General features: G+C 71.7%; 53 protein-coding genes (1 of these 53 cut by a window edge). 19 read left to right on the top strand and 34 right to left on the bottom strand.

From position 1 onward, the window contains the following. Positions 1-65 carry the 5' portion of a hypothetical protein gene (locus IEJ02_RS01055; protein WP_191062884.1) on the bottom strand. 619 nt of this gene lie to the left of the window's left edge, so only the first 65 of its 684 coding nucleotides appear in the window; it begins with the start codon at positions 63-65; the stop codon falls past the left edge of the window. Further along, complete coding sequence (locus tag IEJ02_RS01050; protein ID WP_191062883.1) at positions 62-802, bottom strand: MerR family transcriptional regulator; 741 nt, start codon at positions 800-802, stop codon at positions 62-64. Before IEJ02_RS01050 ends, IEJ02_RS01055 begins: the two co-directional genes overlap by 4 nt. 506 nt (positions 803-1,308) lie before the next feature. Between IEJ02_RS01050 and IEJ02_RS01045 the strand changes: the two genes are divergently transcribed. Then, the gene (locus IEJ02_RS01045; protein ID WP_191062882.1) at positions 1,309-2,319 is read left to right on the top strand and encodes a methyltransferase; all 1,011 of its coding nucleotides are present in this window, start codon (positions 1,309-1,311) and stop codon (positions 2,317-2,319) included. A gap of 56 nt (positions 2,320-2,375) precedes the next feature. Here IEJ02_RS01045 and IEJ02_RS01040 read toward each other — a convergent pair whose 3' ends face one another. The 4 genes from IEJ02_RS01040 to IEJ02_RS01025 form a co-directional block, all read right to left on the bottom strand. Further along, complete coding sequence (locus tag IEJ02_RS01040) at positions 2,376-3,194, bottom strand: class I SAM-dependent methyltransferase (RefSeq protein WP_191062881.1); 819 nt, start codon at positions 3,192-3,194, stop codon at positions 2,376-2,378. Positions 3,195-3,376: 182 nt separating this feature from the next. Next, positions 3,377-4,588, bottom strand: a complete 1,212-nt coding sequence (locus tag IEJ02_RS01035) for a globin domain-containing protein (RefSeq protein ID WP_191063105.1) — start codon at positions 4,586-4,588, stop codon at positions 3,377-3,379. Between the two features lie 122 nt (positions 4,589-4,710). After that, positions 4,711-5,160 (bottom strand): RrF2 family transcriptional regulator, encoded by a 450-nt coding sequence (locus IEJ02_RS01030; RefSeq protein ID WP_191062880.1) that lies wholly within the window; start codon positions 5,158-5,160, stop codon positions 4,711-4,713. A 133-nt stretch (positions 5,161-5,293) separates the two neighbouring features. Continuing rightward, complete coding sequence (locus IEJ02_RS01025; protein WP_370466939.1) at positions 5,294-6,508, bottom strand: AI-2E family transporter; 1,215 nt, start codon at positions 6,506-6,508, stop codon at positions 5,294-5,296. A 261-nt stretch (positions 6,509-6,769) separates the two neighbouring features. Here IEJ02_RS01025 and IEJ02_RS01020 point away from each other — a divergent pair, with 261 nt between their 5' ends. Then, complete coding sequence (locus IEJ02_RS01020) at positions 6,770-7,990, top strand: cysteine desulfurase-like protein (RefSeq protein WP_191062879.1); 1,221 nt, start codon at positions 6,770-6,772, stop codon at positions 7,988-7,990. Between the two features lie 25 nt (positions 7,991-8,015). Here IEJ02_RS01020 and IEJ02_RS01015 read toward each other — a convergent pair whose 3' ends face one another. The 3 genes from IEJ02_RS01015 to IEJ02_RS01005 all read right to left on the bottom strand — a co-directional run bounded on the left by IEJ02_RS01015 (position 8,016) and on the right by IEJ02_RS01005 (position 10,287). Next, positions 8,016-8,585, bottom strand: coding sequence for a TetR/AcrR family transcriptional regulator (locus tag IEJ02_RS01015; RefSeq protein ID WP_191062878.1), 570 nt, complete (start codon positions 8,583-8,585; stop codon positions 8,016-8,018). A gap of 114 nt (positions 8,586-8,699) precedes the next feature. Further along, positions 8,700-10,091 (bottom strand): amidase, encoded by a 1,392-nt coding sequence (locus IEJ02_RS01010; protein WP_191062877.1) that lies wholly within the window; start codon positions 10,089-10,091, stop codon positions 8,700-8,702. Beyond that, positions 10,078-10,287: a hypothetical protein gene (locus IEJ02_RS01005; RefSeq protein WP_137976200.1), complete on the bottom strand. Its 210-nt coding sequence runs from the start codon at positions 10,285-10,287 to the stop codon at positions 10,078-10,080. The genes IEJ02_RS01010 and IEJ02_RS01005 overlap by 14 nt, the downstream gene beginning before the upstream one ends. Positions 10,288-10,399: 112 nt before the next feature. Between IEJ02_RS01005 and IEJ02_RS01000 the strand changes: the two genes are divergently transcribed. After that, positions 10,400-11,305: an MBL fold metallo-hydrolase gene (locus IEJ02_RS01000; RefSeq protein WP_191062876.1), complete on the top strand. Its 906-nt coding sequence runs from the start codon at positions 10,400-10,402 to the stop codon at positions 11,303-11,305. Between the two features lie 135 nt (positions 11,306-11,440). Continuing rightward, the gene (locus IEJ02_RS00995; protein ID WP_275558024.1) at positions 11,441-12,622 is read left to right on the top strand and encodes an acyltransferase family protein; all 1,182 of its coding nucleotides are present in this window, start codon (positions 11,441-11,443) and stop codon (positions 12,620-12,622) included. 23 nt (positions 12,623-12,645) lie between these two features. On the opposite strand, the gene IEJ02_RS00990 is transcribed toward IEJ02_RS00995, so the two are convergent. The 3 genes from IEJ02_RS00990 to IEJ02_RS00980 form a co-directional block, all read right to left on the bottom strand. After that, positions 12,646-13,746 carry a winged helix DNA-binding domain-containing protein gene (locus tag IEJ02_RS00990; protein WP_191062874.1) on the bottom strand — a complete coding sequence of 367 codons (1,101 nt, stop codon included), beginning with the start codon at positions 13,744-13,746 and terminating at the stop codon, positions 12,646-12,648. After that, positions 13,743-14,783 (bottom strand): aldo/keto reductase, encoded by a 1,041-nt coding sequence (locus IEJ02_RS00985; protein WP_191062873.1) that lies wholly within the window; start codon positions 14,781-14,783, stop codon positions 13,743-13,745. Before IEJ02_RS00985 ends, IEJ02_RS00990 begins: the two co-directional genes overlap by 4 nt. Before the next feature lie 98 nt (positions 14,784-14,881). Further along, the gene (locus IEJ02_RS00980) at positions 14,882-15,445 is read right to left on the bottom strand and encodes a DinB family protein (RefSeq protein WP_137980513.1); all 564 of its coding nucleotides are present in this window, start codon (positions 15,443-15,445) and stop codon (positions 14,882-14,884) included. 116 nt (positions 15,446-15,561) lie between these two features. Between IEJ02_RS00980 and IEJ02_RS00975 the strand changes: the two genes are divergently transcribed. Next, positions 15,562-16,587, top strand: a complete 1,026-nt coding sequence (locus IEJ02_RS00975) for a helix-turn-helix transcriptional regulator (protein WP_191062872.1) — start codon at positions 15,562-15,564, stop codon at positions 16,585-16,587. Between the two features lie 27 nt (positions 16,588-16,614). Here IEJ02_RS00975 and IEJ02_RS00970 read toward each other — a convergent pair whose 3' ends face one another. From IEJ02_RS00970 to IEJ02_RS00935, 8 genes are all read right to left on the bottom strand, one after another. Then, entirely contained in the window at positions 16,615-17,370 is a 756-nt protein-coding gene (locus IEJ02_RS00970; RefSeq protein WP_191062871.1) for a FadR/GntR family transcriptional regulator, read from the bottom strand. 175 nt (positions 17,371-17,545) lie between these two features. Then, on the bottom strand, positions 17,546-18,562 hold the full coding sequence (denD, locus tag IEJ02_RS00965; RefSeq protein ID WP_191062870.1) for a D-erythronate dehydrogenase: 1,017 nt from the start codon (positions 18,560-18,562) through the stop codon (positions 17,546-17,548). After that, positions 18,559-19,350, bottom strand: a complete 792-nt coding sequence (otnI, locus tag IEJ02_RS00960) for a 2-oxo-tetronate isomerase (RefSeq protein ID WP_191062869.1) — start codon at positions 19,348-19,350, stop codon at positions 18,559-18,561. Before otnI ends, denD begins: the two co-directional genes overlap by 4 nt. Before the next feature lie 33 nt (positions 19,351-19,383). Continuing rightward, positions 19,384-20,691 (bottom strand): MFS transporter, encoded by a 1,308-nt coding sequence (locus IEJ02_RS00955; protein WP_191062868.1) that lies wholly within the window; start codon positions 20,689-20,691, stop codon positions 19,384-19,386. Between the two features lie 122 nt (positions 20,692-20,813). Next, positions 20,814-21,488 (bottom strand): class II aldolase/adducin family protein, encoded by a 675-nt coding sequence (locus tag IEJ02_RS00950; protein ID WP_191062867.1) that lies wholly within the window; start codon positions 21,486-21,488, stop codon positions 20,814-20,816. Next, positions 21,485-22,765 (bottom strand): 3-oxo-tetronate kinase, encoded by a 1,281-nt coding sequence (otnK, locus tag IEJ02_RS00945; protein WP_191062866.1) that lies wholly within the window; start codon positions 22,763-22,765, stop codon positions 21,485-21,487. The genes IEJ02_RS00950 and otnK overlap by 4 nt, the downstream gene beginning before the upstream one ends. A 1-nt stretch (position 22,766) precedes the next feature. Continuing rightward, positions 22,767-23,684, bottom strand: coding sequence for an L-threonate dehydrogenase (gene ltnD, locus IEJ02_RS00940; protein WP_191062865.1), 918 nt, complete (start codon positions 23,682-23,684; stop codon positions 22,767-22,769). Positions 23,685-23,898: 214 nt separating this feature from the next. After that, complete coding sequence (locus tag IEJ02_RS00935; protein ID WP_191062864.1) at positions 23,899-24,540, bottom strand: MBL fold metallo-hydrolase; 642 nt, start codon at positions 24,538-24,540, stop codon at positions 23,899-23,901. A 106-nt stretch (positions 24,541-24,646) separates the two neighbouring features. Here IEJ02_RS00935 and IEJ02_RS00930 point away from each other — a divergent pair, with 106 nt between their 5' ends. Both IEJ02_RS00930 and aroA read left to right on the top strand, forming a co-directional pair. After that, the gene (locus tag IEJ02_RS00930) at positions 24,647-25,075 is read left to right on the top strand and encodes a MarR family winged helix-turn-helix transcriptional regulator (protein WP_191062863.1); all 429 of its coding nucleotides are present in this window, start codon (positions 24,647-24,649) and stop codon (positions 25,073-25,075) included. Between the two features lie 173 nt (positions 25,076-25,248). Beyond that, positions 25,249-26,604 (top strand): 3-phosphoshikimate 1-carboxyvinyltransferase, encoded by a 1,356-nt coding sequence (gene aroA / locus IEJ02_RS00925; RefSeq protein ID WP_191062862.1) that lies wholly within the window; start codon positions 25,249-25,251, stop codon positions 26,602-26,604. Here the strand turns inward: aroA and IEJ02_RS00920 are convergent, their stop codons facing one another. Together IEJ02_RS00920 and IEJ02_RS00915 are read right to left on the bottom strand one after the other, a co-directional pair. Then, positions 26,605-27,573, bottom strand: coding sequence for a LysR family transcriptional regulator (locus IEJ02_RS00920; protein WP_191062861.1), 969 nt, complete (start codon positions 27,571-27,573; stop codon positions 26,605-26,607). Positions 27,574-27,876: 303 nt separating this feature from the next. After that, complete coding sequence (locus IEJ02_RS00915) at positions 27,877-28,782, bottom strand: endonuclease/exonuclease/phosphatase family protein (protein ID WP_317985697.1); 906 nt, start codon at positions 28,780-28,782, stop codon at positions 27,877-27,879. A gap of 315 nt (positions 28,783-29,097) precedes the next feature. On the opposite strand from IEJ02_RS00915, the gene IEJ02_RS00910 reads away from it, so the two are divergent. After that, positions 29,098-30,048, top strand: a complete 951-nt coding sequence (locus tag IEJ02_RS00910; RefSeq protein WP_191062859.1) for an aminoglycoside phosphotransferase — start codon at positions 29,098-29,100, stop codon at positions 30,046-30,048. Here IEJ02_RS00910 and IEJ02_RS00905 read toward each other — a convergent pair. The 5 genes from IEJ02_RS00905 to IEJ02_RS00885 all read right to left on the bottom strand — a co-directional run bounded on the left by IEJ02_RS00905 (position 30,017) and on the right by IEJ02_RS00885 (position 33,684). Next, a complete protein-coding gene (locus IEJ02_RS00905) occupies positions 30,017-30,898 on the bottom strand; it encodes a fructosamine kinase family protein (protein ID WP_191062858.1) in 882 nt (293 codons plus the stop codon). The genes IEJ02_RS00910 and IEJ02_RS00905 overlap by 32 nt on opposite strands. Continuing rightward, positions 30,895-31,362, bottom strand: coding sequence for a low molecular weight protein-tyrosine-phosphatase (locus IEJ02_RS00900; RefSeq protein WP_191062857.1), 468 nt, complete (start codon positions 31,360-31,362; stop codon positions 30,895-30,897). The genes IEJ02_RS00905 and IEJ02_RS00900 overlap by 4 nt, the downstream gene beginning before the upstream one ends. A 66-nt stretch (positions 31,363-31,428) precedes the next feature. Then, positions 31,429-31,770: a hypothetical protein gene (locus IEJ02_RS00895; protein ID WP_191062856.1), complete on the bottom strand. Its 342-nt coding sequence runs from the start codon at positions 31,768-31,770 to the stop codon at positions 31,429-31,431. A 71-nt stretch (positions 31,771-31,841) separates the two neighbouring features. Continuing rightward, entirely contained in the window at positions 31,842-33,029 is a 1,188-nt protein-coding gene (locus IEJ02_RS00890; protein ID WP_191062855.1) for a GDSL-type esterase/lipase family protein, read from the bottom strand. 85 nt (positions 33,030-33,114) lie between these two features. Further along, a complete protein-coding gene (locus IEJ02_RS00885) occupies positions 33,115-33,684 on the bottom strand; it encodes a TetR/AcrR family transcriptional regulator (RefSeq protein WP_191062854.1) in 570 nt (189 codons plus the stop codon). Between the two features lie 71 nt (positions 33,685-33,755). On the opposite strand from IEJ02_RS00885, the gene IEJ02_RS00880 reads away from it, so the two are divergent. After that, entirely contained in the window at positions 33,756-34,247 is a 492-nt protein-coding gene (locus IEJ02_RS00880) for an FBP domain-containing protein (protein WP_191062853.1), read from the top strand. Positions 34,248-34,330: 83 nt separating this feature from the next. On the opposite strand, the gene IEJ02_RS00875 is transcribed toward IEJ02_RS00880, so the two are convergent. Then, complete coding sequence (locus IEJ02_RS00875; RefSeq protein WP_370466943.1) at positions 34,331-34,744, bottom strand: spore-associated protein A; 414 nt, start codon at positions 34,742-34,744, stop codon at positions 34,331-34,333. Between the two features lie 252 nt (positions 34,745-34,996). Between IEJ02_RS00875 and IEJ02_RS00870 the strand changes: the two genes are divergently transcribed. The 3 genes from IEJ02_RS00870 (at position 34,997) to tpg (ending at position 38,294) form a co-directional block, all read left to right on the top strand. Continuing rightward, complete coding sequence (locus tag IEJ02_RS00870; protein WP_137976178.1) at positions 34,997-35,236, top strand: hypothetical protein; 240 nt, start codon at positions 34,997-34,999, stop codon at positions 35,234-35,236. Positions 35,237-35,391: 155 nt separating this feature from the next. Further along, complete coding sequence (gene tap, locus IEJ02_RS00865) at positions 35,392-37,731, top strand: telomere-associated protein Tap (protein WP_191062851.1); 2,340 nt, start codon at positions 35,392-35,394, stop codon at positions 37,729-37,731. A gap of 8 nt (positions 37,732-37,739) precedes the next feature. After that, positions 37,740-38,294, top strand: coding sequence for a telomere-protecting terminal protein Tpg (gene tpg, locus IEJ02_RS00860; RefSeq protein WP_191062850.1), 555 nt, complete (start codon positions 37,740-37,742; stop codon positions 38,292-38,294). 14 nt (positions 38,295-38,308) lie between these two features. Here the strand turns inward: tpg and IEJ02_RS00855 are convergent, their stop codons facing one another. Then, positions 38,309-39,196 (bottom strand): NAD(P)-dependent oxidoreductase, encoded by an 888-nt coding sequence (locus IEJ02_RS00855; protein ID WP_191062849.1) that lies wholly within the window; start codon positions 39,194-39,196, stop codon positions 38,309-38,311. Between the two features lie 55 nt (positions 39,197-39,251). Between IEJ02_RS00855 and IEJ02_RS00850 the strand changes: the two genes are divergently transcribed. Beyond that, entirely contained in the window at positions 39,252-39,602 is a 351-nt protein-coding gene (locus tag IEJ02_RS00850; RefSeq protein WP_137976176.1) for a winged helix-turn-helix transcriptional regulator, read from the top strand. Positions 39,603-39,620: 18 nt separating this feature from the next. Here IEJ02_RS00850 and IEJ02_RS00845 read toward each other — a convergent pair whose 3' ends face one another. The 3 genes from IEJ02_RS00845 to IEJ02_RS00835 form a co-directional block, all read right to left on the bottom strand. Further along, complete coding sequence (locus IEJ02_RS00845; RefSeq protein WP_317985691.1) at positions 39,621-40,361, bottom strand: TetR/AcrR family transcriptional regulator; 741 nt, start codon at positions 40,359-40,361, stop codon at positions 39,621-39,623. 50 nt (positions 40,362-40,411) lie between these two features. Continuing rightward, entirely contained in the window at positions 40,412-40,837 is a 426-nt protein-coding gene (locus tag IEJ02_RS00840; RefSeq protein WP_191062848.1) for a VOC family protein, read from the bottom strand. A 203-nt stretch (positions 40,838-41,040) separates the two neighbouring features. Continuing rightward, positions 41,041-41,784, bottom strand: a complete 744-nt coding sequence (locus tag IEJ02_RS00835) for a class I SAM-dependent methyltransferase (protein ID WP_191062847.1) — start codon at positions 41,782-41,784, stop codon at positions 41,041-41,043. A 246-nt stretch (positions 41,785-42,030) separates the two neighbouring features. On the opposite strand from IEJ02_RS00835, the gene IEJ02_RS00830 reads away from it, so the two are divergent. Beyond that, positions 42,031-42,195, top strand: a complete 165-nt coding sequence (locus IEJ02_RS00830; RefSeq protein WP_223863188.1) for a hypothetical protein — start codon at positions 42,031-42,033, stop codon at positions 42,193-42,195. A 185-nt stretch (positions 42,196-42,380) separates the two neighbouring features. Here IEJ02_RS00830 and IEJ02_RS00825 read toward each other — a convergent pair whose 3' ends face one another. Continuing rightward, positions 42,381-43,367: an alpha/beta hydrolase gene (locus IEJ02_RS00825; protein ID WP_191062845.1), complete on the bottom strand. Its 987-nt coding sequence runs from the start codon at positions 43,365-43,367 to the stop codon at positions 42,381-42,383. 217 nt (positions 43,368-43,584) lie between these two features. On the opposite strand from IEJ02_RS00825, the gene IEJ02_RS48140 reads away from it, so the two are divergent. The 3 genes from IEJ02_RS48140 to gap all read left to right on the top strand — a co-directional run bounded on the left by IEJ02_RS48140 (position 43,585) and on the right by gap (position 50,265). Continuing rightward, entirely contained in the window at positions 43,585-48,123 is a 4,539-nt protein-coding gene (locus IEJ02_RS48140) for a phosphorylase family protein (RefSeq protein ID WP_317985690.1), read from the top strand. A 64-nt stretch (positions 48,124-48,187) separates the two neighbouring features. Beyond that, complete coding sequence (locus tag IEJ02_RS00815) at positions 48,188-49,135, top strand: GlxA family transcriptional regulator (protein ID WP_191062844.1); 948 nt, start codon at positions 48,188-48,190, stop codon at positions 49,133-49,135. Between the two features lie 131 nt (positions 49,136-49,266). Further along, on the top strand, positions 49,267-50,265 hold the full coding sequence (gap, locus tag IEJ02_RS00810; protein WP_191062843.1) for a type I glyceraldehyde-3-phosphate dehydrogenase: 999 nt from the start codon (positions 49,267-49,269) through the stop codon (positions 50,263-50,265). Positions 50,266-50,337: 72 nt separating this feature from the next. On the opposite strand, the gene IEJ02_RS00805 is transcribed toward gap, so the two are convergent. Next, positions 50,338-51,189, bottom strand: coding sequence for a helix-turn-helix transcriptional regulator (locus IEJ02_RS00805; RefSeq protein WP_191062842.1), 852 nt, complete (start codon positions 51,187-51,189; stop codon positions 50,338-50,340). A gap of 324 nt (positions 51,190-51,513) precedes the next feature. On the opposite strand from IEJ02_RS00805, the gene IEJ02_RS00800 reads away from it, so the two are divergent. After that, on the top strand, positions 51,514-52,683 hold the full coding sequence (locus tag IEJ02_RS00800; protein ID WP_191062841.1) for an ATP-grasp domain-containing protein: 1,170 nt from the start codon (positions 51,514-51,516) through the stop codon (positions 52,681-52,683). A 259-nt stretch (positions 52,684-52,942) separates the two neighbouring features. Further along, positions 52,943-55,681 (top strand): non-ribosomal peptide synthetase, encoded by a 2,739-nt coding sequence (locus IEJ02_RS00795; protein WP_191062840.1) that lies wholly within the window; start codon positions 52,943-52,945, stop codon positions 55,679-55,681. The last annotated feature ends 16 nt before the right edge of the window (positions 55,682-55,697 follow it).

The raw sequence follows: 55,697 nt of genomic DNA, 5'->3' as shown, positions 1-55,697 counted from the left end.
GGCGGGACCAGGGTCTGCGCCACGCCTTTCGCCCATGCCGCCGCCCGTGCGAACGGCCGGTTCATGACGCCCTCCCGCCCAGTCGGCCGGTCAGTCCCTCCATCACCCGGCGCACCACCGCGGCCTGCGCGGGCGAGTAGTCGTCCAGCAGCGCCCGCTCGAAGCCGGTCGCCGTCGGGCCGCCGTCCGGGATGGCCGCCAGCACCTCGTCCGGTACCGCGGCGACCAGTTCCTCGGCCAGCGGCGCGATCCGGGGATCGTCCGCCGCGGCCCCCTCCAGTTCGTCCAGCCGTTCGTACATCGGGAGCACGGCGGGGTTATCGGCCAGCGGCCGCAGCGCCGCGTACACCGCGTCCCCGCCGATCATCCCCTCGAGCAGCATCAGGTGCTCGCGGTCCTTGGCGGCGGTCGGCGAGGAGGTGGCGGGCGCCACCTTCAGGAGTTCGGCGAGGGCGGGGGAGAGTGGCGCGTCCGGTGTGAGCGGGCCGTCCAGAAGGGCCGCCAGCACCCTGCGGCGCTGCTGGATCTCGTGTTCCTGGCGGGCGAGATCGGCGTCCAACTCGCCCAGCACCTCGGCCAGCTCACGCCCCGCGTCGTCCGCGAGGACGTCCCGCACCTCGTCCAGGGCGAGCCCGAGTTCGGTCAGCCGCCGGATCCGGGACAGCAGAACGGCGTCCCGGAGGGTGTAGACCCGGTATCCGTTGGCGCGCCGCCGGGGCTCGGGCAGCAGACCGATGTGGTGGTAGTGCCGCACCGTCCGGGAGGTGACTCCGACGAGCGCGGCGATTTCTCCGATGCGCATGCGGCCAGTAGAAACCCTGCCGCTGCGACAAGGTCAAGCGCGGCCGTCCGGCGGTCCCTCGACGGCGCCGATATCGGGGCGGCCGCGGTAGAGCGGGGCGCCACGGCAGTCACGGCCACCGTTGTCCGGGACGACGGTGCCGTTGCCGATCAGCGGTGTGCCCGGCCGGGGAGCGGAGCCCAGCGCGGTGCCCAGCCGCGGTCCGCTGTCGGCCGCTGCCGTACGGCCCGGACACCTCCGGGTTCACCAGCAGCGGGTCGCCCGTGCGCGCGGTGGGGTCGGTGGCGTCCTTCGCGTCCGCGGTCGAGGCTGCGCCAGGCGCCGGCGGCGCTGGTGCCAGGGGCCCCGTCGTCCCCGGAGCGGGAGTCGACGTAGTAGGTGGTGCCCTTGGCCGCCGACCGTCCGGGCGGCGAACCGTGTAGGGGCCAACGAGACGGTAGCGTAAGGAGGTCCACATACGGTCAGGTGCGGTGAGAGCGCACATCCGGGAACAGCGAGGGAGCCTTATGCGGCACGAGATCAGCCCCGAGCCCATTCTTGAGGTCGGGCTCGGCTTCATGGCGTCGAAGGCGCTGCTCACCGCGGTGGAACTGGATCTCTTCTCCCGGCTCGCCGAAGGCCCCCGCACCGGCGGTGACCTGGCCGAGGCGCTCGGACTGCACCCGCGCGGCGCCGCCGACTTCCTCGACGCGCTGGTGGCGCTCGGGTTCCTGGAGCGGTCCGAGGGCGTGTACCGCAACAGCCCGTCCGCCGACACCTTTCTCGACCGTAAGAAGGCCACCTACGCGGGCGGCATCCTGGAGATGGCCAACAGCAGGCTGTATCCCTTCTGGGCGTCGCTCACCGAGGCGCTGCGGACCGGGAAACCGCAGAACGAGCACAAGCACGGCGGCGACGTCTTCGACGCCATCTACCACGACCAGGAGGGCCTTGAGCGATTCCTGCACGGAATGACCGGGCTCAGCATGGGCAAGGCGATGGTGATAGCCGAGCGGTTCCCCTGGGCCGACCACCGGACCGTGCTGGACGTCGGCGGAGCGGTGGGCTGCGTCCCGGTGGCGGTGGCCCAGCGCCACCCCCATATGAGCGGCGGTGTCTTCGAACTGCCCCGGGTGCGGCCCGTCTTCGAGAAGTACGTGGCGTCCTTCGGTCTGGAGGACCGGCTCACCTTCCACGGCGGCGACTTCTTCACCGATGACCTGCCCGGCGCCGATGTGATCGTGCTGGGCCAGATCCTGCACGGCTGGGGCCTGGAGGAGAAGCGGCTGCTGTTGAAGAAGGCGTACGACGCGCTGCCCGACGGGGGAGCGGTCCTCGTCTACGACGCCATCATCGACGACGACCGCAAGGAGAACACCTTCGGTCTGCTGGCCAGCCTGAACATGCTCATCGAGACCCGGTCCGGCTTCGAGTACACGGCCGCGGACGGCCGCGCCTGGCTGGCGGAGACGGGGTTCCGCGACAGCCGGATCGAACCGCTGACGGACGGCTACTCCATGCTGGTGGGCATCAAATAGCGGTCAGCCGGCCGCCCGGCCCGGCGCCGGGCCCACCCGGCGCCGGACCGCAGCCGCTAGAAGCGGTAGCGCAGGATCCGGCCCACATCCCGGAAACCGGGCAGGCGCGCCATCACCCGCATGCTCATCCGGCCGGAGGCGGGCATCTTCTCCACCCCCGGCATGTCCACGCTGCGCACCGCGTCGAGGCAGGTCAGCCCCGGGTGCCAGGTCTCGACCTCATGGGGGTCGTCCAGGCCCCAGTGGAGGGTGGCGCCCGCGTTGCGCACCGCGGGGACCATCTTCTGGAGCCGGATGCCCAGCGGCCCGTAGACGTCGAAGAGCAGCTGGCCGCTGGGGAACCGCTCGGTGATCCGCTGGATCAGCCGCTTGCCCTCCTCCTTGCGCAGATACATCGTCAGCCCCTCGGCGACGACCACGGTGGGCCGGTCGTCGGGCACCTCGCGCAGCCATGCCTCATCGGTCACCGAGGCGCCGACCATCTCGTAGGTCCCCGACGGCTCGGGAAGCAGCCGCCGGCGCAGATCGATCACCTCGGGGTAGTCGACGTCGAACCAGCGCACCGACGCGGGCGGGTCGAGGCGCTGCACCCGGGTGTCGAGGCCGCACGCGAGGTGGAGCACGGTCGCCTTCTGATGCTCGGCCAGGAACTCCATGGCCCAGTCGTCGAGCTGTTTCGCCCGCAGGGCGATGCCGATCGCCGTCGTGTCCGTCATCCCCGTTTTGCCGAAGTCGTAGGCCACGCGCTCCACGGCCTCCCGGGCCGCGTGGTCGTGCAGGACGGAGTCCGGTGAACGGCTGTCCAGCGCCCTGCCGTACAGCGTGGCGAGCAAGGTCTCCTGAGCGCCGCTGAGAGTGATCTTTTCGCGATCCATGGTTCCTCGTCGATGTGGGGGTACCGGACGGACCATTCCGTACGGTTGCGCATGGAATGGACAGAACCCGTGTCCGTACGGTCCCACGTTCCCCCCGGCAAAAGCGACCGGCCTCTGGGCCATTCGAGTTCATTCGGCCAACATCGGGCGGACGAGCGCCGGCGGGCGGGCGCCGGCGGGCGTCAGTGGCCCTCGCCGTCGTCCCGCGTCAGCCACAGATCGGGGCCGAAGACCTCGTAGTGGATCGCGGAGGGGCGCACACCCCGCTCCAGCAGCTGGGTCCGCACCGATCGCATGAAGGGCAGCGGCCCGCACAGATACGCCTGGACGCCATCCGGGATCTCGATGCCGGACAGGTCGACGCGGCCGGTGCGCTCGGCCGGCCAGTCGCCCTCGGGCCGCTCGTACCAGGTGTGGGCGGCGCCCCGCGCCAGCTTGGTGACCAGCCGCTCCTGGTCGGCGCGCAGCGCGTGGTCGGCGGGGGAGCGGTCGGCGTGGACGGCGACGACCGGGGCCTGGTGGCCTCTGGCCGCCAGCTCCTCCAGCATGGCCACGATCGGGGTGCAGCCGATCCCGGCGGAGGCGAGCAGCAGCGGTGTGTCCGTGGTGTCGAGCACGACGTCGCCGTAGGGCGCGGAGACGGTGAGCTCGTCGCCCTCGTGGACATGGTCGTGGAGATGGCCGGAGACCTCACCGGCCGGGCCCTCGCCCGCGTCCTCGCGCTTGACGGAGAAGGAGTGCACGGTGGCACCGGGGCCGTTGGTCAGGCTGTACTGGCGGATCTGCCGGGCCCCGTCGGCCAGTTCCACCTGCACCGAGACGTACTGGCCCGCCGTGAACGCCGGGGCGGGACGGCCGTCCGCCGGCCTGATCCGGAAGGTGACCACATCCGCCGTCTCCCGGGCCCGCTCGACCACCTCCCACTGCCGCCAGGTCCCGCCGGCCAGCACGCCCCGCTCCGCGTACAGCCGCCGCTCGATCTCGATCAGGGCGTTGGCCATCAGCCAGTAGACCTCGTCCCAGGCGGCGGCCACCTCCTCGGTGGCCGCGTCGCCGAGCACCTCCGCGATGGCGGCGGACAGATGGCGGTGCACCACCGGATACTGCGCGGCGCTCACCCCGAGCGAGGCGTGCTTGTGGGCGATCCGGCTCAGCAGGGCGTCGGGACGGGTGCCCGGCCGCTCCACCAGGGCGGTGGCGAACGCGGCGATCGCGCCCGCGAGGGCCTGCCGTTGGGTGCCCGCGGCCTGGTTGGCCCGGTTGAACATGTTCCTCAGCAGTTCGGGGTGGGCCGTGAAGAGCTTCCGGTAGAACAGCTCGGTGATGGTGCCGATGGCCTCACCGACGGCGGGCAGCGTGGCGCGGACGGTCTCGGCGGACTTCTGGGAGAGCATGAGCGGGCCTAACTGGTATCTCAGATTCGTATTCATCGGCATGGGTGAACCGGGCATGGTGACCCCTTCGTCATGACGGCTCGGCGGGGCGGGATCCGGGTTCCGCAACCCGGACGGCTGCTTCATGGGGACAACCCGGGCGCGCGCCCGACCAGCCCCAGCAGCACCGGGCCGGTCGGGGACGCCACCAGATCGTCGACCGTGAGGGGATCGAGCGAGGCGAGGAACGCCTCCTGCGCCCGGCGCAGCGCCATCCGCAGCCGGCAGCCCTGCCGCAGCGGACACGGCACGTCCCCCTCGCAGTCGACGACGTCGCCGACTCCCTCGAGGTCCCGGACCAGCTGGCCGACCGAGGCGGAGCGCCCGGTCGCGGTGAGCGTCAGCCCGCCGCCCCGGCCGCGCCGTGTCGCGATCAGGCCCAGATGCTGGAGCCGGGCCGCCACCTTGGCCAGATGGCTGTAGGGCACCTGCATCTCCCCGGCGATCTGCCGGGCGGTGCAGGGCTCGGTGCCGGTGACCGCCAGCCGCATGATCGTGCGGAGTGCCAGGTCCGTTGACTTCGTCAGCCGCATGGCGGCAGATTACGATAATGCGAATCTAGGAGGCAATTTATAGAGGCGGTTTCCCGCCGCTGGTGCACGGGTGGTCCCGCCGCTGACGCGTGGATGTCCCGGCCGCTTGCGCGCGGGTGTTCCGGGGCGCCGGTCAGGCTTCGCCGGGCGGCCGCCCGCGCAGCGCCCGCGTCACCGACCAGGCGACGGACACCATGGGCACGGCCACCACCGCCCCGACCACCCCCGCCACGATGGATCCGGCGATGACCGAAATCGCCACCACCACCGGATGGAGCCGTACCGCCCAGCTCATCACCAGTGGATGCAGGACATGGCCCTCGAACTGACCCACCGCCACGATCAGCAACAGCACCACGGCCGCGATGGCCGGACCCCGCCCGGCCAGAGCAACCACCGTGGCCACCGCCAGCGCGATCGGCGAACCGATCAGCGGGACGAACGTCGCGAAGAAGACCAGCAGCGTCAGCGGCAGGGCCAGTGGCACCCGCAGCAGGAACAGGGCGATGCCGACCAGGGTCGCGTTGGAGGCCGCCACGACGATGATGCCCCGGGTGTATCCGGCGAAGGTGGTCCACGCCGCCCGCGCCGCCCGGTCCCACGGGGACCGGGCGCGCTCGGGGAGCTGGCCCCGGAACCACTGCCACATCCGGTCGCCGGAATGGATGAAGAAGATCGAACAGAACAGGGCCAGGAACACCGCCGTGCCCGCCTCCACGACCCGCCCGGCACTGCTGAGCGCCCTGCTGATCAGCGCCGCGCGATGCTGGGACACAAAGGCGGCGACCTTGTCGTGGGCCCCCGACAGCACACCGCGCCGCACATGGAACGGGGGCCCCTCCAGCCATCGCTCGATCCGGCCGATCCCGCCGCGCAACTCGCCCACCAGGCGGCCTGCCTCCGCGGCCGCCGCGCTCCCCACCAGCGCCAGCAGTCCCAGCACCGCGAACAGTGTGCCGAACACCGCCAGCGCCACCGCCAGCGGCCTGGGGAACACCCGCGCCAGCAGATCGGCCAGCGGCCGCAGCAGGGCGGTGGCCACCAGCGCCAGGAACACCGCGATCGCGACGAGCTCGAACCGCCCCAGTACCGTGAACCCCAGATAGACGGCCACCCCGATGACCACCAGACGCCATGCGTACGCGGCGGCCAGCCGCAGCCCGGGGTGGACCCGCCCGCGCTCGTCCCCCGCCCGGCGCACCGCCGCCGCCAGGGCCGCGGAGCCGGAGCGGCGGGCCCGCGCCACCGCCCGCGAGGCGCGCCCCGCCGGTCCGCCGGCCGTGCCACGCCGAGGGCGTACGCCCCGCCCTCCCGGTCGCTCGGGCGGGGGAGGAGAGTCGCTGCTCACGTCGGCGCCACCGCCTTCTGCGTCCCGGTCCTGCGCGGCGGAAGAGGATGGCGATTCATCCTCATACGCACAGATTCAATCAGGGCGGCCGCCCGGGCGCCGGACACCTCTCCCCGGCGCGGCGGCCCGTCCCCTCCCCGGCGCGGCGGGCATCCTCGCCCCGGCGCGGCGGGCATGCCCGCCCCCTGCCGTTCCGCGTCCGTGCCTGCCTAAGATCGCCCTGGTCACCCCCTCGCCAAGGCCCTCTGCAAGGAGCCGCTCGTGACATACGACATCACCGCCGTCCGCGCACAGTTCCCCGCACTGAAGGCCGGGTCGGCCCACTTCGACGGCCCGGGAGGCACCCAGACCCCGCTCCCCGTCATCGAGGCCATCTCCGACGCGCTGGCCAACCCCCTGGCCAACCGCGGCCACCTCACCGCGGGGGAGCGCAACGCCGAGGCCCTTGTCCGGTCGGCCCGGCAGGCGATGGCCGATCTGCTCGGCGCCGACCCCGGCGGGATCGTCTTCGGGCGCAGCGCCACCGCCCTCATCTACGACTTCTCCCGCACCCTCGCCAAGACCTGGTCGCCGGGGGACGAGGTGGTGGTGTCCCGGCTGGACCACGACTCCAACATCCGGCCCTGGGTCCAGGCCGCCGAAGCCGCCGGGGCCACCGTGCGCTGGGCCGACTTCGACCCCGCCACCGGCGAGCTGACCCCCGATGACATCAGCGCCCAGCTCGGCGACCGCACCCGGCTGGTGGCGGTCACCGCCGCCTCGAACCTGATCGGCACCCGCCCGGACATCCCGGAGATCTCCCGCCGGGCGCACGCGGCCGGGGCGCTGCTCCACGTCGACGGCGTGCACTACGCCGCCCACGCCCACGTCGACGTCCGGCGGCTCGGAGCGGACTTCTTCGTCTGCTCCCCCTACAAGTTCCTCGGCCCCCACCTGGGCGTCCTGGCGGGCAGCCCCGAGCTCCTGGAGACCCTGACCCCGGACAAGCTGCTCCCGTCGACGAACGCCGTTCCCGAGCGCTTCGAATTCGGCACCCTGCCCTATGAATTCCTCGCCGGCACCCGCGCCGCCGTCGACTTCCTCGCCACCTTGGACCCCGGCGCCGAAGGCAGTCGCAGGGAGCGGCTGGGGTCGTCGTTCGCGGCCCTCGAAGAGCACGAGGCCACCCTGCGCGGGCGCATCGACGAGGGCCTGGCCGCCCTCGACCCGATCACCGTCCACTCCCGGGCCGCGGACCGCACCCCGACCGTGCTGCTGACCATCGACGGCCATGACACCACCGACGCCTACCGCTATCTCGCGAGCTGTGGCGTCGACGCCCCCTCCGGCTCGTTCTACGCGGTGGAGGCGTCCCGCAGGCTGGGCCTGGGCGACACCGGAGGGCTGCGCATCGGTCTGGCCCCCTACACCAGCACCGAGGACGTGGACCGGCTGCTGGAGGCGCTCTCGGACTTCCTGCGCACTCCGGCCCCGCGCGGCTGACTCACCCGGCGCTCACCGGCCGGTCTCACTTCTCGGCGGCGTGCCCTTCGAGGAGCCCCGCCACCAGTCCGCGGGCATGCGCGGCGTCGAGTCCGGCGGGGCGGAAGAGGATGCGGTACATCAGAGGCGCCACGACGTGGTCGACGACCGTCTCGACGCCGGGGGTGTCCTCGCCGCGCTCGGCCGCACGGGTCAGGATGACATCGATCTGGTCCGCGGCGTAGGCCGAGCACTGGCCGGCGTTACTGCCGTCCGGGTCGCCGAGCAGGGCGTCGCGGATGTAGGCACGCCCGGCCGGAGAGGCCATCTCGTCGAGGAACTGCTCGGCCCAGGCCGTCAGATCGGACGCCAGACCGCCGTGGTCCCGGGGCGTGGTGTCGGGCCGCAGACGCTCGACCGCCACGTCCGACAGCAGTTGGCCGAGGTCTCCCCAGCGGCGGTAGATCGTGGAGGGGGTGACGCCCGCGCGCTGGGCGATCAGCGGCACCGTGAGACCGTCGCGGCCGACCTCCGCCTCCAGTTCGCGCACGGCGGTGTGCACCGATGCCTGGACCCGGGCGCTGCGCCCCCCGGGGCGCACCATCTGCCTGCTCATTCATCCCACCTTAAAGCAAATCCGTTGCTTCTGGGGAAGCGGTGCGCCCGGGGGCATTCGGCGGAGCCAGCCCGGGGGCACTCGGTGGAGCCCAGGGGGCACTCGGCGGACGCGTCAGGCCGCCGGTGCCAACTCGCGGGCGGGCCGCGTCCGCTCGTAGGCGTGACCGACCCGCAGGAGCACGCTCTCCCCGAGCGGCCGTCCGAGCAACTGCATGCCGATCGGCAGGCCCGCCGTGTCGTGGCCGACCGGGACGGACAGCGACGGCACCCCGGTGAGGTTGGCAGGGGCCGAGAGGCGCACATAGGCGTCGGAGACGGCCTCGACGGTGCCGTCCGGCCAGGTGATCGTCTCCTGGTCGGCCTTCACCGCGGTCGCCGGGACCGTCGGGGCGGCGATCACATCGACGTCCTCCAGCATGCGCGCCCACTCCCGCCGCATCAGCGTCCGGGAGCGCTGGGCGCGCAGATAGTCCCCGGCGGGCATCAGCTCGCCCGCCTCCAGCAGGGTGCGCACATCCGCCTGGTACAGCTCCGGCGCAGCGCGCAGGGTGCGCTCGTGGTAGGCGGTGGCCTCCGGCACCATCAGGCCCCACTGCGTGGCCTGGATGTAGCGGGTCATGGGGATCTCGACCTCGACGAGGCGGGCGCCGAGGGCCTCGAGCCGGTCGACGGCCCGCCGGACCGCGGCCTCCACCTCCGCGTCGACGTGCTCGAAGTAGTAGTTGCGCGGCACGCCGACGCGCAGTCCCGTCAGGTCCTCGACCGCGCCCGGCCGGTAGTCCCGCGCGGGAGCGGCCAGGGAGGCGGGGTCACGGGGGTCGTGCCCGGCCAGGACCGCCAGGACCAGGGCCTGGTCCTCGACGGTGCGGGTGAGGGGACCGACGTGGTCCAGCGACCACGACAGGGAGGTGACGCCGTGGCGGGGGACGAGGCCGTACGTCGGCTTGAGGCCGACGACCCCGTTGAGCGCGGCGGGGACGCGGATGGATCCGCCGGTGTCGGTGCCCAGGGCGAAGGCCGCGGTGCCCGCGGCGACGGCCACGGCGGATCCGCCGCTGGAGCCGCCCGCGACCCGGCCGGTGTCCCAGGCGTTGTGGGTCTGCGGAGTGGTCAGCCCGTAGGCGAACTCATGGGTGTGGGTCTTGCCGACCAGGACCGCGCCGGACGCGCTCAGCCGGGCGGCGACCGTGCTGTCCGCCTGGGCGCGGTGGTCGGCGCGGACCCGGGAGCTCGCGGTGGTGGCCACGCCCGCGACGTCGATCAGGTCCTTCAGGCCCATCGGGATGCCGTGCAGCGGGCCGCGGAGGCGGCCGACCGCGGCGGCGTCCGCGGCCTCGCGCGCCGCCCGGCGCGCCTGCTCCGCCGTCACCGTGGCGTAGGCGTTCAGGTGGGGTTCCAGCCGCTCGACGCGGTCCAGGACGGAGTCCACCAACTCGACGGGGGACAGCCGGCCGGTCCGGATCGCGTCGGCGGCGGCGGTGAGGGACAGTTCATACGGCCGCATCGTGCTGCTCCTCTCCCGCGCGGTAGGCGGGGGCGGGCGGGGTGTCGCCGAAGTCCAGCTCGCGCAGGACGGCGACGACGGAGTGGATGTGGTTGGCGGTGGCCGCCGCGGCGGCGTGGCGCTCGGCCGGCAGCGGGAGCCCGGCGCGTGCGGCCCAGCGGGCCGCCTCCGGAGGGGTGAGTTCGGCGGCGGACAAGGTGTCTCCCTCGGCGAGATCTCAACGAGATAAAAGCTAACTGTTTGCGTTAGTCGACTGTAAGGCCTACGGTGGCTTAAGGCAAACAGATTGCGTTTAGAGAGAGTGGACCATGCACACACCCCAGGCCGTCGACATCCCCTTCTGGACCGTGGGCGACGTCGCCGTCCACCGCATCGACGAGGTGCTCCTGCCCCCGCAGACCGGGCCGTGGCTGCTGCCCGACGCCTCCGCGGACGTGGTCTCGCGCCAGGACTGGCTGCGCCCCGACTTCGCCGACCAGGACGGCACCCTGCGCATCGCCAGCCACAGCTTCGCCTTCGAGGTGGGCGGGGCGCGGGTCCTGGTCGACACCGGTATCGGCAACGGCAAGACGCGGGCCAACCCGGCCTGGCACGATCTGCGGACCGACTACCTGGAGCGCCTGGCCGCCGCCGGGTTCCCCCCGGAATCCATCGACCTGGTGATCCTCACCCATCTGCACACCGACCACGTCGGCTGGAACACCCATGAGGTGGACGGCGCATGGGTGCCCACCTTTCCGCACGCGCGCTACCTCACCTCCCGCACCGAGCGGGAGTTCTGGGCGGCCTACGACATGGACGAGCCGCGCACCCAGATGTTCCTCGACTCCGTGATTCCGGTCGAGGACGCGGGACGGCTCGACCTGGTCGACGTCCCCGAAGAGGGCACCGAGGTCATCCCCGGACTGCGGCTGATCCCCACGCCCGGGCACACCCCCGGCCATATCGCCCTCCGGCTCGACAGCCGCGACGAGCGGGCCCTGATCACCGGCGACTGCGTCCACCACCCCGTCCAGCTCGCCCACCCCGCCATCGGCTCGTGCGTGGACATCGCCCCCGAGCAGTCCGAGGCCACCCGCCACGCGCTCTTCGGCGCCCTCGCCGACACGGGCACCCTCCTGCTCGGCACCCACTTCCCGCCGCCCACCGCCGGTCATGTGATCACCCACGGGAACGCCTACCGGCTCTCGCCCGTGCCCCCGGGCGCGCGCTGACGCGCGTCCCTCCGGGAGTGGTGGTGTTCGCCTGGATGTTCCCGTAGGGGCGGTATTGGGGCCGGGGCGGTGCGACGGGCAGGCTCGTGGGTGCTGTGCCTGTTGCGTATCGGGAAGGGGTCTCCTTTGGCCGGTGTGTTGCCGCGTGGCGATCGGCTGCCGTCGTTGACGGGGCTTCGCTTTCTGCTGGCCGCTGTGGTGTTGGCGGGCCATGTGCTGACGCTGGGCAGATTCTTCGAGGACCAGGGGGTCTATGAGGCCGCCGACGCCTCGTCCATGGCGAGCGCGGCGGCGGTCTCCTCGTTCTTCCTGCTCAGTGGCTTCGTACTGGCGTGGAACGCCTCTCCGGCCGACACCGCCGTCCGGTTCTGGCGCCGCCGGCTGGTGAAGATCTTCCCCAACCATGTGGTGACCTGGACGCTGATGCTGGGCCTGCTGATGGCGACGGGCACCGCCGCGCTGCTTCCGGTGCCGGACCCGGGGCCCGGGGAGGCGGTCCGGAATCTGCTGCTGGTGCACGCCTGGGTGCCGGACATGGCCGATTTCAGCAGCGTCAATCCGGTGACCTGGTCCATCTCCTGCGAGGCGTTCTTCTACCTCCTCTTCCCCCTGCTGATCCGGCCGGTGCGCGCGCTCCCGGCGCGGCTGCTCCGGCCGGTGATCGCCCTGGTGGCGGCGCTGGTGGTGACGATGCCGCTGGTGGCGATGGCCGTCACCGACGAGGCGGCTCCCGGGAGTTGGTCGCCGCTGTCGACGGAGCGCTGGTGGCTGATCTACTTCTTCCCGCCGGTGCGGCTGCTGGAGTTCGTCCTCGGACTGGTGCTCGCCCGGGCGGTCCAGCTCGACCGCTGGCCCACGCTGCGTCCGCGCTGGCCGCTGCTCGCCCTGGCGGGGGTCTTCGCGGCGCGGACGGAGCTGCCGGAGGAGTACCTGTGGGGGGCCGCGACCTGTCTGCCGATGGCCGCCCTCATCCCGGCCCTCGCCACCCGCGATATCGAGGGGCGGGGGAGCCGGCTGGGGCGCCGTGGCCCGGTGCTGCTGGGCGAGGCGTCGTTCGCGCTGTACATGGTCCACTTCCCGCTGCTGTACGAGATCAGGGTGCTGCTGGACCGGCGGACGTTCGACACGGTGACCGCCGCGCTGTTGTCCCTGGCGGTGTCGGCGTTCTGTGTGGCGGTGTCGCTGCTGCTGTGGCGCGGTGTCGAGGTGCCGATGATGCGCCACTTCGCCCGCCCCCGCGGCCGTTCCGTATCGGCCGCGAGCCCCGCGCCCGGCGACCGGACCGCACCCCTGCGCCAGCAGGACCCCGCTCCTTGACGCGGGCGGCCCGTGCGCACCGCTCAGTCCGGCGACGTGGCGACGCGTACGCGGTGGCTTTCGCCGTCGGAGAGGAACGACGCCAGCTTCCGGCCCTCCTCTCCGACGGCGTTACGGTCGGCCGAGGAGAGGCGGCCCAGCGGGGTGACGACCACGGTGGCGGCGTCCACCCTCCAGGTCGCGGCGACGCGGCCGTCCACCAGCACCACGCGCTCCCCGGCGACCGACAGGCCGCGGTGGGCGTCGTCGATGATCCGGCCGCGGTCGTGGTAGCCGAGGATCGCGTTGTCGAACGCCGGCAGGAACCGCACCGGCGCGGGCGTGTCGGGGTCGGGGCGCGGCGCGTCGGGGAGGTCGAACAGCTCCCGGCCGCGTTCGTCGCGGAAGGTGACCAGTTCCTCCCGTAGCGCGGCCACCGCGGCCGGGAGCCCGGCGAGGCCGCACCAGGCGCGCAGATCGGCCGAGGCAGCGGGGCCGAAGGCGGCCAGATAGCGGCGTACCAGGGCCTGCCCGACCGGGTCGGCGCCGTCGGGCGCGGGCGCGTCCACCTGCCGGCCCAGCCAGGAGGAGAGCATGACGTTACGCACCCCTCCCCGGGAGCGCCACAGCCCGCGCGGCGGCGTCTGCGCCACCGGCACGAGGGCGGCGATCAGCATCTCGCCCAGTGCCCGCGGCGCCGGGGCGGGCCAGCGGTCGGCCAGCGCCCGCACCAGCTCGGCCATCGAGCGCGGCTCGCCGTCGGCCATCACCGCCCGGCCCGCGGCGGCGAGCTCGTCGAGGTCCACCCCCTCCAGCTCGCGACGGTAGGTTCCGAGCACCCGCTGGCGCAGCATGGCGTCATGCCGCGCTCGCCAGGCCACGATGTCCTCGGCGGTGACGAGGTGGACGGTGCGGCGCATGAGATGGGTCCGCACCACGCTCCGCCCGGTCAGCAGGCCCGAGAGGGCCGCCGGGTCGAACGCGCGCAGCCGCGACCAGAGTCCGGTGAACGGCTCCTGTGGTTCCTGCGCCTGCATGCCGCACAGATGCGCGACGGCGTCGCGGACCGGCATATCGGCCCGATCGAGCAGCAACTGCCGGGCGAGCGTCGCCCGGCCCAGCGCCCGGTGGTCGAGAACGGTCATCGTGCCACCGCGGCGCGCTCGTCGGCCGACCGCCGCCGCAGCGCCGGGTGCTGGACGGACGGCGGGGTGTAGGACACATCGATCGGGCCGATGTCGGTTCCGGGCGCCACGGTCCGATCGATCCGGTCGAGGACCTCGTCATCGAGGGTGACCGCGGCCCCGGCCAGGAGATCCTCCAGATGTTCCATGGTGCGTGGCCCGATGATGGCCGAGGTGACGCCGGGGTGGGTGATGGCGAAGGCCATCGCCAGGTGGGTCAGCGACAGACCGGCCTCCTCGGCCAGCGGGATGAGCTGCTCCACGGCGTCGAGTTTGCGCTCGTCGGTCAGATGCCGGGGCACCCACTTCATCCGCTCGTTCCGCACCGTGGGCCCGCCCTTGCGGTAGCGGCCGGTGAGCAGGCCCGCCGCCAGCGGACTCCACACCAGAACGCCCATGCCGTAAGCCCGGCAGACCGGCAGGACCTCCCGCTCGATGCCGCGGTTGAGGATGGAGTACGGAGGCTGCTCGGTGCGGAAGCGGTGCAGTCCGCGCCGGTCGGCGACCCACTGCGCCTCGACGATCTCCGAGGCCGGGAGGTTGGAGGACCCGATGGCGCGCACCTTGCCGCTGCGCACCAGATCGGTGAGGGCGGAGAGCGTCTCCTCGACATCGGTGTGCGGGTCGGGGTGGTGCACCTGATAGAGGTCGATGTGATCGGTCCCAAGGCGCCGCAGCGACTGCTCGACCTCGGCGATGATCCAGCGCCGGGAGCTGCCGCCACGGTTGGGGTCCTCACCCATCGTGCCGTTGACCTTGGTGGCCAGCACGATGTCGGCACGCCGCCCCTTCAGCGCCTTGCCCACGATGTCCTCGGACTCCCCGTGGGGTCCGTACACATCGGCGGTGTCGATGAAGTTGATCCCCGAGTCCAGCGCCCGGTGGATGATCCGGACACAGTCGTCGTGATCGGGGTTGCCCGCCCGGCCGAACATCATCGTGCCCAGGCAGTAGGGGCTGACCCGGATACCGGTCCGCCCCAGCTCACGCGTCTTCACGGTCGCGCCGTTCCCTTCGGTTCCTTGGCTCTTGGGTTCCGGAACCGTGCCGGTGACAGCCGTCACCGGCACGGTTCCGAGGAGATCCGGTAAGGCGGTCAGCCGGCCTTCTGCCCGTCGAGCGACTCGCGGATGATGTCCGCGTGCCCGGCGTGCTGGGCGGTCTCGGCGATGACGTGCATCAGCACCCGGCGCACGCTGTGCGCCGCGCCCGGCTCGTTCCAGGGCGCCTCCGGCAGCGGATGCGTCGCCGACAGATCGGGGACGGCGGTGATGATCTCCTCGCTCCGGGCGGCGACCTCCTCATAGCGCCGGAGGATCCCGGCCAGCGTCTCACCGGGCAGCATCTGGAAGTTGTTCTGGTTGTCGATCGCCCACTGCGGGATCTCCCGTGCGGTACCGGCCGCGAGGTCGGCCCAGGTGACACCGTCGGGCAGGTCGTAACGCAGCGCCGAAGGGCCTTCGAGGACGAAGCGCAGCCAGCCTTCCTCGATGGCCGCGACATGCTTGATCAGCCCGCCCAGGCACAGCGTGCTGGCCGTCGGGCGTTCGCCTGCCTGCTCGTCGGTGAGCCCGCGCACCGTGTTGGTGAGGGCGGATCGCGCGGCGGCGAGCTCGGCGAGCAGATCGGCCCGCTCGCTGTCGAGCTCGGAGGAGGGCATGGGGGTGGCGGTCACGGTGATCGGGTCCTTCTGGTCGTACTGGTTGGTCTGACGGAGACAACAGTCGCAGGGGAAGCGGACAGGTTGTGGCCGCTATTTCGAGCAGAATGGGAGTCATGCCGAAGACCTCAGCGCGACTGCTCTCACTGCTCTCGCTGCTCCAGGCGCGCCGGGACTGGCCGGGGCAGCTGCTGGCCGAGCGGCTGGAGGTCAGCCCGCGCACCGTGCGCCGCGATGTCGACCGCCTGCGCGAGCTCGGCTATCCCATCCTGGCCGCCAAGGGCCCCGACGGGGGCTATCGGCTCGGCGCCGGTTCGGACCTGCCGCCACTGCTGTTCGACGACGACCAGGCCGTGGCCCTCGCCGTGGCGCTGCAGACCGCCACCGTCACCGGGGCGGGGATCGAGGAAGCGGCGGCGCGTGCGCTGAGCACCGTCCGGCAGGTGATGCCCGCACGGCTGCGCCATCGCATCGACGCCCTCCGGGTCACCGCCGTCGACGGCGCGGGGGCCCGGCCGAATCCGCGGGTCGGCCCGCAGGTGCTCATGGCCCTCAGCGCGGCCGTCCGCGCCCGCGAGGTGCTGCGCTTCGACTACGCTCCCGTGTCCGCACCGGATGCCTCCGACGCCGACCCCGCCGCCACCGCGCCGCGGCGGGCGGAGCCACACCACCTCGTCACCCGGGGCGGGCGCTGGTATCTCGTCGCCTGGGACCTCGACCGCGACGACTGGCGCACCTTCCGCGTCGACCGGATCACCCCGCGCACCCCCATGGGGCCACGCTTCACCCCGCGCGATGTGCCCGGAGGGGACGTGGCCGCCTTCGTCGCGAGCAGGTTCCAGGGCTCCGACGGCTCGGGCGGCTGGCCGTGCCGAGGCGAGGTCATCCTCGCCCTGCCCGCCACCGTCGTGTCCACCTACACCCGGGACGGAGTCGTCGAGGAACTCGGCCCGGACCGTTGCCGACTGGTCCTGGGCGCGTGGTCATGGCCCGGACTGGCCGCCACCATCGGCAGGTTCGACGCCGACATCGAGGTCGTCGGGCCGCCCGAGCTGAGGGAAGCCTTCGCGCACCTGGCCCGCCGCTTCGCCGACGCCGCGGCCGCGGCACCCGGTGGGTCCGGGACGCCACCTCCGAGTTGATGAGTGGCGCGTGCCGCACACCGTGCCTCAGGGCGCGGCGTCGAGATCCACCTCGAGGTTCTCGGTCTCGGTCCAGAACCCCTCGTCCGCGTCCTGCAACCGGGACGCCGCGTGCCTCAGGTGGACCAGCGCGGCGTCGCGTGCCGCCTCGGCGTCGCGGGCCTCGATGGCGGCCAGGATGGCGTGGTGCTCCTGCCGGACCGCTTCGAGGAAGTCGCCGCGGCGCGCTTCGTTCGCACGCGTGACGCGGATTCCGCCGCGCAGCACCTCGCCGAGGTACCGCACCGTGGAGAGCATCACCGCGTTCCCGGTCGCTTCGGCGATGGAGCGGTGGAAGGCGAGATCCTCGTCCACGCCGTCGCCACCGGCCGCCACCGCCGTGTCGATGGCCTCCAGGGACTGACGCATCCGGGCGAGGTCGGCCGCGGTGGCCCGGGTGGCCGCGAGGTACGCCGCCTCGCCCTCGATGGGGCGGCGCACCTCCACGATCTGCCGCACCTTGGACTTGGTGTCCTCGGCGGTCTCGGCCTCCAGGTCCAGCGGCCGGGTACGGCGCGGCATCACGAACACGCCGAGCCCTTGACGGGGTTCGACCAGGCCCGCGTTGCGCAGCCGGGACACGGCCTCGCGTACGACGGTCCGGCTGACGCCCAGCTGCTTGACCAGCTCCACCTCGGTCGGGAGCTTGTCGCCCTCGGCCAGCCGTCCGGACTCGATCTCTTCCGAGAGTATCGCCGCGACCCGATCCGCGAGCCGCACGGGACCGCTCACCTTGGAGAACATGGTCTTCAGTTTATCGGCACCGTCCCGGCCGCTACGGGTGTCCGGCGGACCATGCGGCTCCGCCCCGTGGCAGGGGCTTCGCCCCTGGTCCCCGGGGTCTGGGGCGGAGCCCCAGTTGTGGGAAGGGGCGGGGAGGGGACAGCCCGCCGCAGGCGTCAACATCCGCCGGACACCCCTAAGAGCGCGCACCGTCCACGACCGCGTCGGCGTGGTCTTCGGTGTAGGCGCGCACCACCGAGGCGAAATCCGGGTCGGGGGCCAGCCCGAGCGCGGCGGCGCGCGCGTTGTCGAACACGGCGGGCCATGAGCCGACGATGGCCTCGACGTCGGGGTCGGGCGCGATCGTCACCAGGTCGGCGACGGCGTCGCCGACCACCTGCCGCAGCGTGCTCAGCATGTCGGCGACCGAGACCGTGAGCGCCGGAAGGTTGACCGGCACCCCGCCGTCGATCCGGCCCGGCCCGGCGCCGCGCTCGGCCTCCGCGACGCGGAGGATGCCCTCGACGGTGCGCCGTGGCGAGGCCAGGGCCACCTTCAGCTCGGGGTGGACCGGGCAGATGGCGGGGAGACCCGCGAGCGGCTCGCGGATGATGCCGGACAGGAAGCCGGAGGCGGCCGCGTTCGGCTTGCCCGGCCGTACCGACACGGTCATCAGGCGGGCGACGCGCCCGTCCAGGAAACCGCGTCGGGTGTAGTCCGCGATCAGCTGCTCGCAGACGAGCTTCTGGATCCCGTAGCTCGACCGAGGTGTCGGCAGGGTCGACTCGCTGACGACCGGCGGCAGCGGCAGCGCGGGATCGGAACCGTACACGGCGACGCTGCTGGAGAACACCACCCGCGGCACCGGCCCGCCGGCGGCCGACTGGGCCCGCGCGGCCTCCAGCACCGCGCGGGTGGTGTCCACATTGGCGCTCATACCGAGGTCGAAGTCGGCCTCGCACTCGGCCGAGACCGCGGAGGCGAGGTGGATGAGCACATCCACCGGCTCCGCGAACACCTTGTCCAGCCGGTCGGCCAGATCGCCCTGGACGATGTCCACGAGGGGGTCGTCCGCCGCCGAACCGGGCGGCACCACGCGGTCGGCGAGCACCAGCCGGTCGATCGGCGCACCGCGGAACGTCCGTGACGTGAGCAGTGCGGCGGCCACCCGCCGGCCCAGGAAGCCGAAGCCACCCGTGATGACGATCCTCATGCGTTGTCTCCTCGGTAGTCGTGTCGCCAGCCGAGCCCCTCGCTCGTTCCGGCGCGGGGGATGTACTCACAGCCGATCCACCCGTCGAATCCCAGGTCGTCGATGACGCCGAACAGATGGCGGATGTCGAGCTCGCCCCGGTCGGGCTCATGGCGATCGGGTACGCCCGCGATCTGCAGATGGCCGACCCGGCCGGTCGGCAGGTCACGGCGCAGGGTCGTGGTGAGGTCGCCCTCGACGATCTGGCAGTGGTAGAGGTCGAGCTGCACCTTGAGGTTCGGGGCTGCCACCTCGCGTACCACGGTGTGCGCTTCGGCCTGCCGGTTCAGGAAGTAGCCCGGCATGTCGCGGCCATTGATCGGCTCGATCAGTATGTCGACGCCCGCCGCGGCGGCCCGTTCCGCGGCCCAGGCGAGATTGGCGAGATAGGTGTCGCGGTGCTTGGCCGAATCGCCTGCCCCCACCAGCCCGGCCATCACATGTACGCGCGGGCAGCCGAGCTCCGCCGCGTACTCCAGGGCCCGGCCGATCCCGGAGCGCACCTCCGCCTCGCGTCCGGGCAGCGCCGCGATCCCGCGCTCCCCGGACTCCCAGGCACCGGGAGGCGCGTTGAAGAGCACCTGCCTCAGACCGTGGTCGTCGAGCCTGCGGCGCAGTTCGGAGGCGTCGTACGGGTAGGGGAAGAGGTACTCGACGGCCTCGAAGCCGTCCGCCGCCGCCGCGGCGAAGCGGTCGAGGAAGTCGTGTTCGGTGTACATCATGGACAGGTTCGCGGCGAACCTCGGCATGCTGGCTCCTGCGTTCGGGCCGGGACGTCCCGGTCAGCGGTTGACGACCTGCTTCTTGGTGGTGAGCACCGCGACGGCGCCCACGACCAGGGTGAAGGCCAGGACGTACATCGGGATCGACGCCGAGCCGGTGGCGTCCTTGAGCGCGCCGATCATGTAGGGGCTGACGAAACCGGCGAGGTTGCCCACCGAGTTGATGATGGCAAGGCCGGCCGCGGCCGCGGTGCCGCCCAGGAACGCGGTGGGGAGCGACCAGAACAGCGGAGCGCAGGTCAGCACCCCGGCCGCGGCGACGGACAGCGCGGTCAGGGACAGCGCGGTCGACCCGTTCCAGACGGCGGACAGCGAGAACCCGACGGCGCCCATCAGGCTCGGGATGACCAGGTGCCAGCGGCGCTCGCGGCGCTTGTCCGCCGAGCGGCCGAACAGGTTCATCGCGACGAGCGCGGCCAGGAACGGCACGGCGCTGAGCACGCCGATCGCGAGGTTGCCGTCGATGCCGGTGGACTCGACGAACGTGGGCATCCAGAAGGTCAGGGCGTACTGGCCCATCACGAAGCAGAAGTAGATGAGGCACATCAGCCACACCCTGGGCTCACCGAAGGCGTCCCGGACCCGGCCGTGCACCGTCCGGTGCGCGCTGTCGTCGGCGACCGCCCGCTCGACGACGGCCTTCTCCTCGTCGGTCAGCCACTTCGCGTCCCGCACGCCGTCGTCCAGGTAGAAGAGCGTGAGGACACCGACGAGGAGCGCGGGGACCGCCTCCAGCAGGAACATCCACTGCCAGCCCTGCCAGCCGTTCACCCCCTGGAAACTGTCCATGATCCAGCCGGAGAGCGGGTTGCCGAAGATGCCCGCCACCGGGATGGCCGACATGAACATCGCGATCACCCGGGCGCGGCGGTGCGAGGGGAACCAGTAGGTGCAGTAGAGGATCACTCCGGGGTAGAACCCCGCCTCGGCGGCACCGAGCAGAAACCTCAGGACATAGAACGTCGCCTCGTTGGTGACGAACATGAACGCCGCCGAGACCAGGCCCCAGCTGATCATGATGCGGGCGATCCAGGTGCGGGCTCCGACGCGTTGCAGCATCAGGTTCGAGGGCACCTCCAGGAGGAAGTACCCGATGAAGAACAGGCCCGCCCCCAGGCCGTACGCCGCCTCGCTGAACCCGAGGTCGTCGGACATCTGGAGCTTCGCGAAGCCGACGTTGACCCGGTCCAGGTAGGAGGCCACGTAAGCCAGGATGAGGAAGGGGACGATGCGGCGTACGACCTTGCGGTAGACGGCGTTCTCGCGGGCGAGCGCGGGCGCCTCGGCCGCCACTGCGGGCATGGGCATGACGGAATCCTTCTGCGGCTCAGGGATTCTGCGACGGGGACGGGGAGGGGAGAGAACTACGGGGACGGGGAGGGGAGGGAACTACGGGGAGGGGGAGGGAACGGGGACGGGGCAGCGGAAGATCACCAAGCGGCGCCGAACGTGGACCTCAGTTCGTCGATCGCGTCGGTGGTGAGAGGCCCCGGTCGACGGTCGGTCAGGAGCCACAGACGTGCCGTCTCCTCGAGTTCTTCGAGGACGGCGAGGGCGGCGGCCGCGTTCGGGCCCCAGACCACGGGGCCGAGCCGGTCGAGCAGGACGGCCCTGATCGGCGTGTGGCTCGCCAGGTGGTCGGCGATCCGGGCGGTCACCAGGTCGGCCACGCGCGGGTCGCCGGGCCGGTGGTAGGGGATGAGCGGAACGTGCCCCACCTTCATCACGAAGTACGGCGTGATGGGCGGGAGTACGTCGTCCTGGCTCCACACCCCGGCCAGGGTGAGCGCGACCAGGTGGGTGGAGTGGGTGTGGATGATGAACCGGGCCGTGGGGTCGGCCGCGTAGATGCGCCGATGGAGCGTCAGGGTCTTGCTCGCGCGGTCGCCCGCGCGCTGCTCACCCTGGGCGTCGACCAGCGCGAGGCGGTCGCGCTCGAGGAAGCCCAGGGCGGCGTCGGTGGGTGTGATCAGATGGCCGTCGCCGATCCGGGCGCTGATGTTCCCGGCGCTGGCGTGCACATAGCCCCGGTCGAACAGGCTGGTGCCCACCCGGACGATCTCGTCGCGTGCCTCGTCCACGGCGGTGTCGAGGAGCTCGGTCATGAGACCTCCCGGTCGAGCAGGGTGAAGGAGTCGGTGAAGAACGCGGGGCCACCGAAGTTGCCGGACTTCAGCGTGATGTGGAGCGTGTCCCCGCCGGGCAGCGCCGCCGCGCACCAGGGCACACCGGGGTCGATCTGCGGTCCGATGCGCAGTCCGGTGATGCCGAGCGCCCGGACGACCGCTCCCGAGGTCTCGCCGCCCGCGACGACGAGTTGGCGCACACCGCGCTCCACCAGGCCCTCGGCCACGCGGGCCAGGGTCCGCTCCACCAGCTCGCCGGCCTCGGCGGCGCCGAGCCGGGTCTGGACGGTGCGGACCGCCGCGGGCGCCTCGGTGGAGTAGAAGAGGACGGGTCCGTCGGCCAGACGCGCCTCGGCGAAGGCGAGCGCCTGGCCGGACACGTCCTCACCGGCCGCGACCCGCAGCGGATCCACGCTGAACGCGGGCCGGCCGGTGCGCAGGAACTCCTGGACCTGCTGGTTGGTGGCGGTGGAGACCGACCCGGAGATGACCGCCTGGTGGCCACCGGGCGGGGGCAGCTGCGCGGCGGCGTGGGACGGTGTGAACCCCCAGTTCGCGGGCAGCCCGATGGCCAGGCCCGAACCGGCGGTCACCAGCGGCATTCCCTGGACGGCCGCCCCGAGGCGCACCAGGTCGTCGTTGGAGACGGCGTCGACGATGGCGATTCCGGCACCCTGCTCGCGCAGTTCGTCGATCCGCGCCCGGACCGCCGTGGCATCGCGGCCGACCACCGTGTGGTCGATCAGGCCGACCGCTCGTGTGGTCTGCGCGCCGAGGACCGAGACCAGATTGGGGTCGGTCATCGGGGTGAGCGGGTGATGGCGCATACCGCTCTCGCTGAGCAGCACATCGCCGACGAAGAGATGGCCCTTGAAGACCGTGCGCCCGTTGTCGGGGAACGCGGGCGTGGCGATGGTGAAGTCGGTGCCGAGCGCGTCCATCAGGGCCTCGGTGACCGGCCCGATATTGCCGGCGGGCGTCGAGTCGAAGGTGGAGCAGTACTTGAAGTAGATCTGCTCGGCACCCGCGGACCGCAGCCAGGCGAGGGCCCGCAGCGACGCGTCGACGGCGTCGGCGGCCGGAGCGGTCCGCGACTTGAGCGCGATGACCACGGCGTCCGCGTCCACCGGCCGCTCGGCGCCGGGCGGCGGTACGTCGATCAGCTGGACCACGCGCATGCCCGCCCGCACCAGGTTGTTGGCCAGGTCCGTGGCGCCGGTGAAGTCGTCGGCGATACAGCCGAGTCGGATGCCCATGTCAGGCCTCCACCGGCTGGGGCAGGTCGATCCCGGGGAAGATCTTGATGACCGCGCTGTCGTCCTCGGAGCCCAGGCCGGACGCCGACGCCTGGAGGAACATCTGGTGAGCGGTGGCGGCCAGGGGGAGCGGGAACCTCTCCGGCCTCGCCGAATCGAGGACCAGCCCCAGGTCCTTGACGAAGATGTCGACCGCGGAGAGCGGGGTGTAATCACCGGCGAGCACATGCGCCATCCGGTTCTCGAACATCCAGGAGTTGCCCGCGCTGTGCGTGATGACCTCGTACAGCGCCTCGGCGGGAACGCCTGCCTTCAGCCCCAGGGCCATCGCCTCGGCCGCCGCGGCGATGTGCACCCCCGCGAGCAGCTGGTTCACGATCTTGACCTTCGAGCCGAGGCCGGGCTGCTCGCCCAGGCGGTAGACCGTGCTGCTCATGGCCTCGAGCACCGGGTCGGCGACCGCGTACGCCGCGGCGGGGCCCGACGTCATCATGGTCAGCTCACCGGCCGCCGCACGCGCGGCGCCACCGGAGATGGGGGCGTCCAGATAGAGCGCGCCCCGCTCGGCCAGGCGTCCCCCGAGCTCCGCCGACCACCCCGGGTCGACCGTGGAGCACATCACGAAGACGGCCCCCGGGCGGAGCCGGTCGGCGGCCCCGCCGGCGCCGAACAGCACCGACTCCACCTGCGCCGCGTTGACCACGACACCGACCACGATGTCCACCGCGGCCGCCAGGTCGCCGGGGGAGGCGTACGCGGTCCCGCCGTCGCGGGCGAAGTCCTCGGCCACCTCCGGTCGCAGATCGTGGACCCCGACGTCGTAGCCCGCCGTGCGCAGGCTGCGCGCCATGCCGAGTCCCATGGCCCCGAGCCCCACCACGCCCACGCGCGGCCGCGCCGGCCTGTCCTGGTCGCTCATGCCCCTCCTCGTCCTTGGCTTGTGCGTATGGGGGAGCGCCGCCGCCCTTGATGTGGTGTCCGGGTCGCGATCGGCCCCGGCTGCCTGCGGCGATCGGGTCATATGATGACCTGAAGACAAGGCTCCCGCATACTGTGACGTCCATCACATGGGGTGGAGCGGGGTGGGCGTGGAGTCGGGTGGGGCGCGGCAAGGCCGGGCGTGGTGTGTGAACTCAGCCGATGTCGACGGAGGTGCCCGCGGCCAGCTCGTGGTAACGGGCGCCCGTGCCGGGGCCGTTGGCGCCCAGGAACCCGCCGACCATCGCGTTGCCGACATCGTTGAGGGCGCCGTCGTGGATGGCGTAGGCGTCCCGTGGGGCCACCTCCCGCACGTAGTCGATCAGCTGTCCGGTGGTGGACCAGGGGCCGTGCACGGGCAGCAGCAGGGTGTCGACGGTGGCATCCGGGACGGTGAGCGCGTCCCCGGGGTGGAAGAGGGTGTCGTCGATGAGGAAGCCGACGTTGCCGACCGGCGGGATGTCGGGGTGGATGGGTGCGTGCCACGTGCCGTAGACCCTCACCTCGAAACCGGCCGCGGTGAAGGCCTCGCCCTCGCCGACGGTGGTGACCCGGGTACCGAGGCCGGCCAGCTGCTTGGCGACGGAGGTGTTGGTCCAGATGCGCAGGGCCGGGTTGTTCTCCGCGGCCTTGCGGAGTGCCTCCTCGGAGAAGTGGTCGAAGTGCTCGTGGGTCACCAGGATCGCGTCCGCGCCGTCCAGCGCGTGCGGTTCGGTGAGGCCGCCCGGGTCCACGACCAGGCGGTGGCCGTCCTTGTCGATACGGACGCAGGCATGGCCGAACTTGGTGAGCTGCATCGTGGGTCTCCTTGATCCATGGCTGAAACTGCGCAACCTAGGTGTGTAAATAGACTGTACAACATGGTTGTACAGCCTGCCTTCATGATCTGGGTAGGGTGGGGCCATGGAAGAAGACGACGCACTGGCTGAAGACCTGCGGCAGGCGGTCGGCGAACTCGTCCGCGCCGTACGGGCCGCCGACACCATGCCCTCCGGAGGGGCCGCCATCCTCGGCCACCTCGACCGCGGTGGCCCGCAGACCACGGCCGACCTCGCGCATCGGCGCGGAGTGACCCACCAGTCGGCCGCCAAATCCGTCAAGGAACTGCTCGGCGACGGCCTGGTGCGCACCGAGCCCCACCCCAGCGACGGCCGCAAGCTCCTGCTGCACATCACCGAAGCCGGCCGCGCCCGCCTCCAGCGGGAGCGCGCCCAGCGCGCCGGCTGGCTGGGCACCGCCATCCGCGACACGCTCAGCCCCGACGAACGGCGGCAACTGCGGGACTGCGTACCCCTGCTGACCCGTCTGACCGCCCGCATCACCGAAAGGTGAGCGCGGAGGCGATGTGTCTGGTTCGGTATCTTCTGGGGGCAATGGCTTATATCCCGGGGGGAGATGCCTGGCATAAGCAGTTCGGGATTTCCGAGCGCGCTGTGCGGTGGCTAGCGTGAACCTCGACGCCGCCAAGGGTGGATTCGAGTGAATGGGTGGATCGGGGGAGTGGGATGCGACTGCTCGTGAAGCGGTCATCGGATCAGGTCAAAGGGCAGATCGCCGTTCCCACCTCGAAATACCACGCGCATCGCGCCTTGATACTGGCGTCGCTCGCCCCCGGGACCAGCCGCATCGTAGGGCTGTCGAACGCGCAACACGTCCGGCACACCATCACCGCGCTGCGCGGCCTCGGTACGCGGATCGAGAGGGACGGGGACGACTTCCTCGTGCACGGGGGTCCGTACCGACCGCTGCGATCGCAGGTCTCGGTGGGCGGTTCGGGTACGGCGCTGTATTTCCTCACCGGGCTCGCCTCTCTCGCGAGTGCGCCGGTGACCATCGTGGGGCAGAAGTCATTCCACCGGCGTCTGATAGGCCCACTGCTACAGGCCCTGTCCGATCTCGGTGTTGACCTCGATTCGCCCACGGGCGGCCCGCCGATTTCCGTGCGGCCGCGCCGCCCGAAAGGGGGCCACGCGCGTATCGAGGGCATTCTTTCGCAGTGGATTTCCGGATTGCTCATGGTGGCGCCGTTCGCGACCGGGCCGAGCACCATCACCGTGGAGGGCGAGTTCAACGAACGCTCCTATGTGGATCTGACGGTCCGGACGATGCGGCGGTTCGGGCTGCGGGTCGAGGTCTCCGAGAACGGGCGGCGGTTCGACATCGAGCCGGGCCAATGCCCGACCCCGGCAACCGTGGTGCTGCCCCCCGATGTCGGCGCGGCGGCCTTCGGCCTGGCCGTGACGGCGCTGCACCCGGCCGATGTGCTGTTCCGGGGGCTGCCCGCGCTCCCCGTGGACCAGGTGGACCACCCCGAGGCGGATCTGCTGAACATCGTGGCCGGGATGGGGCTGCCGATGACGGCCGACCCGGCGACCGGCATGGTGCGGGTCCGCCACGACGGGATCAGGCTGCGCCCCGCCCGGGCCGACTGCCGGGCGGTGCCCGACATGCTGCCCGCGCTGGCCGTGCTCGGGGCGCTGGCGGACGGCACCACCGTGCTCGACAACGTGGCCCACGTCAGGCTCAAGGAGTCGGACCGGGTGGCGGCGATGCTGCAGCTCACCAGGATGGGCGCCCGGATCGAACAGCGCGGGCAGCGACTGCTCTGCCACGGTGTCGAGCGGCTGACCGGGGCCGAACTGTCCTCGTTCAACGACCACCGGGTGCTGATGTCGCTGGCCGTCGCGGGCACGGCGGCCGACGGTGAGACCCGGCTCACCTACCCGAACGCCTACCGCGGCTCCTATCCACGCTTCCTCGAGGAGATGAACGGCGTCGGCCTGAGCATGTCGGTGGAAGGGGACCGGACGCCGGATCGGGACCGCACCCGGACCCCCGCTCTCGCCGCGCCCTCGAACTGATCAGCCGTCGGGCCGCGAGCCCCGCGAAGGACCGGTGTCGCCGGGCGGCCGGTCCGGAAGGTCGGTGGCGCACAGGCGCAGGACCCGCTCGCGCAGCCATCGGTGGGCGGGATCGATGGTGTTCCTGGGGTGCCAGTACATCGACTCGACGAGCCGTGGCAGCGGCACATCGAGCGCCACGGTCCGAAGACCGATGCGCGGGCCGAGCTGGTCGAACAGGCGCCGCTGTATCACCGCGACCATGCGGGTGCCGGGGAGCAGGCAGGCCGCGTTGGTGAAGTTGTCGGTGGCGGCGACGGCCCGCAGGGGCAGGCCGAGTTGAGCGAGCACGGTGTCGGCGATCGTGGGCTGCGGCCCCCCGATCTGGACGTACGGCAGGGCGCAGAGCTGATCGGAGGTCAGGACGTCACCGACTTCGGGGTGGTCCTGGTCCACCACGGCCACGAACTCATCGGTGAACAACGTGGAGCTGGAGAACGTCTCCAGCTCCTTGTCCTGGATCATGGGCGGCCAGATGACCAGATCGCACTGGCCTCTGCGGAGCTGGTCGACCATGCCGTGACTCAGCGGGGCGACCTTGATCTGCACATGGGGGTAGGCGGTGTCGATCTCCCGCAGCAGCGGCCGCAGCAGAACGATGGCCACGTAGTCGCTGGCGGTCACGGTGAACACCCGGCGGTCGGTGGTCGGGTCGAAGGCCGCGTTGGCGCCCACCACCTCCCTGATCGCCTCCAGCATCTCGGTGACCGGCTGGACCAGCGACTCCGCGAAGGGAGTCAGCACCATGCGGCGACCGTCCCTGACCAGCAGCGGCTCATTGAAGTGGCGGCGGAGCTTGGCGAGCGAGGTGCTCATCGAGGGCTGGGTGACCTCCACCCGCTCCGCCGCCTTGGTCACACTCCGTTCCATCAGCAGGGCGTGCAGCGGGACCAGGAGGTCCATGTTGAAGTTGCTGAGGGACGGTGGCATCGCTCTGGGTCCTCGTCATGATCGGGCCGGAATGGGCGGCCGAGGCGAGTCCTGTGTGCGCAGGAATCCGGTTCGCGGCGCGTGACGACGGAACCGTACTACGGATGGAACCCCGGCGCAGACGCGCGTGCACAGGCGCCCGCAGGGAGTTGACGGCCAGTCAGGAGCTCAGGACGACAGGACCAGCTTGGCCTTGTGCCCGCTGACCGACCGCACACCGATGCTCAGGTCCGCGGGTCCCGGGACCGCTCCCGAGGAGACCCCCCGGCGCGGTGGCGGGGGCGTGGTCGGACCGGGCTCCGGTTACCCCCACGCGATCCTGGCGGCGACCGGCAGGTGGTCGCTGCCGGTGGCGGGCAGGGTGCGGATGTCGGCGACGGCTGCCGAGCGGGCCATGACCTGGTCGATCCGGGCCAGCGGGAAGCCCGAGGGGAAGCTGAAGGCGAAGCCCCGCTCCGCCACGTTCAGCCGCGAGGTCAGCGGGGCCAGCCCACGGTCGTCGACGGTGCCGTTGAGATCGCCCAGCAGGACCACCCGATCGCGCCTCTCGGCGGCGATGGCCTCGCCCAGCAGACCGGCGCTCTCGTCACGCCAGGAGGACGCGAGGCCACTCGCCCGGATGCGCACCGACGGCAGGTGTGCGACATACGCCGCGATCTCGCCGTGCGGTGTGCGGACTGCGGTCCGCAGTCCGCGATTCCACCCCTCCGCGATCCCTTGGGGTTTGATGTCCAGCGGCCGGGCATCGGTGAGCGGATGCTTCGACCAGAGCCCGACGGTGCCCCGCACGGCGTGGTAGGGGTAGTCCGGGGCGAGGGTCTTCTCGTAGACCGGCAGCGCGCTGGGCACCAGCTCCTCCAGCGCGATGAGATCGGGCCCGGCGTCGGCCAGGGCGCGGGCCGTACCCGCCGGATCGGCGTTCTCATCGCTGACGTTGTGCTGCACCACCAGCAGGTCACGCGGGCCGGGTTCCGCCCCGGGCAGGAACAGCCCGCCGAAGAGATACGTCCACGCCGCCACCGGCAGCAGGAGCGCCACCAGCGCGAGGGCCGAACGGCGCAGCAGCGCCAGGCCGAGCAGCACCACGACCACCACGCCGAGCCACGGCAGGAACGCCTCCAGCAAACTGCCCACATGACCCACGGAGTTGGGCACCGCCCGGTGGAACGCCAGCAACCCGGCCGTCAGCACCGCCAGTACGGCGAGCACCCGCCCCCGCGCCCAGGGCGACCGGCCCCGCGCGTCCCCCGTCGCGTCACCCCACCGGGCCCACCGCGCCACCCAGCGCCCGGCCCGCCGGGGCACCCCCGCCCGCACCGGCGCCGTCGTACCGCTGTCCACCCGCGTCGTACCGCTGTCCACCCGCTCCACCATGGCTTCCCATCCGTGTGGCTCCGCCCCAAGACTGATTCCGCCCCCCAAGACGGGCCACCAGGCGCATCGGTTTCTGTTCGCGGGGGTGGCGGCACAGGTCACCGGAGATTCCGGTGACGGTGGCCCGCCCGCTCCCTAGGATCGGATCTCGTGCTCTCCCGTCCCTCCTTCATCAGTGACGAAGCGATCGCGCACGCCGTCGCCGCGCATTGGCTGCCGGGCGTCGCCGAAATCGCGTATCTGCCCTGGGGTTTCGGCGCACACCACTGGCGGGTGGCCGGTGGCGGCACGACCCTGTTCGTGACGCTGGATCAGCTCGAGCCGCGGCACACCGCGGCGACGCTGGAGGCCGCCTACGCGGGGGCGGCGGCGCTGGCCGCCGCCGGTGTGGACGTGGTGTGCGCGCCGCTGCCCGCCCGGTCCTCCGGCCGGTTCACCGTCGGCGTCGAGGCGGGCGCGCTCAGCGTGACGCCGTGGCTGGACGGGCGCAGCCCCACCGAGGAGGAGGCGAACCGGCCCCGGCACGTCCGCGAGGTCGAAGCCGCACTGGCCACGCTGCACCGCGCCACACCGCCACCCGGTCTGCGGCACTGGACGGCCCAGGTCGGCCCCGAGTTCGCGGGCGAGCTACGGGCCCGGACCGCGCGGCCCTGGACGTCCGGGCCGCTGGCGGAGGAGGCGCGGGCCGCGATCGCCGCACACGATGCCGCGATCACCCGCTGGACGGACCGCTACCTCGAACTCGCGGACCTCGCCCACTCCCGCCGGGACCAATGGGTGACCACCCACGGCGAGCCGCACAACGACAACCAGGTCGTGGGCGCGTGCGGGCTGAAGCTCGTCGACTGGGAGTCGCTGGCCCTCGCGCCCCGCGAGCGGGACTACGCCGATCTGCTCGCGGCCGGCGCGGGCGACCGGCTGCGCCCCGACCCGGCGATGGCCGAGCTGTTCGCCCTCGACTGGCGCCTCTCCGAGATCGCCGAGTACGCGCGCTGGTTCGCCGCCCCGCACACCGGCACGGACGACGACCACACCGCCCTGGAAGGGCTGTACGAGGAATTGCGGCAGGTCACCGCGCCAGGGCCGCCCGGGCCACCGTGACCGCCTGCCCGGCGTAGCCGCGGCCGAACAGCACGGTGTGCACCAGCAGCGGGAAGAGCTGGTGCAGTCCGACGCGGTCGGCCCAGCCCCCGGCGAGCGGCGCCACCTCCTGGTAGCCGTCCAGCACCTGGTCGAGATGTGGGCAGCCGAACAGGTGGAGCATCGCCAGATCGGTCTCCCGGTGGCCACCGTGCGCGGCCGGGTCGATCAGCCACGCCTGCCCGTCGGTGCCCCACAGGACGTTCCCGTTCCACAGGTCGCCGTGCAGCCGGGCGGGTGGCTCGGCGGGCCCGGCCAGCTCGGGCAGCCGCTCACATGCGCGTTCGATCACCTCGGCCTCGCCGTGGCGCACCGTGCCGTCGTCGACGGCGCGCCGCAGATAGGGCAGCACCCGGTGTTCGGCGTACCAGCGCGGCCAGTCGGTGCCCGTGACATTGCGCATCGGGGCCATGCCGATGTACGCGTCCGTGGGGCCGCCGGGCGGCGGGGCGCCGAACGCGGGCGCGCCGACGGCGTGCAGGGCGGCCAGGTCGCGGCCGAACCGGACCGCCGCCCGGGCGCTCGGCCGGCCGACCGGCACCTGGTCGGTGACCAGCCAGTGGCGGTCGTGGCCGTGCACCGCCGGGACGCGGACCGTACCGGCGTCGGCCAGCCAGCGCAGCCCCGCCGCCTCGGCCTCCACCGCGCCCGGATCGTCACCCCGTTTGACCATCACCGTCTGCCCGCCGTCGAGGCTGACCTCGGTGAGCTGGGCGGACAGCGGCCGCCGGCAGGTCGCCGGACGGCCGGTGAGGCGGGCCGCCGCGGCACCGGGGTCCTCGCCCGTCCCGGCCTCGGCACGGGCGCTCATGAACCGAGGCGCTCGCGCACCCAGGCCAGCAGGCCGGGCACCGAGGCTTCGATCATGGCCAGCACCTCGTCGAACCCCTCGGGGCCGCCGTAGTACGGATCGGGAACGTCCAGGTCACCGCCGGTGGCGTCCGGGTCGAAGGACCGCACCATCCTGACCCGGGACGGATCGTCGACCAGCCGGCGCAGCGCCTTCTCGTGGCCGCGGTCCATCGCCAGGAACAGCTCGGCGTCCCGGTGCTCGGCACCGATCTGGGCCGCGACATGCTCGACCGGATAGCCGTGCCGCGCCAGCAGCTCGCCGGCCCGTTCGTCGATGGGCTCACCGGCGTGCCAGGGGCCGATACCGGCGCTGCTGACCCGTACCGCGCCGTCGAGTCCCGCCCGGCGCAGATGCTCGGCGAAGACCAGCGCGGCGGACGGCGACCGGCAGATGTTCCCGCTGCAGACAAAGCAGATGTGCACGGCCACCAGGGTAGGGCCTGGCTCCGCGGTGGCGCAGGGGGCGGGCCGCCCCGGGAGAACCCCGGCTCACCCCGCCCACAACTTGTCCACCAGCGGTGTCCGGAGCCACCCCACGCCTCCGGTGCTCTCGTCGGGCCGCAGCTCCAGCATGTGGCCACCGGGCCGGTCCGAGGCCCGCGCGATCGCGCTCACCAACTGCTCGGCGAGGTCGGGGCCCTCGGTGTCGCCCATGTCGTCGACCGGCGCGCCGGCCCGTACGTCCTGACGGACCTCTTCACCGCTGTGGAGGGTCAGGATCAGGTACTGGGGTGTCTTCCTGTCCCATCTGACCTGCTCGATGGTGTCGGCGCGCACCATGCGGCCGCCGAACGTCGCGCTGTTGACCCGCACCCACACATCGGGCGTCATCGCGGCCCTCCCTCGCACCGGCGCCGAGGCTCCTTCTCGTTCCTTCCCGTTGTACCGGACCGAGCCCGGCGTCAGGCGCCGTGGTCCGCGAACGGACCATCGGCGGCGAAGGCCAGCGTGGCGAAGCGCTCCCCGATACGGCGGTGGGTGGCCGCGTCCGGGTGGAGCTCGTCGGGCAGCGGCAGCTCGGCGGCGTCGGCCTCGCCGTAGAGGTCGCGTCCGTCGAGGTAGTGGAGGTGGGGGTCGTCGGCCGCCCGCTGCTTGACGATCCGGGACAGCTCATCCCGGATGACGCCCAGCGTCAGCTTCCCGGCGGCGCGCTCGGCGGGGTCGCCGGTGGCCAGGAACCGCAGCTTTCCGGCGCTGAGCGCGCCGAAGTCGAAGGACGCGGGGCCGGGGGTGTCCTCGTGGATGGGGCACAGGATGGGGGAGACGACCAGCAGGGGCGTGGTGGGATGCCCCTCGCGGATCGTGTCGAGGAAGCCGTGCACCGCCGGGGTGAAGGCGCGCAGCCGCATCAGGTCGGCGTTGACCAGATTGATGCCGATCTTGACGCTGATCAGGTCGGCGGGGGTGTCGCGCATCGTGCGTGCGGTGAACGGGTCGAGCAGGGCGCTGCCGCCCAGGCCCAGATTGATCAGTTCCACGCCGCCGAGGGAGGCGGCGAGCGCGGGCCAGACGGCGGTGGGGCTCGCGGCGTCGGAGCCATGGCTGATCGAACTGCCGTGGTGCAGCCACACCCTGCGGCCCCGGTCCGGTACGGGCTCGACGGGGGCGTCGGTGCGCAGGGCGACGAGTTCGGTGGTCTCGTTGTGCGGCAGCCAGATCTCGACGTCCTTGACGCCGTCGGGCAGATCGGCGAAGCGGAGGGTGCCGGCCGGGCCGGGGTGGCTCTCGGCGGCACCGGTCGCCAGGTCGATGGCCAGGGTGTTGCCGCCGGTCACCGTGGACTGGGCGGTCAGACGGCCGTCGATCAGCAGGTCGTAGACGCCGTCCGGGCGGGGCGGGGCGCCCGCGTAGACCCGCTTGGTGGGCAACGTGTCCAGTTCGACGGCGGTGGCCCGGGTCCGGAAGGCCAGCCGTACGCCGGACGGCTGGGCCTCCGCCATGGCGAGCTGCCCATCGGTGTACTGGGCGCGGGCCCAGGCGGGCAGCCGGTGCGGCAGCAGCCCGTGGGCGGTGCGCTCCAGGTCGAGGGCGCCCCGCAGGATGTCGGCGGTGATGGGCGTGGTGATCCAGCCGTGCTCGGTGGTGTGCATCGTTCCAGCCTGTTGATCAGGGATGTATGGGTGGATGGTTCGGATTCGCCGGCGCGCGGACGCGCGATGAGCGATACGCGTCTCGTCAGGGCGCGGGCCAGTTCCGCAGCAGGGCGTCGAGGGCGTCCAGCGTCCGCGACCAGCTCTCCTGGCTGTCGGGGGCGCTGTGGCTGAACCCGCCGGCCATCTCGAGGCTGACGTAGCCGTGGAAGACGCTGCCCAGCAGCCGGACCGCATGCGTCTGGTCCGGTTCGGCCAGGTCGTAGCCGCGCAGAATCGCCCGGGTCATCTGTGAGTGCCTGATCCCGGCGCTGGCGGCCGCCGTCTCCGGGTCGAGCCTGAGCCGGGCGGCGGTGTAGCGGCCGGGGTGCTCGCGGGCGTAGTCGCGGTAGACGTTGGCGAAGGCGATCAGGGCGTCCTTCCCGGCCCGGCCCGCCAGGGCGTCGGCGGCCCGGTCGGCGAGCTCCTCCAGGGCGAGCAGGGCGATCCTGGTCTTGAGGTCCTGGGAGTTCTTCAGGTGCGAGTAGAGGCTCGCGACCTTGACGTCGAACCGCCTGGCCAGCGCCGAGACGGTCACCTGGTCGAAGCCGACCTCGTCCGCCAGCTCCGCCCCCGCCCGGGTCAGGCGTTCCGTGGTCAGTCCTACCCGTGCCATACCCATCCTCTCCTCTGCCACGACCGATTATGCGTTTGCCTAAACGGTTTAGGCAAATTAGCGTGCGGTTCATGAAGCCGATGACTGAACAAGAGATCCGTGCCGCGTTCGTGAACTGCACCAAGGGCGAGGCGAAGCGCCTGTCCGTCCCTCGCGACCTGGCCGACCGGCCCTGGGACGACCTGGACTACCTCGGCTGGCGAGATCCGCAGGCCCCCGACCGTGCCTATCTGGTCGCCGTGCTGGACGGCCGCCCGACCGCCCTCGCGCTGCGCTGTCCCGGCCCCGCCTCCTGGCAGGCGCGGCGCAGCATGTGCTCGATGTGTCTGACCGCCCATACGGGCGGTGTGTCCCTGATGGTGGCGCCGAAGGCGGGGAAGGCCAGGCAGCGGGGCGACTCGGTGGGCGCCTACATATGCAGCGACCTCGCCTGCTCGCTGTATGTGCGGGGTAAGAAGGACGCGGGCGCCGGATCACGCCCGCAGGAGTCGCTCACCCTGGAGGAGAAGATCGAGCGGACCGTGGCGAACGTCGCCGCGTTCCTCGCCAAGGTGACCGCGTAGCTCATGCCGCCGGGCGGCGTCACGCTCCTCCGACAGCGGTGCCCCGCACGCCACGGCGTGCGGGGCACCGAGTGAGGCGGAGGTCAGCCGCAGTTGGTGTTGGCCTTCTCGAAGCGCACACCGTCGATCCAGCCCCACCAGTCCACGCAGGTGCCTCGGGCGTTCGTGTAGATGGGCCCGGCGTAGGAGCGGTAGTTGCCGCTGTCGTAGATGTTGTGGATCTCCGTGTCGCTCCGCGAGAGGTAGATGGTCATCGGAACCGGCTCACCGGCGACGTTCCGGATCGCGACCAGGCAGTTCTTGCCCGTGGCGGAGCTGTAGGTGAGATACGCCGTGCCCTTGTCCCCGACCTCGGTGGAGTTGACGACCGTGTAGCCGGAGCCGCAGGCGCCGTTGTACGCCGCGTGCGAGGGCGCCGCGGAGGCCGCGGGCGCGGCCACCATGAGGGCGGCCGCGCCGGCGCCGGTCACTGCCGCGACGGCCAGGGCGCGCTTGATGTGGGTCATGGGTGGGTCCCCGTTCGTATGGTGTCGGTGCTGTCGGTTGAAGTGCCGTGGGTGGATTTCCCGGTCACTACGACCCGTCACCCGGCCCTCGAGTTGTCCCCGTGCACCGTTACGGCTCCGTCCCCACTGTCACCAGCCTGTAACGGGGGATCGCACAAGAAACGCAAGCCGAAAAGAGCCCGGTGCTGCCGAGGACGCGTCTCTCTTAGACTGTGCCGGTCCCCAAGTTGATCGGAGCACCATATGCGTCGCCTTGCCGCCGCCCTTTTGGTAATGACCGCTTTTGCCTCGCTCGCCGGCTGCGCGCAGGATTTCGACCGGGGCCCTGACGGGCAGGTGACCGACAAGGTCAAGGACGGGAAGAAGTTCTACTTGGTCGTCAAGCCGGCCAAGGGAGGCGAGGAGAAGAAGTTCCGCGTCAGTAAGTACGACTATCACGACTGCAATCGGGGCTCGAAGTACCCGAAGTGCGTTGACGATTAATCAGTTCGTCTTGACTGACGAGTTTGTCGTCACCCCCGATCGCCGGGTCGGCCGTCCCTTTCGGTCGACCCGTTTGCGATAGGAGTGATTGAGCGTGCGATGAAGCGTGCGCTGCGTCGAGCGATTGGGATAGGGTCTGCCCGGAGGTGAGCCCTGTGCCCGCTGAGGACGAGTTGTTCAGCGCTGTCGACGCGCTGCTGGAGCAGGTCGCCCAGGACGATCTGCCGGCACCCGCCGAGCGCAAGAGGCTGCGTGAGGCCGCCGGGCTGAGCCAGGCCGACATCGCCAGGGCGCTGGACATCCGCCGGGAAGCGGTGGGCAATTGGGAATCCGGCAGGACCGAGCCGCGGCAGCCGAAGCGCGCCGCCTACGCCCGGCTCCTGAAGGGCCTGGCCGCCCGCTTCCCCGCCCCGGCCGCGGAGGCGCCGGGCTTCCCCGCCCCGGCCGCGGAGGCGCCGGGCTTCCCCGCCCCGGCCGCGGAGCCGCCGGGCTTCCCCGCCCCCGCCGTGGAGGCGCCGCGAACGGGCTCGGCCCCCGCCGCCCCCGAGCCGTCGCCCCCCGACCAGGCCATCCCGGCGCAGACCCCGCCCCCACACCAGGGCCAGGCCCAGGGGCATTCCGTCGGGCGGAGTCATCACGCGCCCGGGGCGACCGCCGCACCGGACACGGCCCGGCCACCCGCCACGTCCCCGGCACCGCGGCGGGGCCGCCCGCCCCGGCCGGCCACTTCGCGGCGCCCGCACGCGCGGCAACCCGCGACAGCGCCGACGACCGCGGGTGCCAGGACCACCGCCGCCACCCCCGCCGTGGACCCGCGCTTCGCCAACGGCCCGCTGGCGGTCGTGGACTTCGCGGAGGGCCGGCTCGCGGCGTACTGCCCCGGCGGCCTGATCCTCGACGTCCCGGCCAAGTCCCTCCCCGCTCTCATGGAGTGGACTCTGGCCGAGGCGCGCCTGGGTGCCCCACGGCTGAACCGCAACGGCAGGGACGCCGACCCGGTGCTGGTGCTCACCGACGCCGCCGCGATGCGCTTCGGCCTCCCGGCCCGGCTGGCCGACGAGGAGCGGCGGGCGGGCAGGCTGTCCGAGGGCCACAAGATCCTCAAGCAGCTGGAGAAGGCCGACTGGCGGCTCACCCGGCGTGGACTCGGCCCGTGGGCGCGGATCTACCGCCCCGCCGAGGGCGCGCGGCGCGCCTGCGTCCAGCTGTGCGTCCTGGGCTGGGACGCCCTCGACGCGCGCTCCTGGGGCGAGGCCGCGCAACTGCCGCCCGCCGATCTGGCGCAGCTGCTGGGCACGTACGCCGACCGCGTCATGACCCCCTGCGGCTCCACCGCCGTCACCGGCCTGGAGCTGATGACCGCTCTGCACCCGCCCACCCGCGCCGGTGAGCCGGACAGCGACGGCCGGCGGCACAGCGAGCACAACCCCGGCTCCCTGGGCACCCAGCCGGTGCAGTGCGCCCCGCCCGAGGCCCCGGACGGCCACCCGCTCCTGGCCCACCTGCCGCGCTTCCACCAGCGCACCCCCGAAGAGGTCCTGGTGGAGGAGGCGTACGACTGGGCGCGACCGCTCACCGACGACGAGTGCGCCAAGCGCTATGTGGTGGGCATCGACGTCAACATGGCCTTCGCCGCGGCCGCCAACGGCACCGTCTTCGGCCTCGGCGCGCCCGTGCACGCCAAGCGACCGCCGTTCGATCCGAAGGTCCCCGGCTCATGGCTGGTGGACCTCTCCCACGTCGAACTGGATCCGCGCCTGCCGAGCCCCTTCACCCCGACCGGGGAGCGGCCGTCGGGACCCGCCTGGTACGCCACGCCGACCGTCGCCTACGCCGTCGAACTCGGCTACGGCGTCGCCCCCATCGAGGCGTACCTCCGCCCGGACAACGGCCGCTATCTGGACGCCTGGTACACACGGCTGCGGGACGCCTATGTCGCCACGATGGCCGACCTGGGGGTCACCACCGGCATGGAGCCGGCGGAGTTCCTGACCGCGATGGACGGCCACCGGCAGGCCGACCCGCGGATGGCGATCGTCCTCTCCGCGATCAAGGCGACCGTCAAGGGCGGCATCGGCAAGCTGCGCGAACGCCCCCGTGGCGGTGGCTGGCGGCCGGGCCGCCCCTGGCCGGCGCTCCAGCGCCCGACGTGGCGGCCCGACATCCGCGCGGCGGTCATCTCCAAGGCGCGGATCAATATGCACCGCAAGATGCTCAAGACGGCGGCGGCCACCGGTCAGTACCCGGTGGCGGTCCTCTCGGACTGCGCCGTCTACCCCTCCGACGGACCCAGCCCGCTGGACTTCCTTCCCCACAAGGACGGCAAACCGCTGCCGGGCGGCTTCCGGATCGGTGTGAGCCCGGGGATGGTCAAGCACGAGGGCACCCAGACGACCCTGTGGGCCGAGGGCGTGCGCGAGGAACACGGCGATGACCTCAACCTCGCCCGGTACATCAAGGACGGCCACGTCACCGCCGCGGACAACGGAGAGTAGAGACGACGATGGGCAAGCTCGGGGAGGGCCTGGACAAGGCGGTGGAGGGTGCCTTCACCCGTCCCGTCCCCAAGTCGGCCGGCGCGCAGATGCGCTATCTGGTCAGACAGCTCAAGGGCACCCGGCCGGTGGCCGATCTGCTCGGCATCTCCCAGCGCACCGTCGAGCGGTACGTCAAGGACCAGCTCAAGCGGCCCCGTAAGCCCCTCGCCACCCGCATAGAACGCGAGGTGAGGAAGCGGTGGCAGCCACAGGTGCGCGCCAGGGCCAAGAAACAGGCCGCCACCACCGGCGGCATCGTCCTCGACACCCGCGCACGCTTCGGCTTCACCGCCGCCCCCGGCACCACCGACGACGCCCGGCTGCGCCACATCACCCAGGCGCTGCCGCCGCAGTACGCCGCCCGCCTCTTCGACGCCCAGGAAGAGGGCGCCGCCGAACAGCAACTGCTCGACATCGCCGCCGAGGGGCTGCAGGAGATCTACTTCAAGGACCGCGGCCGCCGCGCCCAGGGCCTGCTGGTCGAGTTCACCGACATCGACTACATCGAGATCGACCTGTAAACCGACCTGGAATCTCAGCGGCGGCCCAGCACCTCGGCCACGCGAATGAACCCGTCCGTGCCATGCCCCAGCCCGATGGCGCGGCGGGCCATGCCCTCGGCCGCGCGTATCACGCCCGCGTCGATGCCGTGCCCCTCGGAGGTGTGGATGATATGGGCCATGGACGATGCGCCCGAGGTGATCGGGTTGCCCTCACCGGAGAAGGTGCCGCGGTCCATCTCCTCCGCTGTCTCTTCGAAGAGCGGCGGAAGGATCGCGCCGATGCCCTTGGCGAAGGGCGCCAACTCCCGCGCGCTGATCCCCTCCGCCCGCGCCACCGCCAGAGCGTGGGCATAGCCCGCCATCGCCGTCCAGAAGATGTCGAGCAGCGCGATGTCGTACGCCGCCGCCCGGCCGATCTCCTCGCCGAGGTGGGTATGGGCGCCGCCCAGCGCCTCCAGTACCGGCCGGTGCTCCTGGTAGAGGTCCGCCGGGCCGCTGTGGATGAACACCGAGGCAGGTGTGGAGATGGTGGTGGTCGGCGTCATGATCGCACCGTCGAGGTAGCGGATCCCGCGCCCGGCCGCCCAGTCCGCGGTGTCCCGGGCCCGGTCCGGAGTGTCCGCGCTCAGGTTCACCACAGTGCGTCCCTTGAGCGCGTCGGTGACCGCGTCCCGCCGCAGGATCGCATCCGACGCGTCGTAGTTCACCACACAGACCACGGTCAACGCGCTTGCGGCGACGGCCTCTTCCGCCGATGGCGCGGCAACCGCGCCCCGCTCGATCAGCTCCCGATCCCTGCCCGGCGTCCGGTTCCAGACCGTGATCCGCAGCCCGGCGTCCAGGAACGCACCGGCCAGGGCGCGGCCCATCGGCCCCAGGCCGAGCACGGTGACGGCAGACTGTTCGGAGTACATGGACATGACTCAACCCCCATATGGATATACGCGTACATAGCGCAAAGGAAATAGAGCGAAGATGACACGCAGCCGTGCTCAGGACACCAATGTCTGCGGAGTGACCGCCGCGATCGCCGTGATCGACGGCAAGTGGAAGACCGCCCTGCTCTGGGCGCTGGAGTCCGGTCCGTATCGCCCCGGTGAGCTACGCCGGCGGTTGCCGGGCCTCAGTGAGAAGGTTCTGACTCAGGCGCTCCGTGAGATGGAGACGGACGGGCTGGTGCACCGGGAAGTCCACGATGTGCTGCCACTGAAGACCGTGTACTCCCTCACCGCGTTCGGCCGCGACCTCTCCGAGGCGTTGGCCCCCCTGTCCGATTGGGGACACCGCCGCCTGGAGAAGCTGGCCGAGGCCCAGTCGGCACCCTGACGCAACGCCACCTCCGTGTCATCCGATCCGGCGGCCCTCCGACCGCCCGCCACCAGATTCGCCCGGTCGTCCGCCGCTGCCAAGTACCCACAAATAAGTGGGTACCGCGGATGGCACGGGGCCGGTGGTCCCCAGGGTCTCGCGCATCGTCGCCTCCGAGTCGGAGTCGGCATCTCCCGGGGCCGTCAGGTCCTGGTGTGGGGCGCCGGAAGGGCGACGGTGCGCAGCAGGGTCAGCGACGTGTCGAGTGCCGTTTCTCGATGGGCGATGCTGCCGGTGGACATCAGGATGATCACCCCCGCCCTGTACCGCGGCGACGAGTGCGGCCGCCGTACGGTCGGCATCCAGCTGCCGGTCGACCTCGCCGCTGTCCTGCATGCGCTGGACACCGGTGCGCAGGGCTGCCTGCCACTGGCTGATCAACTGGCCCGTGAGCGCCTGCGCGGCCGGAGTGGTGCGGCCCAGCTCGGTGATCAGCACGCCGAGTGGGCAGTTGACGCCCTGCAGCTCGTACCGCCGCACGACCGCGTCGCGCCAGTTCTGCCATGCCGACCATGTGTCCAGGCGGCTGATGTGCGGTTCTTGGTCTTCGAGGACGCGCTCGGCCTGGCGGGCGGCCACCGCCAGCAGCAGTTCCTCCTTTCCGCCGGGGAAGTAGTGGAAGATCTGGCTCTTGCTGGTCGCGGTGCGGGCTCGGATGTCGTCGAGGGTCGTTCCGGTGACACCCCGCTCGCGGATCTCCTCGGCCGCGCCCTGCACAATGCGGCGACCCGTGGCCCGACGCTACGTCGACTGCCCGGCCGCGCTCCTCAGAGCACCGGCTGGCCGACGCCCAGCAGGTTCCCCTCGCTGTCACGGAACCAGGCCCCGCGCTCGCCCCGGGCGCCCTTGCTGGGATAGTTCCCCTCCACCTCGGCGATGCCATCCCGGGTCCGGAACCCGGCCACATCGACGTCCTCGAACACCACGCCGCGCTGCCTGAGTTCCCGCACGGCCGCCTCGATGTCGTCCACTTCCCACGCCATCTGGGTGAACGTGCCGGACGAGGCTCCCGTCGAGCGGAAGAGGACGAAGTCCACGCCTCCGCAGCGATACAGCAACCCGCCGGGCCGTTCGTCAACCGGCTCCAGGCCGAGCTGCTCGGAATAGAAACGCCGCGCCCGGTCGAGGTCCTGCGCCGGAAGCCTGGTCGCCACACGTCCCCGGGCCAGAGCGCCCCTGTCGTCTGCGTTCATGCCTCCACTGTGCCGTGAGCGGTGGCCGGAGCAGTGGAGGCTGTGGGCGCGCCGTGATCTCGCCGCCGTTCTCCCAGGGGCTGTCCGCCGCGTTCGACTTCGCCATCGCGGCGTGTCTGGTGGCTGCGGTGGCGTCGAGCGGGTGGCCGACGTTTCGGTGCCCTGATCTTGGCTGGCTTCCACCGGCCCATACGGGAGCGCGGCTACTGGTTCGGCGGGATGCGGTAGACGGAGACGTGGGAGCGTGACTCGGCGGTGAATTCGGCGCCGGACCAGTCCGCGTGCCTGCTCTCCAACTCGAATCCCGCCAGCTGGGCCATCAGGTCGAGTTCGGCAGGCCAGATGTAGCGGTGCGGGCTGCGGGTCAGCCGGGCCTGCCGGGTGTCGTCGAACCGGAAGTGGTGGGAGACGACGTGCTGGCGCAGTACGTCATAGGTGTCCAACCCGATGTAGCCGGGCTCGGTCTGCCAGACGGTGGCCGCCTGGCCCGGCGGCAGCTTGCGCAGCTCGGGCACCCAGAGCTCGATCACGAACCTGCCACCGGGCTCGAGGTGGCGGGCGGCGTTGCGGAAGCACTCGACCTGCTCGGCCTGGGTGAGCAGGTTGGAGATGGTGTTGTAGACGAGATAGACGAGCGTGAACTTCCCGGGAGCCACGGTCGTCGCCATGTCGCCCACGATCACCGGGATCGTCGCTTCGTCGGCCCTGGTGCGCAACTGCTGGACCATCGGACGCGACAGCTCGATGCCGGTGACGGGGACCCCTCGTTCGGCGAGCGGGACGGCCACCCGGCCGGTGCCGATGGCGAACTCGAGCGCCGCTCCACCGCCTGCGAGCTCGGCCAGGCGGTCCAGCGTCGGCCCCAGGATCTCGGGCGCGAACATGCCCGTGCCGGGCGTGTCATAGCGCCGCGCGGCGTCGACGTCCCAGATCTCCTCCTGATTCATGCCGTCACCCTTCACCGCTGGGCTGCGCGATGTCCACTGAATTTGCCCCGGGTTCCGGGCCACGGGTCCGGGACCCGGGCCCGAATTCGCCCATGCGGCCGGTACCGCGCTCGACCTTCACACGATCCCCCCACGCCACCTTTGACGCGCTGGGGTGTGGCGGGCACTCGGCAGGGGTCGCCTGCTGAGGAAGGGGCCTTCGTCGTGATCGTTGTAGCGGTCTCAGTGCTGCCCACACTGGTTTTGATGCTGCTGGTCATGGACCGTGTCGAGGACTGGCTGTCCGGGGCGTCCTCGGCCCCGCGGCACGCACGTGAGCGGCGTCATCTGCGGTTGATTCCCGGCGGGGCGCGGGGATCGCGCCCCCGGCCGGCGGCCGCGTCGTCCAAGCGGCGGTCGGACGCCGCCTGAAGCCGGTGCCTGAGCGTACGCGTGGCTGGCGGGGCCTTACCGCTTCACCGGTCGTACGCCCGGGTGGGGGCGACGCTGGTGGCGGTCGTGGACAGCAGTCCGGTGATCGTGGCGCCGATGACCAGGAAGACCGGAATCCGTCCCGCACGGCTCATTCGGCGGGCCCCGGCTCGGTGTTCCTGGAGCTACCTGGGACTACTGGAGTGAGCGAGGAGGCGCCTGAGCCAGCGGGTACGGGCGTCGCGTGCGTCCTTGCTGATGGCCGCCTGCGGTGCCATGCCGTCGAAGCCGTGGTACGCGCCGGGCCATACGTGCAGTTCCGCCTGGCCCCCGGCCTGCCAGATCCCGTTCGCGTACGCCACGTCCTCGTCGCGGAACATCTCCGCCGAGCCGACGTCGATGAACGCCGGAGGAAGACCGGAGAGGTCCGTGGCGCGGGCAGGCGCCGCGTAGGGTGGCACGTCCGGCGCGCCGTAGCGGTCACCCAGCAGCGCCTTCCAGGCGGTCTCGCCGGAGATGAGGTCCCACGGACCGAGGCCCGACATCTGGTGGCTGGAGAAGGTGTGTCCGCGGTCGTCGAGCATCGGACACAGCAGGAGCTGCCCGAGGATGCCGGGGCCGCCGCGGTCACGGATCAGCAGGGCGAGGGCCGCGGCGAGGCCGCCGCCCGCGCTCTTCCCGCCGACGATGACGCGGTCCGCGTCGATGCCCAGTTCGGCGGCGTGCCCGGCGGCCCAGAGGAGCCCCGCGTAGCAGTCCTCCAGCGGTCCGGGGTACCGCGTCCGCGGCGCCAGCCGGTACTCGACCGAGATGACGGCCATGTCCAGCGGGAGGACCCATTCGCGAAGGATCCGCGGAAGTACCGACCATGCGTTGCCCATGATCATCGCGCCGCCGTGCAGGTAGTACAGCAGCGGCAGCGGCCCTTCGCGCCCGGCGGGCCGCACGCTCACCAGCGTGACATCGGGCCCGTCCCGCAGCCCCGGGACGGACAGCTCCGCCACCTCGAAACGGCCATCGGCCCGGAGGTCCTCGGCCGTCGGCCTGGGCCGGGTCGCGGCGTCCCGCTCCTGCCGGGCCGCGAGATTTCCCGGAGTGACCGGCTCTCTCGGCCCGTTGCCCAAGGACTGCAGCGCGACACTCAGCTCGGGGTCGAAGGGAGGCACCGCCATCGGCCTCGGGGCAGAGGGGCTTGTGTGGGGGAGGTCCATACCGCGCATCCAAGCACCCGGCACCGCCCCGGCGATACCGATGGTTGCCGCGGCTGGTACGTCCGTTGCGGCGCCGGGCAAGCGTTCGGTACCCCGCGCTGGTCCCCGCCCCAGGCGATCGCGGACGGTAGCATTTCGCCGCGGGCCGCACGAGGGTCGACCGTGGCCGGGGGGAGACGTGGAGAGCACCGGGCATCACAGCCACTCACTGGTCGTGCTGACCGCGCTGGACGTGGAGTACGAGGCGGTCCGGGCGCACCTGGTCGATCCGCGGCCGCAACTCCACCCGGCGGGCACCCTGTTCGAGGTCGGCCGGCTCGACGGTACGCCGTGGCGGGTGGCGCTCGCCGAGCTCGGCGACGGCAACCAGGGGGCGGCCGTGCTCACCGAGCGGGCGATCACCATGTTCCGCCCGCGCGCCGTGGCGTTCGTCGGAGTGGCGGGCGCCCTCAAGGGCGATATCCAGCTCGGGGACGTCGTCATGGCCACGCATGTGTACGCGTACCACGGCGGCAAGGACGAGGACGGCGAGCTCCACTCCCGCCCGAGGGTCTGGCCGGTGCGTCAGGAACTCGACCAGCTGGCCCGCATGGCCCGCAGATCCGGTACGTGGACCGAGCTGCTGCGGGACCGCCCGCCCGGCGGCTCACGCCCGGCCGTCCACCTCAAGCCCGTGGCCGCCGGTGAGGTCGTCCTCAACTCCGCGGACTCGCCCCTGCGGCGGCAACTGCGCCGGAACTACCAGGACGCCGCCGCCATCGAGATGGAGGGCGCGGGCGTGGCGCAGGCCGCCCACCTCAACGCCGCGTTACCCGCCCTGATCGTCCGCGGGATCAGCGACCGGGCCGACGGGAAGAAGTACGACGCGGACGCCGAGGGCTGGCAGTCCCGCGCGGCGCGCCACGCCGCCGCCTTCGCCTTCTCCGTCCTCCGTGAACTGCCGCCCGGTGGTGGCCCCGCCACCGCACCCGGGCCGGGCACTCCCACGGGCCCGGCGGATGCACCCTTCCCGGAAGGTCCGACGGCGCCGGTCCCGCACCCCTCCCAAGACGCGGGAACCCCACCGGACACCGGACCGGCCGCACACCGCCAACTCCTCCGCTGGGCCCGGAGGTTCGCGGACGACCTGGACCTCGTGGACTCCCCGCGGCCGGACGGCGACACCGGCTCCCCGCCGCAGCTCAGCGGTGGGCTGTATGTGCGGCGCGCCATCCAGGACCGGGTGGTGGGAGCCCTCTACGACGATGATCCGAAGGCGGTCCTGGTGACCGGGGACGCTGGAAACGGCAAGAGCAGCCTGCTGTGGGGCCTCGCCCGGGACCTGACCGCTCTGGAGGACGCCGAGGTCTTCCTGGTGAACGCCGCCTGGCTGCTGCGCCCCCTGGGCGGCGCCTCCGCAACGCCCATGCTGACCCCCGCGACCGTCGTGTCCGGGGCCACTCACGCCAGGACGCGGGGGCGCACACCCGTCGTGCTCCTCGACACCGCCGATCTGCTGCTGCACGACGACCGCCACGAGATGACGCTGCTCGACCTGTGCGAGGACCTCGCCGCCGCCGGTGTCCGCCTGGTGCTGACCTCCCGGCCGGAGGAGGCGAACCGGCTGCGCACCGGCTTCCTGCGGATGTCGCTGGGCCCCTACGACGACGGCGAGATCCCGCACGCCATCCGTGGCCACGCCGCGCTCTACTGCCCCGACGCCGTCCCCCGGGACGACGGGGCACGGGTGCGGAGGCTGATGGAGCCCGTGGCCCGCGGACTGCCGGTGCGCGAGGTGTGCCGCAGCCCCCTCCAGCTGCGGCTGCTGTTCGAACTCGCCCGGGACGACGGAGCGTTCCCCAGCGCCGAGATCGACGCCACCGGCCTCTACCGCCGCTACTGGGACCACCGGGTCGTCACCGACCGGCGCCATCACGGCAACCGCGGCGCCACGGCGCCGGAGGACCTTTCCTCGATCACCGGCGCGATCGCCGTCGTGCTGATGTCGGCCGGCCGTACCGAGCTGTCCCGCGAGGACCTGGTCGAGCGGCTCACCTCGCCGCACGGCGGCCCCCGCCCCGCGTGGCCGTACGAACCCGCCCGCGTCCGGTCGTCCCTGGACCTGCTGATCGACCGGGGCGTGCTGGGCAGGGGAGCCTCGGACGGCATCCACTTCTTCCACCAGACCATGTTCGAGTACGCGGCCGCGCGCGGCCTGCTGCACCTCACCGGGGCGCGGGCGCTGCCGTCGCTGTGCGAGTGGATCGGGTCCCACCCCCGTGACTTCTTCGTCGGGGCGATCCTCGAACAGCTCCTCATGCTCGCCGCGGGGTCCGAACGGTATCGCGACCCGGTACGGGACACGCTGATCCGCATGGCGGCGCACGAGGACGCCATGATCCTGCACACCGTCGCCGTGGCCGTCGCGGCGCGGAACCCGGCCGTGGGCGTGCCCGTCGAGCCCCTGCTCGCGACGGCGCCGCACGGCGTCGCGCGACGGTACGCGGTCCTGGCCCCGACCGTGCGCGACACGGACGTGGACGCCCTGCTGCCGCGGCTCCACGGGCTGTGGGAACGGAAGGAGCCCAGCCTGGAGGAGGCCGTGCTCGAAGCGCTGGAACGGCTGGCCGCCCAGAACTCGCTCGCGGTCCACGCCGCCCTGGCCGACTGGGGCTGCGTGAGGGAGCTGACCGGGCGTCGTACGGCCGGCGCGGGCCTCGACGTCCTGCCCCGGCTGCTCGTGCTGACGTCACACGTCGATGTGGCGTCAGCACGGACAGGTCTCATGGAAATGCTCGACTTCGCCCTGGCCCGTGGGCTGTCGGAGCTGGCGTCCGGCGTCATGACCCTATGGGCCAGGCACTGGGAAACACTGGGCTCGGCGGAGTGGGCCACCGCCGTCCAGGAGCGGCTCCGGCGCGTGCGCCTCGCGCGGAAGTCGTACGACGTCGAGCTCTTCCAAACGGCCCTGGCCAGGGTGGTGGCCGCCTCGTGGACCCATGACCACGGACTCCCTGGCGACCACCGACTCCCCGCCGACGACCCCGACCGCCCCGACAACCCCGACGGCGGTCAGGCCACCGCATCCCACCCCTGGCTGCGCCGCCTCGACACCGCGGTGGCGCTCCTCGAGGCGGACGACCACGACACCGCGGGCAACGCCGGACTCATCGCCGCCACAGCCATCCTGACCACGCTGCCGCACGGCCACTGGGCCATCGAGGCCACCCTCGACCGCTGTCTGGCGATGACCGGGCCGGGAGCGCCGCACGCACTCCAGCACCGGATGGTCTTCCCCCTGCTGCTCAGCGCCGACTGCCCCGCCGCGGAACGCCTCGTACACCGGCTCGCCGCCATGCTCAAGGCACTGCCCTGCCCCGAGAACCAGCCGGTCACGCCCTCGCAACGGCTCGCGCTCGTGGCCCGCCGCGTCCTCGCCCACCGGGACGTACCCCCGCACCGCGTCCGGCAGGTCCTGGAACACTCCGGCTGGGACGCCGACTCCGAGCTGTGGCTGTCCCGGGACGGCCTGGCCACACTCCTCCTGCCCGCCGCGCTCGGTGGCCACCCCACCGCGGTGAGCAGGATCGAGAAGGCGACGACCGCCCCGGCCGCCGCCCGGAGCCTCGTCCGCCAGTCCCTGCACCGGGCGGTCACGGACGCCGGGCCGCACACCGAGCGCCACATCGGCCTGCTGGTGAACCTGGCGCTCATGGACGCCGACACCGTGCTCCTGGAGGCCATCACCACCGGCCGGGCCAAGAAGGGAACAGGTCCATTGCCGCCCCTCGCCCATGAGCGGGTGCTGGCCGCACTACGGGCATCGGCCCCGGCACTCACCGGGCTGATCGCGGACGAGATCGCCGAGGGCAACAGCGGAAAGCGGCAGCGCCAGGCACTCACGCTCTGGGAATGCTCGGTGTCCACCGGCGTCCTCCCCGCGCCCGGCCTGACCGAACTCCTGCCGCGCTACGCCACCTTCTCCGACCAGAAGACCCGGGCGGCCTTCCTCGGGCTGGTGGGAACCATCGCGGCGCGCGAACCCACGCAGTACACCACGGCACACACCTTCCTCTCGGAGCTGGTGTTCGACGCCGCGGGCGGCATCCCCCTCCTCGACGACGCGTCGGCCGCCACCCGGAACGCCGCCCGCAAGGCCCTGCTCCACGCCGCCTGCGAGTCCGGCCCGCTCACCCCCACGGCCCTCACCACGGCCCTGGACCTGGCCTTCGCCCCACCGACCGACGCCGGACTGATCAGCGGGCTCGGTCAGCTGGTGCGGCGGCTCAGCGCCGCACACGGCGCGGCACCCGCCGCCGAACTGCTGATCCGTGTCATCGGCGCGGCCGTGGCCGCGCAACAGGGCCGTGCCGCGGAGAACCACCTCGCGAAGTCCCTCCGCGGCGCGATGGACAGCATCTTCGACCACGGTTCCCCGGCCGTGTACCGCAGACTGTGGGAGCACCTCAAGGAGCGCGGCCCGGAGGACGACGCCGACCGCGTGGTCTTTCCGGAGCGGTACGCCCTGGGGCTGGTGAGCTGCGCGATCCGCCGCTCGTACGCGACAACGCGCCAGGACCTGGAAGCACTTGTCGCCCATCCGCGGGTGCCGCGGCCCACCAAGATGTGGATCAGCGACCAGCTCAGCGCCCGCTCGCGGGAACACACCGAACACGACCTCAGCTGGGTGCTGGGTGGCCAGACGGCCTGGCGGCCAGTGGCAGGATGCTCGCGGTAGTCGTCATCGAGGTCACGGGTGCGCGCGGGGCCCCCGTTCGATCGCGGGAAGCCGAAGGAGCCCGATGAGCCGGAAGAACCACCACGTCGTCGTGCTCGTGCTCGACGGCGCGAAGCCACTCGACGTCGGCATCCCCGCGCAGGTGTTCTCCAACCGGCCGAGCATGCCCTATGAGCTGCGGGTGTGCGGCGCCGCGCCCGGACCGGTGACCGGTGGCGAAGGACTCTCGTACCACGTGGCCGAGGGCCTCGAGGCGTTCGAGCACGCCGACACCATCTTCATCCCCGGCTACCGGGAGCCGGCCGCCACGGAACCACCGGCGGCGGTGGTCAGCGCGCTCATGGCCGCCCACGAGCGTGGCACCCGGCTCGCGGCCATCTCCACCGGGGCGTTCGCGCTGGCGGCCACGGGCCTTCTCGACGGCAAACGGGCGACGACCCACTGGCACTACACGAAGGCTCTCGCCGAGCGCCATCCGCTCGTCCGGGTGGACGAGAACGTGCTGTTCGTGGACGAGGGCGACGTGCTCACCTCGGCGGGCGCGGCATCCGGTATCGACCTGTGCCTGCACCTGGTGCGGCGCGACCATGGCGTCGGGCTCTCCAACCATGTGGCGAGACGGCTGGTGGCGGCGCCCTATCGCAGCGGGGGACAGGCGCAGTACGTGCCCCGGAGCGTGCCCGAGCCGCTCGGCGACCTGTTCGCGAGCACGCGGGAGTGGGCTCTGGCGCACCTCGCCGAACCGCTGACGCTCGAAGCGCTCGCCCGCAACGCGCGGGTGTCGGCGCGCACCTTCTCCCGGCGGTTCGTGGAGGACACCGGCTACACGCCGATGCAGTGGGTGCTCAGGGCACGCGTGGACTTGGCCCGTGAGCTGCTGGAACGCACCGATCTGAGCGTGGAGCAGATCGCCGACCGGGTCGGGCTCGGCACCGGCGCGAATCTGCGTCTGCACTTCCACCGCATCCTTGGCACCTCCCCGACGGAGTACCGCCACACCTTCTCGGCCTGAGACCCCTTCCGAGCGCCGTTACGTGTGAAGGCCGCGGGGCGTGGCGGGATCCTTGCGTGTGGTGGCGTTCATGCCGCTGTTGGGCCGGGGTCCGGATGCCGACGATGGGGACGGAAACGAAAGGAATCTCCATGACCCGCATCGCCGTCAACGGATTCGGCCGCATCGGACGCAACACCCTCCGCGCCCTGCTCGAGCGCGACAGCGCCCTCGAGGTGGTCGCCGTCAACGACCTCACCGCTCCCGAGTCCCTCGCCCACCTGCTCAAGTACGACAGCGCGCTCGGGCCCCTCGGCCGCTCCGTCGAGGTCGACGGAACCGACCTCGTCGTCGACGGCCGTCGCATCAAGGTGCTCGCCGAGCGCGAGCCCGCCGACCTGCCGTGGGCCGAGCTCGGCGTCGACATCGTGCTCGAGTCCACCGGCCGCTTCACCGCGGCGGACGCCGCCCGCGCCCACCTCCGCGCCGGTGCCCGGCGCGTGCTGGTGAGCGCCCCCTCCGCCGGTGCCGATGTGACGCTCGCCTACGGTGTGAACACCGAGGCCTACGACCCGGCCGAGCACGTGATCGTCTCGAACGCCTCGTGCACCACGAACGCGCTGGCCCCGCTGGCCGCCGTGCTGGACGACCTGGCGGGTATCGAGCACGGCTTCATGACCACGGTGCACGCCTACACCCAGGAGCAGAACCTCCAGGACGGCCCCCACCGCGACCTGCGCCGCGCCCGCGCCGCCGGGGTGAACATCGTGCCCACCACCACCGGGGCCGCCAAGGCCATCGGCCTGGTGCTGCCGAACCTCGACGGCAAGCTGTCGGGCGACTCGATCCGCGTACCGGTGCCGGTGGGCTCGATCGTGGAGCTGAACACCGCGGTCTCCCGGGAGGTCAGCCGCGACGAGGTGCTCGCGGCCTACCGCGCCGCCGCCGACGGCAGGCTCAAGGGCATCCTCGACTACTCCGACGAGCCGCTGGTCTCCAGCGACATCACCCGCCGGCCGGCGTCGTCCATCTTCGACGCCGCCCTCACCCGCGTCGACGGAAAGCACATCAAGGTGGTGGCCTGGTACGACAACGAGTGGGGCTTCTCGAACCGCGTCATCGACACGCTCGAACTGCTCGCGCGCGACTGAGCACGCCGACCGACGGGCTGTGAGGGGCCGGGGCCGACCGGCTCCTCACCGTATCCAGAAGGGCGCTCGGGCTCAGGTACGGTCCGCGCCGCGCGGGGAGGGCCGGGTGCGTGTCGCGTGGATGGACCCGAGCAGATGCAGGGCCTCCGCGCTGCCGCTTCCGGGCTCCGCGTGGTAGATGACGAGTTGCTGGCCCGGGGCCTCCCGTATGTCAAACGCCTGGTAGCTGAGCGTGAGGGGACCGACGTCGGGGTGCAGGAACCGCTTGGCCTCCTGGGTCTTGCCCCGCACGGTGTGGCTGTTCCACAGGCGCGCGAAGTCCGCGCTGTCCTCGCTGAGGGTGTCCACGAGCTCGCGCAGGCGCGGGTTGTCCGGCTCGTGGCCCGCCGCTTGGCGCAGGTTCGCGACGGTGGCCTGGGCCGCCCGGTCCCAGTCCTGGTAGAAGGCGCGGCCCGCGGGGTCCGCGAACGCCATGCGGGCCAGGTTGTCCGCCGGGTGGAACGGCGAGTAGAGGGCGTCGGCCAGCGCGTTGGTGGCGAGGATGTCCAGGGTCCGGTTGAGCACGAAGGCAGGGGTGTGCGGATAGCCGTCGATCAGTTGCCGCAACCCGGGACTGACCTGGTCGGACACGTGGACGGAGGGGGTGTGGGGCACCGTGCCGCCGAGCCGGAACAGATGGTCCCGGGCGTCGCCGTCGAGGCGCAGCGCGCGGCTGAGCGCGTCGAGCACCTGCCCCGACGGGTGGCGCTCCCGGCCTTGTTCCAGGCGGGTGTAGTAGTCGGCGTTGACACCGGCCAGCACCGCGACCTCCTCACGGCGCAGCCCGGGAACGCGGCGGGCGCCGTGGCTCGCCATCCCGACTTCTTCGGGCCGCAGCCCTGACCTGCGGCTTCGCAGGAATTCTCCCAGGTCGTTGTCACCCATGCCGCCAGGCTACGAAACGCAGCGACCGGCTGCCTGGGTGTGTCGCACCCAGGCAGAGGGCGTCCTGGCCGGTCCGTGGCGCACTGCCCGGTCCCGGTGGCGTGGTTTTCTCCATGTAGTGCTATACGAGGCATGACCGGAATGGTGAATACACTCCATGAGCACGAATGGAATGAGAAATTCCATTCGCCCTCATTGCTTGGCTTGTGACTTGCGTCACAAGCGCATCCTCAATGGATCACATTTTCGTATCCCTGTGAAACGATGCCTCGGTACGGCAAATAACTTCTTCAAGTTTTGGCCAGCCGTAACGGGGAGGCGAGAATGCCGACGATGATTGTTATCGGGTACAGAGGCGATCTCGATCAGGCACTGCGGCGCCGCGGCATTGATCCTTACTATATTGTCCAGGCGCCGGCGAGCCCGCCGAAAAGTCGGAGATTCACATGGGTCGCCGACATGGAGAACGCCCAGGAAATTTTCCGGGCAGTGCTGGCCGCGGGCATTGACGATCCGGCCGGGGTGCTGAGCGTCCATGAAATGGGCGTATTCGGAGCAACCTACTTACGGCAGCAGCTGAACCTTCCCGGGAATGCCGATTCCGGGACGGCTCTCCGCTTCCGGGACAAGTACCTCCAGAAGAGCATGCTGCCGCCCCAGGTCAAGCGAGCGCGCTGCCGTCATGTGGCCGTGGGCACGTCGTTCACGGACCTCGCCGACGATCTGGGAGAGGTCTTCGTGGTCAAGCCGGCGACCGGGGCCGGCGCTCTCCGTACGAACATCGTCCGCACCCCGGAGGAGTACGCACAGGCCCTGACGCCCTTCACCGGCCAGTCGGATGTCGAGATCGTCGCCGAGTCCTTCATGGACGCTCCCGAGGTCTATCTCGACGGCGTCTGGGAAAAGGGAGGCCTTCGGTGGTCGTCCATGAGCGGCTATCACACCTCACCGCTCAGGGCCGTACAGGGCGGCATTCTGTCCGCGTACCTCCTGGACCGGAGGCGGCATTCCGCCTTGTTCCAGGAGATGGAGACGCTCGCCGGACAAGCGCTCGCCAGCCTGAACGCGCCTGATTGCGTATTCCATATGGAAGCGTTCGCGACAGAAGAGGGGCTGACCTTCGGCGAGTGCGCCATCCGCCTCCCCGGGGCGCTGTCCCCTCGGGTCAACCAGCTGACATACGGCGTCGATCTCTTTGACGTCGAAATCAGCCTCGCGCTGGGGGAGGGGGCGACTCGGGCCCTGGCCGACCAGCGCACGCCGGAGCGCTTCCATGGATACATTCTTCTGCGTCGCCCCAGCGGACGCGATGTGACCCAGAGCGACTTTGAGCGGAACTTCCTTTTCGATGAGATCGTCTACGATGCATCGCCTGATGCGCCGGTCGGGCCGTATGGCCGCGTGGGACAGGCCATCGTCTCCGATCCGGATGAGCTGAAACTGCGGAAGACGATCGAGGACGTCGTGCGATTCAATGAGGTCGGATCCACCTGATCTGACGGCCGGACCGGCCGGGCCACCGGCCCGGGACACCCCGGCGCCGGCGCGATCGCGTCACCTCGATCAGACGTGCCGCGGGCGCCGAGCTCCGCCCGCCCCGGCCGCGTGCGGCCGTGCCCCGCGATGCGCACCACCGTCGATGGGGATGTCACAGCCCGGCCCTGGTGCCCCTCCTCCGGCGCGGCGTCGCGCCGAGCGCCCCCAGCCCTGCTCGCCATGGTTTTCCGTCCCTTCCGATCGGAGGACTTCCCCCATGCCGGATCAACGTCATGCTTCGACACTCCCGCAGCTGCTCGAGCGTGCGGCCCGCGACACGACTCACGGCATCACGTTCATCGGCGGCCCGTTCCTCTCCTACGGCGAGCTGCGGGAGTGCGCCTGCCGGATCGCGCAAGGGCTGCGGGAGCGCGGCACCGCCCCGGGCGACCGAGTGCTGATCGCGGCCAGTGATCCGGAGATCTTCTTCCGCGCCTTCTGGGGATGCGTACTCACCGGTGCCGTACCGTGCCCGATCGCGCCGCCGGCCGACCCTTCCCGGTGGCGTGCCCAGCTGGAGCAGCTGCGCACGCTCCTGGGCGACCCGTTGGTGATCGTGTCCAAGACGGCTCATGGAGAGCTGCCCGAGGCCGGACTGCGGTCCGTGACGGTCGAGGAGCTGAGCCACGCCGCCGCCGGGCCCGATCAGCTCCATGCGCCCGCGCCGGACGATCTCGCCCTGCTGATGCTCACCTCCGGGTCCACCGGATCGAGCAAGGCGGTCAGGCTCACCCACGCCAATCTGCTGGCGGCGCAGGCCGGTAAGTCGGGGGCGCTGGACCTCGGGCCCGACGACACCTCATTGAACTGGATCTCGGTCGATCACATCGCCGCCATAGAGGCGCATCTGCTGCCGATGTTCAACGGCGCCGCCCAGGTCATGACGGTGCCGGCCACCGTGCTGGCCGACCCCGTGGAGTTCCTCAGGCTGCTCACGGCTCATCGGGTGAGAGTGACGTTCACCCCCAACTTCCTCTTCGGGCAGATCAACCAGGCACTCGCCGGGCGGCCCCCGTCGCGGCAGGAGGTGGACCTGTCACAGGTGCGGCACATCATCTCCGGCGGCGAGGCCACCGTGACCGCCACCGTACGGGCGTTCCTGGACACGCTCGCGCCCTACGGGCTGCGCGGAGATGTGATCGTGCCCGCGTTCGGGATGACCGAGACGTGCGCGGGCAGTGTGTTCAACCGCGACTTCGCCACCCGTGACCGGGAGACGGAGTTCCCCCCGCTGGGCCGCCCGGTGCGTGGCCTGCGGATTCGCATCACCGACGACGACGGCACGGTGCTGGCCTCCACCGACCGGCCCGGAGCGGCCGAGCCGGGGGAGGTGCAGCTGCACGGCCCGATGGTCTCGGGCGGCTACTTCGGCGATGAGCGGGCCACCGCGCAGGCGTTCACCGCCGACGGCTGGTTCCGCACCGGAGACCTGGGCCACCTCGACCCCGACGGCCGGTTGATGCTGGTCGGGCGCACCAAGGACTCCATCATCGTCAGCGGTGTCAACTACTACAGCCACGACCTGGAAGCGGTCCTGGACGAGCTGGACGGGGTGAAGCGCGGCCACGTCACCGCGTTCCCGATCCGGCCCGAGGGGGCCGACACCGAACAGCTCGCCATCGCCTTCGTTCCGGCGGGCGACCCCGCCGACGAGATCGCCGTGTACCGGGCCATCGTGGCGATCCGCAGCTCCACCGTGATGCACTGGGGGTTCCGTCCCCAGCTGATCCTCCCCGTCGCCGCGGACGAGATCCCCCGTGGCAACCTCGGCAAGATCCAGCGGTCCCGGCTGCGCGCGGCCGTCGAGGACGGAAGCCTGGACGAGGCGGCCCGCCGGTCGGACGAGATCAGCACCCGGTTCCTCGGCGGCCATGTGGCGCCGGAGGGCGAGGTGGAGGCCGCACTGGCCGAGATCTATGCCCGCGTCCTGGACACCAGGGCGGTGTCGGCCACTGCTGGCTTCTTCGACCTGGGCGGCACCTCGCTGGACGTGCTGCGGCTCAAGCTGGAGATCCAGGCCGCGTTCGGCATCGAGGACGTGCCGATGTCCACGCTCCTCCAGGCCCCGACCGTACGAGCGCTGGCCGGCCGCCTGACCGCCGGGCAGGGCGCCGGCGGGGACGCCACCTACGATCCGCTGGTGCCGCTGCAGATCACCGGGGACGGGACGCCGCTCTTCTGCGTCCACCCCGGTCTGGGGGAGGTGCTGGTATTCGTCAATCTGGCCAAGTACTTCACCGGCGAGCGGCCGTTCTACGCGCTGCGGGCCCGTGGATTCGGGGAGGGGGAGACCCACTTCGGGTCGTTCGACGAGATGGTGTCCACCTACGTCGAGGCCATCCGGCGGGCGCAGCCCAGCGGCCCCTACGCCGTCGCGGGGTACTCCTACGGCGGGGCGGTGGCATTCGAGATCGCCAAGCGGCTGGAAGCCGACGGCGACAAGGTCGACTTCGTGGGCGTCTTCAACCTGCCACCGCGGATCTCCGACCGCATGAACGAGATCACCTTCACCGATGGCGCGATCAACCTGGCGCTCTTCCTCGAACTCATCGACGCCACCGACATCGAGCGGCTGACCGCCACCCTCCGGCCACTGCCCGAGGCCGATCAGCTGGCCCATCTGATCGACCACGCCCCGAAGCGGCGGCTGGCCGAACTCGACCTCACCCTCGAGCGGTTCGCCGACTGGGTGCACCTCGCACAGAGCATGGTGCACCTGGGCCGCACCTACGAACCGTCGGGCTCGGTCGGCCGGGTGAAGGTCTTCTACTGCACTCCGCTGCGCGGCACCAAGGAGGAGTGGCTGGACCACCAGCTCAGCCACTGGGACGAGTTCACCCGCGACCCCAACACCTATATCGAGGTCGAAGGGGAGCATTACACCCTGATGAGCCCGCGGCATGTGCACACCTTCCAGGCGACCCTGCGGCACGAACTGGCCCGCGCGCTCGGCTGAGAACCGGGAAAGGCAA

This window comes from Streptomyces sp. 5-10, assembly GCF_014712245.1.
Lineage (GTDB): Bacteria > Actinomycetota > Actinomycetes > Streptomycetales > Streptomycetaceae > Streptomyces > Streptomyces violaceusniger.
Note: the sequence above shows the minus strand (reverse complement) of the source record. Positions and strands in the feature narration are given on the sequence as shown.

What these genes read in the sequence shown, in the direction of transcription:
- IEJ02_RS00850 (WP_137976176.1), top strand. Translation starts at nt 39,252, where the DNA reads ATGACACGCAGCCGTGCTCAGGACACCAATGTCTGCGGAGTGACCGCC.
- IEJ02_RS00955 (WP_191062868.1), bottom strand. Translation starts at nt 20,691, where the DNA reads ATGCCCATGCCCGCAGTGGCGGCCGAGGCGCCCGCGCTCGCCCGCGAG.
- IEJ02_RS00825 (WP_191062845.1), bottom strand. Translation starts at nt 43,367, where the DNA reads ATGGCGGTGCCTCCCTTCGACCCCGAGCTGAGTGTCGCGCTGCAGTCC.
- IEJ02_RS00980 (WP_137980513.1), bottom strand. Translation starts at nt 15,445, where the DNA reads ATGCCCTCCTCCGAGCTCGACAGCGAGCGGGCCGATCTGCTCGCCGAG.
- IEJ02_RS00905 (WP_191062858.1), bottom strand. Translation starts at nt 30,898, where the DNA reads ATGAGCGCCCGTGCCGAGGCCGGGACGGGCGAGGACCCCGGTGCCGCG.
- IEJ02_RS01045 (WP_191062882.1), top strand. Translation starts at nt 1,309, where the DNA reads ATGCGGCACGAGATCAGCCCCGAGCCCATTCTTGAGGTCGGGCTCGGC.
- IEJ02_RS00885 (WP_191062854.1), bottom strand. Translation starts at nt 33,684, where the DNA reads ATGGCACGGGTAGGACTGACCACGGAACGCCTGACCCGGGCGGGGGCG.
- IEJ02_RS01010 (WP_191062877.1), bottom strand. Translation starts at nt 10,091, where the DNA reads ATGCGGCCGTATGAACTGTCCCTCACCGCCGCCGCCGACGCGATCCGG.
- IEJ02_RS00880 (WP_191062853.1), top strand. Translation starts at nt 33,756, where the DNA reads ATGAAGCCGATGACTGAACAAGAGATCCGTGCCGCGTTCGTGAACTGC.
- IEJ02_RS00935 (WP_191062864.1), bottom strand. Translation starts at nt 24,540, where the DNA reads ATGCAGCTCACCAAGTTCGGCCATGCCTGCGTCCGTATCGACAAGGAC.
- IEJ02_RS00840 (WP_191062848.1), bottom strand. Translation starts at nt 40,837, where the DNA reads ATGAACGCAGACGACAGGGGCGCTCTGGCCCGGGGACGTGTGGCGACC.
- IEJ02_RS00855 (WP_191062849.1), bottom strand. Translation starts at nt 39,196, where the DNA reads ATGTCCATGTACTCCGAACAGTCTGCCGTCACCGTGCTCGGCCTGGGG.
- IEJ02_RS00990 (WP_191062874.1), bottom strand. Translation starts at nt 13,746, where the DNA reads ATGACCGTTCTCGACCACCGGGCGCTGGGCCGGGCGACGCTCGCCCGG.
- denD (WP_191062870.1), bottom strand. Translation starts at nt 18,562, where the DNA reads ATGAGGATCGTCATCACGGGTGGCTTCGGCTTCCTGGGCCGGCGGGTG.
- IEJ02_RS00890 (WP_191062855.1), bottom strand. Translation starts at nt 33,029, where the DNA reads ATGCACACCACCGAGCACGGCTGGATCACCACGCCCATCACCGCCGAC.
- IEJ02_RS00800 (WP_191062841.1), top strand. Translation starts at nt 51,514, where the DNA reads ATGCCGACGATGATTGTTATCGGGTACAGAGGCGATCTCGATCAGGCA.
- tpg (WP_191062850.1), top strand. Translation starts at nt 37,740, where the DNA reads ATGGGCAAGCTCGGGGAGGGCCTGGACAAGGCGGTGGAGGGTGCCTTC.
- ltnD (WP_191062865.1), bottom strand. Translation starts at nt 23,684, where the DNA reads ATGAGCGACCAGGACAGGCCGGCGCGGCCGCGCGTGGGCGTGGTGGGG.
- IEJ02_RS00920 (WP_191062861.1), bottom strand. Translation starts at nt 27,573, where the DNA reads ATGCCACCGTCCCTCAGCAACTTCAACATGGACCTCCTGGTCCCGCTG.
- IEJ02_RS00950 (WP_191062867.1), bottom strand. Translation starts at nt 21,488, where the DNA reads ATGACCGAGCTCCTCGACACCGCCGTGGACGAGGCACGCGACGAGATC.
- IEJ02_RS00975 (WP_191062872.1), top strand. Translation starts at nt 15,562, where the DNA reads ATGCCGAAGACCTCAGCGCGACTGCTCTCACTGCTCTCGCTGCTCCAG.
- aroA (WP_191062862.1), top strand. Translation starts at nt 25,249, where the DNA reads ATGCGACTGCTCGTGAAGCGGTCATCGGATCAGGTCAAAGGGCAGATC.
- gap (WP_191062843.1), top strand. Translation starts at nt 49,267, where the DNA reads ATGACCCGCATCGCCGTCAACGGATTCGGCCGCATCGGACGCAACACC.
- IEJ02_RS00895 (WP_191062856.1), bottom strand. Translation starts at nt 31,770, where the DNA reads ATGACGCCCGATGTGTGGGTGCGGGTCAACAGCGCGACGTTCGGCGGC.
- otnK (WP_191062866.1), bottom strand. Translation starts at nt 22,765, where the DNA reads ATGGGCATCCGACTCGGCTGTATCGCCGACGACTTCACCGGCGCCACG.
- IEJ02_RS00830 (WP_223863188.1), top strand. Translation starts at nt 42,031, where the DNA reads ATGCTGCTGGTCATGGACCGTGTCGAGGACTGGCTGTCCGGGGCGTCC.
- otnI (WP_191062869.1), bottom strand. Translation starts at nt 19,350, where the DNA reads ATGCCGAGGTTCGCCGCGAACCTGTCCATGATGTACACCGAACACGAC.
- IEJ02_RS01040 (WP_191062881.1), bottom strand. Translation starts at nt 3,194, where the DNA reads ATGGATCGCGAAAAGATCACTCTCAGCGGCGCTCAGGAGACCTTGCTC.
- IEJ02_RS00835 (WP_191062847.1), bottom strand. Translation starts at nt 41,784, where the DNA reads ATGAATCAGGAGGAGATCTGGGACGTCGACGCCGCGCGGCGCTATGAC.
- IEJ02_RS01050 (WP_191062883.1), bottom strand. Translation starts at nt 802, where the DNA reads ATGCGCATCGGAGAAATCGCCGCGCTCGTCGGAGTCACCTCCCGGACG.
- IEJ02_RS01015 (WP_191062878.1), bottom strand. Translation starts at nt 8,585, where the DNA reads ATGAGCAGGCAGATGGTGCGCCCCGGGGGGCGCAGCGCCCGGGTCCAG.
- IEJ02_RS00795 (WP_191062840.1), top strand. Translation starts at nt 52,943, where the DNA reads ATGCCGGATCAACGTCATGCTTCGACACTCCCGCAGCTGCTCGAGCGT.
- IEJ02_RS00805 (WP_191062842.1), bottom strand. Translation starts at nt 51,189, where the DNA reads ATGGGTGACAACGACCTGGGAGAATTCCTGCGAAGCCGCAGGTCAGGG.
- IEJ02_RS00930 (WP_191062863.1), top strand. Translation starts at nt 24,647, where the DNA reads ATGGAAGAAGACGACGCACTGGCTGAAGACCTGCGGCAGGCGGTCGGC.
- IEJ02_RS01000 (WP_191062876.1), top strand. Translation starts at nt 10,400, where the DNA reads ATGCACACACCCCAGGCCGTCGACATCCCCTTCTGGACCGTGGGCGAC.
- IEJ02_RS00815 (WP_191062844.1), top strand. Translation starts at nt 48,188, where the DNA reads ATGAGCCGGAAGAACCACCACGTCGTCGTGCTCGTGCTCGACGGCGCG.
- IEJ02_RS00970 (WP_191062871.1), bottom strand. Translation starts at nt 17,370, where the DNA reads ATGTTCTCCAAGGTGAGCGGTCCCGTGCGGCTCGCGGATCGGGTCGCG.
- IEJ02_RS00870 (WP_137976178.1), top strand. Translation starts at nt 34,997, where the DNA reads ATGCGTCGCCTTGCCGCCGCCCTTTTGGTAATGACCGCTTTTGCCTCG.
- IEJ02_RS01035 (WP_191063105.1), bottom strand. Translation starts at nt 4,588, where the DNA reads ATGCTCTCCCAGAAGTCCGCCGAGACCGTCCGCGCCACGCTGCCCGCC.
- IEJ02_RS01030 (WP_191062880.1), bottom strand. Translation starts at nt 5,160, where the DNA reads ATGCGGCTGACGAAGTCAACGGACCTGGCACTCCGCACGATCATGCGG.